Origin of the sequence: Thioalkalivibrio sp. ALE31 (assembly GCF_000377405.1) — a bacterium.
GTDB lineage: Bacteria > Pseudomonadota > Gammaproteobacteria > Ectothiorhodospirales > Ectothiorhodospiraceae > Thioalkalivibrio.
Window position 1 is genome coordinate 1 of the sequence record NZ_KB905022.1, and the last position, 56,613, is coordinate 56,613.

Here is a 56,613-nt window from a genome sequence, read left to right on the forward strand (position 1 = left end):
AGGCGCAGCGAGTTCAGCGCCGCCCGCGAAAAGCCTCGGAGCGAGGGAAACCCCGGCCCGCACAGCGGGCCGGGGTCGCGGCAGTCGGGCGTGTTTCTTGGGTACTTCTTTGCACGAGCAAAGAAGTACCTCGCGGCGCGCTGGCGAGTCAGCGCCGGGCAGTATGTGGACCGAAGGCACCGTAAACACCGGAGGACGAACCAGGACCAGCCACCACGAGGCAGGCGGCCGACCGAAGCCTCCGAAAACACCGGATGGTGAATATGGGGTAGCGGGTGACGGGCCGTCCCCGGGCCGGGCATGGCCGGGAGAAGGGGAGGGCGGCGGGGCGCCGCCCATGGCGCTAGCGCGACGAGCCCAGGGTTTGTTCGATGCGGTCGGCGAGGGCGACCAGCCGCGCCGAACTGCCGGCGGAGTCGCCACCGGCCTTCTGCTGCTGCTGGCATTCCAGCAGCTCGTGCGCCAGATTCAGCGCCACCATCACCGCGATCCGCTCGGCGCCGACCACGCGCCCGCCATCACGCAGTTCCCGCATGCGCTCGTCAATCAGCGACGCGGAGGCAAACAGATCGGCGCGCTCGTCCGGCGGGCAGGCGATCTGGTACTCCTTGCCCATGATGGAGACGCGGACGGGTTCGGACTGGCTCATTCGCTGTGCTCCATCGAGCGCAGGCGCGCGATCATGTTCTCGACCCGGTGGCGCGCCTGCTCGTTGCGCTCCTTGAAGGCCGCGCGCTCGCCCTTGAGCTGGCGGACCTGCTCCTGCAGCAGGTGGTTTTCCTCGCGCAGGGCCGCGTGCTCCTCCAGCAGGCGCGTGATTGCGGTCTCCAGGCGTTCGGTCGGGTCGATCGCGGAATCGTCGTTCGGCTGCATGGCCTCGGTCCCGGTTGGCAGGCGGCCTTCGCCGCAGGGCATGTGATCCATGGAGTCTAGGAGGGCTTCGCGCGAAGCGTCAACTTGGGCCATCTTCTTGCTGGAACACCTTCACTTTTTGCGGGTCGCATACTTGCCGATCCGAGGTTTGTTGCGGCCTGGTGCCCGCGCTGGCCACAATACGGCGAATCCCGTTCCCAGAAAGTGTTGCTGCCCATGACCCAGCCCCCCGAACCCGGCCCCGAAGCCACCGTGATCGAGGGCACGGCCCATAACGGAAAGCCGTGCCGGATCGTCGACAACACGGGGACCGTGCCGCTCGCGGAGCTGGAACAGCTGTTGAACGCCTTGATCGAAGAGAAAAGGTTCGGTCTCAATATGCTGTCCTCCACCGGTTCCAGCGCGATCAAGCTGGGCGAGCCGCAGTTCACCCACCTGCAGGTGGGTGACGATCTCTACCGCTTCCTGCTTTTCCCCTACGAAGCGCGGCTGGAGAGCTTCTGATGGCCGGCGACCCAGGCACCGGCAACGCGAAGGCGCAGGACGGACTGGAGCGCGATCCCGTCGCCCTGCGCGAACAGCTGGAGCACGGACTGCGCAGCATGGGTTTCGCGCAGACCCCGGCCTCCGCCCACGGGCTGTTCACCGGCTGCCTGGTGGCGGACCCGGGCGCCGACGTCGACGCCCTGGTGCGCAGCCTGGGCGAGGCCCTGCCGCTGACCGAGGGCGCGGGGGACCGTTTCGGGAAGACCGTGGAGGCGATCCGGCGTGCGCTGCTGGCCCAGCTGTATGACGTGGAGCTGGGCTTCGGCCCGCTGCTGCCGGAGGACGAAGCCATCGAGGCGCAGGCGCAGGCCCTGTCGGAATGGGTGGACGGCTTCATCGCCGGGCTGGGGCAGACGCCGCGCCTGGGCAAACTCAAGCCGTCGGCCGAAGCCAGCGAGATCCTGCGCGACTTCGCCGAGATCGCGCGTATCGAGCTGGAGCCGGACGACGACGAGGAAAACGCCGCCGCCTTCGAGGAACTCAATGAATATGTGCGCGTGGGCGTTTTGCTGATCGCCGACGAGCTGGCCCCGGACGACCCGAAACGGATCCCGATGCAATGACCTCGACGCGACGCAGCCCCCGGCCGGGCCGGATGCCGGAGATCCCCCAGGGCGAGTTCGCCCGGCGCCGCCAGCGTCTGATGCGGGCGCTCGGACCCGAGGCGATCATCGTCGTTCCTGCCGCCCACGAGCGCACCCGCAACCGGGATGTCGAGTATCCCTTCCGTCAGGACAGCGACTTCCTCTACCTGACCGGCTTCCCGGAGCCGGATGCGGTGGCGGTGCTGGTGCCGGGGCGGCCGGCCGGCGAGTACATCCTGTTCTGCCGCGACCGCGACCCGACCCAGGAGACCTGGCAGGGCCGCCGCGCCGGGCCGGACGGTGCGATGGAGACCCATGGGGCCGAGTGCGCCTTTCCGATCGAGGACATCGACGAGATCCTGCCGGGGCTGATGGAGAACCGCGCCGTGCTGGCCGCCCCGTTCGGGCGCGACGAGCCGCTGGATCAGCGCCTGTTCGGTTGGGTTAACCGGGTGCGGGCCAAGGCCCGCAACGGCGTGCGCGCACCGCACGAGTTCGTCGCGGTGGAGCACCACCTGCACGAGCAGCGGCTGTTCAAGAAGGCCCCCGAACTCAAGTTAATGCGCCACGCGGCCGCCATCTCGTCTCAAGCGCATGTGCGTGCCATGCAGGCCTGCCGGCCGGGGCTGACCGAGTTCGCGGTGGAGGCCGAGCTGCTGCACGAGTTCCACCGCTACGGAACCGAGACCGCGTATCCCTCCATCGTCGGTGGCGGCGAGAACGGCTGTATCCTGCACTACATCGAGAACCGCGCGGAGCTGAACGCCGGTGACCTCCTGCTGATCGACGCCGGCTGCGAGGTGCAGGGGTATGCCTCCGACATCACCCGCACCTTTCCGGTCTCCGGTCGCTTCGACGAACGCCAGCGCGAGGTCTACGAGTGCGTGCTGGCCGCCCAGCTCGCCGCGATCGAACAGGTGCGCCCGGGCAACGACTGGGACACCCCGCACGCCACCGCCGTGCGCGAACTGACCCGCGGGCTCAAGGAACTGGGGGTACTCAAGGGTCGCCTGGACAAGCTGATCCGCGACCAGGCCTACCGCCCGTTCTACATGCACCGCACCGGCCACTGGCTGGGGCTGGACGTGCACGACGTCGGCGACTACCGCGTGGGCGACGCCTGGCGCCAGCTCGAACCCGGCATGGTGATGACCGTGGAGCCCGGGCTTTATTTCGGGCCCTATAGCGACGCGCCGAAGGAACTGCGCGGCATCGGCGTGCGCATCGAGGACGACGTCGCCGTCACCCGCGACGGCTGCGAGGTCCTCACTGCCGACTGCCCCAAGACCGCCGCCGACATCGAGGCCTGCATGGCCGGCGACCTCCCGGGCTGGGACTGACCATGCCCGCCCATCGTCTCTTCCGTTTCAGTGAACGGCCGGGAGTCCGTACCGGTGCGATTCGCCTGCAAGCAGGCTCCTACAGGGATACCCAAGCCCCCGTAGGAGCCTGCTTGCAGGCGAATGGGGCGTCGGGCCTGCCCTTGCGGGGTGGATCTTGACGACAAACACCTGCGACATCGCCATCGTCGGCGGCGGGCCGGTCGGCGGCCTCGCCGCCTGCACCCTGGCGCGCGCGGGCTATGCGGTCACGCTGTTCGAGCGCGGGGCACCACCCGCGCCGGATGCACACGCCAACGACACCCGTGGCTATGCCCTGGCGGCCGGCTCCGTACAGTTCCTCGACGATCTCGGCTACTGGGCGCCGCTGGCGGCACGGGCCACCGCGATCCGCTCCATCGTCGTCAGCCGTCGCGGCGGGCTGGGGCGGGTGCATCTGAATGCCGCCGACCATGGCCGCCAGGCCCTCGGGCAGGTGGTGCCGGCCGTCGAACTGGAGCCGATGCTGGACGCGGCCTGTCGCGACGCCGGTGTGGATGTGCGCTACCAGTCCACGCTGGCGGGCGTGGGTGACGTGTCCGATGGGCGCCGCGTGCTGCGCATCGACGGCGTCGAAGGCGAGGACACCTGGGCCGCCCGCCTGATCCTGGCCGCCGACGGCATCCAGTCCCCCACGCGCAAGGCCCTGGGTCTGCCGGTGAACCGCCTGCGTTACGCGGCGGATGCCCTGGTCTTTGACGTGCAGCCGGCGCGGCCGCACAACGGCCAGGCCTTCGAGCGCTTTACCGACGAGGGGCCGCTGGCCTTGCTGCCGCAGGCGGACGGGCGCATGAACGTCGTCTGGGTGGCCCCGCCGGAGGCCTGCGAGCGGCGGCTGGAGCTGGACGAGGCCGAGCGCCTGCGCGAGCTGCAAGGCCGCTTCGGCTGGACGCTGGGCCGCCTGCGCCCGGCCGGCCGCGTGGTGCGTTTTCCGCTGGAGCGGGTGCACGCCCCCGAGCCGGTCGCGGAACGCGCGCTGTTGTTGGGCAATGCCGCGCACGCAGTGCACCCGGTGGCGGGGCAGGGGCTGAACCTGTCTCTGCGCGATGTCGCCACACTGCTGGGTGCACTCCGCGACGGCCGCGAGCCGGACGGCACCCCGCGTTTCGTGACCGACCCCGGCGCGGCGGCCACGCTCGAAGCCTATGCGCGCGCCCGCCGTCGCGACGTAACCGGTGTGGTCGCCACGACCGATTTCCTGGCCCGCGGCATGCTGCACGCGGCCGGCCTGCGCGGGCATGCGCTGGGCAGCGGCATGATGGCCGTCGACCGCCTGCGCCCGGCGCGGGATCGGATCGCACGGGCCGCCATGGGCCTGGGCCCGTTGCCGCGCCACACGGCTCGCCATCTGGCCCGGCCGGATACGGAGGGCGCGGCATGAGCGCACGCCCCACAGGCGAGGTGCTGGACCTGCTCGTGGTCGGTGCCGGTGCCGTCGGCGGCGCCATCGCGCTGGGCGCGGCGCGCCAGGGCCTGCGCGTGGGGCTGCTGGAGCGCAACGCCGCGCCCACCTTTACTGACGCCACGCCCGTCACGCGGGTGGCCACGCTGAACATCGCCTCGATGGAGTTCCTCGCCACGCTGGGCGTGCAGGACGCGCTGGAGGCGCGCCGCGCCCACGCCTTCTCCGGCATGAGCGTGTGGGACGCGCACGGACCGGGGCATATCCGCTTTGATGCCGACGCGCTGGGCGTGCCGGCGCTGGGCTGGACCGTCGAGCACGCGGCACTGGAGGCCGTGCTGTGGGCCGAGCTTGAGGCCGCCGGCGTCGCCTTGTGGCCGGAGACTGAATGGAAGAGCGTGGATGCGCGCCCGGACCGGGTCGACCTCTACGGACCGAAGCACGCGCGGCTCGCCTCCGCCCGTTTGGTGGTCGCGGCCGACGGTGCGCAGTCCCCACTGCGCCACCGCATGGGCATCCCTGTGCGCGAGCAGGACTATCACGCCCGCGGCGTGGTCGCGACCGTGACCACCGAGCGCCCGCACGAGGACACCGCCTGGCAGCGCTTCGTCGACGACCAGATCATCGCGTTCCTTCCGCTGGCGGACGGGCGCAGTTCTATCGTCTGGTCCCAGCCCGAGCACCAGGCGGACGCGACGCTGGCGCTGGACGACGCTGGATTCTGCGCGGCGCTGGCAGAGGCGATCGACCACCGCCTGGGTGTCGTCACCGACACCTCCCGGCGCGCCAGCTTCCCGCTGGTGGCGCGCCATGCCCGTGACTACCACGCCGGCCGCGTCGCGCTGGCGGGGGATGCCGCCCACACCATCCACCCGTTGGCCGGCCAGGGCTTGAACCTCGGTCTGGCCGATGCCCGTGCCCTGGTCGAGCGCCTGCATGGCCCCGCCCGCCGCGACCCCGGCGCCGAGATCGTGCTGCGCGCCTACACCCGTGACCGCCGTGCCGAGAACGCCTTCATGCAACGCGCCATGGACGGCTTCCGCCTGATCTTCGCCACCCACGCCGCCGGCCTCCCCGAACTGCGCGGCCTCGGCATCCGCCTGGTCGACCAGGCCACCCCCCTCAAGCGCCGCCTCGCCCTGCGCGCCTTCGGCCTCGACTAGCCGCAACCACGCAGCGATCCAACCGCTGTATCTCCTCCGTCACTTTCGCGCCGTGGGAGCCGCCTTGGCGGCGAAGCCCCCGCCAAAGGTCGGCACGGGCAGGCGCTTCGCCTGCAAGCAGCCTCCCACAGGCGCCGTTGGCTGAAGCCGCGTAGGAGCGGGCTCGCCCGCGAAGCTCCTGCCAAGGCCGGGACTCTCCATCGGCGCTATCAACGTCTTACCCGCGCGCGCCGCCAAGGGTTCTTGTGCGTGCTATATTGAGATCAACCAGTCCATCCACCGGTTCATTAGGGTGCAACCATGTCTCACCACGAAATCATCGGGGCTCACGATGCCAAGACACACCTTTCCGGTTTCCTCCGAAAGGTGCAGGCCGGCGGGCGTTTTACCATCACGCAGCGGGGCCGCCCCGTGGCTGCGCTTGTGCCACTGGAGGAGGACGATGCGCCCAGGCGTGTGCAGGCCGCGCGGAACCTCCGGCAGCTGATGGCCGAGGCTCCAGCGCGCGGGGCAGTGGATATCAAGGCCCTCGTCGAGTCGGGGCGTGACTGATGGATCTAGTGCTCGACAATTCGATCGTGATGCGCTGGTTGCTGTCCGATGGTAGTCCCGCCGACCAGGAAGTCGCGGCTACGGTCCTGCGTTCCATCGAGTCGGGCGATATCCGTCTGATCGCGCCATCCGTCTGGCCGTTGGAGGTCGCCAACGTAGTCGCCCGTGCGGAAAGCCAGGGCCTGGTGACCGAAGCTGAAACCACGCGCTTCCTCGCGCTACTGCAGGATCTCATGGTGGCCGTTGACCCCGGCGGCATCGATCCGGTCTTCGGCCTGACGCTTCAACTGGCCAGGCGTTATGGCCTTTCCGCGTACGATGCTTCCTATCTCGCACTCGCGCTTCAGTACGGCGCCACCCTTGCCACGCTGGACCAGGCCCTGATCACTGCGGCTCGCCGAGCCGGGGTCGCTGTGTTCGCGAGCAGCACCTGACGGTCCAGGCCATTCCGCGCCAGGTTTCGATCCGATCGCCGCAGCCAGCGCCGCAAACCTCAACCGACCCCGGCAACATGGACCGACCCGATCCGCCTCCCCGTCGTCGTCATCCCGGCCGCAGCGCAGCGAAGAACCGGGATCTCCAGCGTCGGAGCGACACCCCGCATTCGCGCTACCACAAATGCTCGAGATCCCGGATAACCGCGATGCGGTTTCCGGTATGACCGAACGAGAGGGATTCCCCTTGAACCTCCGGCCTGCGCCCGGCCAACTGCAACCCTGTGGGAGCGGGCTTGCCCGCGAAGCCCCCGCCAAAGCCTGAAAGCCCTCGAGTCGTCACGACCCACGCTCGTACTGCCGCACCCGCTGTCTGCTTTCCGCAACACTCCTGGCGCGACCCTCTCCAAATCTTTTCTTGTTGCAAAAACCCAACGCATCCGGCCCGACGATCCCGCCCCTTCAGATCCGAGAAATGCTCCAGCGCCCGCAAACCCGGACAAAATAAGCAAAACCTGATCCATTTCTCGCTGTATCCCGCCCGCAGACAATAAGCAGAACCTCATTAACCCAAGATTTCAGCACCTTGCAATCCAATTCGCGCACCCTCGAAGCCTCTGCACGCAAGTCCTTGATCTACCGAAAAGCGCTCCCCGTCACGGATACCCCCTTACTGTGGCAATTTTTTCCCGCACAGGGGTTGAAACGAGACACCGTGGTGTATATAAAACACCTGTCATTCGCGGCATCGACCGTGGATGCAGGCGTAGAAACGAACAACACACCTCTCCTGGGAGATACGCAACATGAAAAAACAGATTCTCGCAGTCGCCGTTGCCGGCGCCTTCGCAGTCCCGGCCTTCGCCGCCGCCGACTCCAACGTCACCCTGTTCGGCCAGCTGCAGACGCAGATCGTTCACCACAGCGTCTCCGGTGTTCCGGGCTTCAACGATGGCTTCCGCGTCCATGATGGCGGCGGCGCTGGCCAGCCCGCCGACGGTGCTAACCCGAATCGCATCGGGGTCATGGTCAGCCACGATCTGGGTAATGGCCTGACCGCGCTCGCGAAGCTGGAACAGGACGTTCGCACCACCACTGGTTTTAACCGTCCGGCTCGTGACGTGTACGTTGGCCTGGATGGCGACTTCGGCCGTGTTACCGCCGGCCGTATGTCCAGCCCCTACAGCACCGCCGGCAAGGATCCGCTGAACGGCACGTTCATGCAGCAGCGCGTCAACGGCGACCGGTTCGCGCCGGGCGGTTTCGGTTTTGGCGGCTGGGCCAATGGCTCCTACCTGGACAACATGGTCCGGTACAGCAACGACTTCGGCATGGTTAACCTCGACGTGGCGGCTATCATTGATGGCGGTGACGACAGCGATACCGGGTATGCCGCCAAGCTGGGCTTCGACGTGGGTCCGGTCGAAATCTACGGCGCCTATCAGCGCGGTGACGACAACGAGCAGACGTTCGGTATCGTGGGTCTTGGCCCGCAAACCGCCGGCAAGCTGCGGATGGCCAAGATCGGTGTCGACTGGCGCCAGGGCCCGTGGCGCGTGAACGTCGAAGCCGAAGACGGCACGGTTGAAGATCAGATGGGTAACGACGTGGTCGATGCCAACACCTACTTCGCCTCTGGTAGCTACCGCATGGGCAACAACGAATTCGCGCTGAGCATTGGCCATACCGATAACAATATCGCTGGCGGTGCCGATGTGAACTCCGTGGCGTTTGGTGTGACCCACCACATGAGCAATCGTGTGCGCGTGTTTGGCGGTGTCGCTCATACGGACGTGCGCTCCGGCGGTCCGGATGCCACCGCGATCGGTGGCGGCATGCGGGTGTCCTTCTAAGGGCGACCCCTGCTTCCAAGCGGTATAACAACAAGTTCTTAGCTTGTTTTGCGGGGCCCCCAGGGGCCCCGTTTTTTGTGCGTATCTTTTGGGCCCCGTTCGGGGCCTTTTTTGTGTTTGAGGCTGGTGGGTCACCATCCGGGCGTTATCGGGCGTCACCCGGTCGCGGAGCGCTCGCCCTTGTCATCCCGGCCGGAGCGCAGCGTAGAGCCGGGATCCACGGTGTTGGTTCTGGCTGCGAAATGTGCGATGGCGGACGGTGGAGATCCCGGATAACCGCTTTGCGGTTTCCGGGATGGCGCTCGGAGGTGGCGGCATGACAACTTCGCGCGCAGGGATGACGTCGGCGTCGCTTATGCGTCGCGGCTCGATGGTTCCGTAGGCGGAGGGCCAAGCGTTGCTGGTGGGTGAGCGTTAGTCGACGGGGTCGACGCGGATTTCGAGGGTGAGGGTGTCGCGGTCGCGGGTGGTGCGGCGGGAGGCGAGGCCGCGTTCAGTCGCGTCCATCTCGTGGTGGATGCCGCCGAGGGTGTGCCAGGTGCCCGGCTCCAGGGTGAGTTGCGTGTCGATGGCGTCGCGGTCCACGGCGCCGCGCGGGAGGGGGCGTTCGTGGAGCTGAGAGATGGCGACGCGGATGCGGCCGTCGGGCTGGACCTGGGGGCGCACGCGGAAGCCGCGGGCGGTGTCCTGCAGCAGGGGTTCGAGGCCGACGCCGGCGCGGCCGTGGAGGATGCGGAAGCCGGCGGCGCGGGTCTCGCCGACCAGGATGATGGCCTCGGTGCCTTCCCGCAGGCGCAGGTGCTGGGTCTGGTCGTCGCGGCGGGTGGTGCGCAGCCGCTGGCTGGAGATGCGGCCCTCGGTGCCCTCCGGGCCGCTCTCGAACTCGAGGCCGGTGCCGCGTTCGGTGCGCGGGGCGTCGCGGTGGCGGCGTACGGAGAGGACGAGGTCCTGGGCCGGCGTGTCGAGTTCGGCGACGACTTCGCGGATCTGTTGCAGGGTGCGGGCGTCGGCGCGTACCAGCAGCCGGAAGCCGTCGCCGCGCAGGGTGGCGGTGTCGCCGAACAGGGCCTGCAGCTCGGGCAGCAGGCTGTTCGCCGGTCGGTGTTGCAGCGGCAGCACGGCGACCTCGGCGTGGGTGTCGCGTGCACCGGCGAGGCCGGGGAGCAGGGTGCCAGCCGCCAGCGCGAGGGCGGCTCGCAGGAGGTAACGCCGCTCGGTCATGTCGGGCGGCTCAGACGAGGAGGCGGCGGAGTTCGACGGCTTCATCGCTGAGACTCCAGTTGGCCTCGAAGTCCTGGACGGCGCGCTGGGTGCCCGGCCGATCGTCGACGTCGCCGCGCAGTATGCGGCGCCCGCCGGCTTGGGTGAGCTGCATCCAGCCGCTGTGGTCGGCAATCGCGGTGACGGTCAGCGGGCTTTCCTCGGCGGCCTCCAGGCGGCGCACCGAGACTGCGCTGGGCAGGCGCTTGATGCTCTCCACCAGGCTCGGAAGCTGCTCCTTGAGCGCCAGGTCGTCGTCGACCAGCAGGCGGATATCGGTATGCCGGTGGCGGCGTGCGATCCCGGCCAGTTCCGCGCCCAGGTCGGGCCCGGCGATCTCGGCCAGCAGGGCGACGCGGGCATGTAGCCAGAGGCGTCGGCGCGTAGCGGCCAGGAGCTCGGCCAGCAGGGCCTCGGCGTCGATCAGGGTCGGGTCGCGTTCGGGGGCGGTCATCGGTGTCTCGCTCGGGTTGAGGGTCCTTCCCTCAGCATAGGGGAGTGGGGGTGGGTTCGCATCATTGCTCCGGGTCGTGTTCCCTGGCGGGTGAGGGGGACGTTTCGGCCGTTACTCGGAGGCATGGGTACGGTGGTGGAAGCGGATAAGCAGGATCTGTGAGATCCGTACAAGCATCTTGTGGGAGCCTGCTTGCAGGCGAAGCTCCTGCCCGCCTCCGACTTTGGCAGGGGCTTCGCCGGCGAGCCGGCTCCCACGGGGGTGCGCCAGCGGGGTTACAGTGAATGGGCCGCGTGGGTGTGAGCGGTACGGGGAGGGGGCTCCTGCGGGCGCGGGATCGGGGTGTGGATGCGGTGGAGCATGCGGCGGTGGGGGATGCCGGCGTCCTCGAAGGTGTCGCTGATGACGAAGAAGTCGTGGCGGGCGTAGAAGCCGATGCGGCTGTTCTGGGCGTTCAGCCAGACCTCGCGCCAGCCGTGGCGGGCGGCGGCCTGGATGGCGCAGTCCAGCAGGCGCGAGCCGATGCCGTGCCCGCGCCAGGGTTTGCGCACGGCCATGCGGCCGATCTGGCCGGAGGGCAACAGGCGCAGGGTGCCGACCGGTTCGCCCTCCGGCCCGGTCGCCAGCCAGTGCAGAGCGGCGGCGTCCAGGCCATCGAATTCCAGGGCCTCGGGTACGCCCTGCTCCTCGACGAAGACCTCGCGGCGGATCAGGGACAGTGCGTCGGCGTCGGCAGGCCAGGTCGCCTCCCGCAAGGTGATGCGATGTTGCATGGGTATCCTCCTCCGGCATGCCGTAAAGGAGAGCCGCGCCCGCGTGTGCGAGCGATCCGATTGCGTGGCTGGCTCCCCGGCCGTCCTGACCCTGGCCCCGGACGGAAGAGTCTAGTTCAGGTTGGGGGAATCTTCCTGTGAAGGGTTTCTCGGAACGGTGGGTGTTCGATGCCGGGCTTGGCCGGCAGGAGGGTGGGGTACTGCGGGCCCTGCGTGGTGACCGGTATTTTGTCGTGAGGCACCGCGAGGCGATCGCCACGGCGCATGGTGCCTCGCGTTGACGGGCACGGCATGGGCGCGGTGCCAGAGGCTGGGCGATTGCCGCGGCGCTTCGCGCCTCGCAATGACGGGTAAATGACTCCCGTGTGCGTGACGTGGCCGTGATCAGCGTGCGCCGATCAGGGTGTCGCGGAAGCGGCGCGACAGGGGTTCTTCCGGGTGCAGCCAGATGCCGAAATAGGCCTCGGCGAAGTCGTGGCCGGGGACCTCGACCAGCGGGGTACCGTTTTGCAGCAGGCGGGTGCCGTGGCCCGGGCGGTATTCCAGTGCGTAGCGGTCGCCGGCCTCCATGTCGCGGTAGGCGGCGTTGAAGGTGTCGAGCCGGTCGGCCAGCGCCGCTAGTGTTTCCGAGTCCTGCTGGTCTTCGAGCAGGCGGTTGCCACTGCGGCGGAAGTCGTCGGCGCTGATCGCGCGCAGGTATTCCAGCTCGAGGCGCTTGGGCACGTCGGCGGTCAGGACATCCTCCGGAGCGACTTCTTCGGGTACGTAGAGCGACCCGACGTAGACGCGGAACACCGTGTAGCGATAGAGCCGGCCCGCACGCAGGGGCACTGTGGTGTTGTCGATGGTGACCGATTCGGCGAAGCGCACGCCGTCGATCTCGGTGGCGGCCGCGGCCGGGGCGGCGAGCGACAGGGTCAGCAACAGGGTGGCCAGAAGCGAGGCCACGAAACGGGCGGGTCGGTTACGGTGGATCATGGGTGGGTGCCTCCGGGCTGGGCGGGGATGGTGGCTTGTTCGCGCGCGTGGATGCGTTCGCGCAGGGTGTGCTGGGCGTCGGCGTCGATGGGGAAGCGCCAGATCAGGGCCATTGCCGCGAGCTTGAACAGGACCGGCAGGCCGGCGTAGGCCAGGGCCAGGACGAGCAGGGCGGTGGGGCTGTTGTCGCCATCGGCCGAGAATCCGGCCGCACCCAGTAGCGGGAAGCTGAGGCCGACGGCCAGCGCGAGGGCCAGCTTGGTCGCCATGCCCCACAGACCGAAGAACAGCCCGGCGCGCTCGCCGCCGCCGTCGGCGGTGTCCTGGTCGATCACATCGGCCTGCATCGCGGCCGGCAGGGCGAGATCGACCCCGAGGCTGAGCCCGGTCAGTACGGTGATGGCGTAGAACGCCAGCACGTCACCGGCGCTGAGGAACGGCACCCAGATGAAGAAGCTGGAGGCCAGCAGCATCGAGAGTGTCCAGACCCGATGTTTGGGCAGGCGCCGCGCCAGGCGCAGCCACAGCGGCAGGGCGAGGATGCCGGTGGCGAAGTAAACCAGCAGCAGCGGCCCGGCATGGCCTGGCGCCTCCAGCACGTGGGTGATGAACAGCAGGAAGAGCGTGGCGGGGATCGCGTTGGCGGTGCCGTTCAGGATCCACGCCAGGATCAGTCGGCGGAAGGGGCGGTTGCCCAGCAGCAGGCCCCAGCCAGCGCGCCACGGCACGGGCGCGAGCCTTCCGGGGCGTTCCGGCACGCGCCACAGCAGGATCAGGAAGGCGACCGGCAGCAGTACCCACAGCAGCACCGCGAGGGCTGCGAGCGCGGCCCCGGCATCGTCCTGCAGGCCGAGGACCGCCGGCAGTGCCGCGGCCGTGACCGTACCCAGTACGACGAAGCCCTCGCGCGCGGCGGTGATGCGCGAGCGTTCGTGGTAGTCGCCGGAGAGCTCCGCGCCCCAGGCCGCATAGGGCAGGGCGACCAGCGTCCAGCCCAGATAAACCAGGGTGCTGAACAGCAGCAGGTATCCCGCGCCGGCCTCGGCCGGCGGGCGGAACAGGAACGGCGCGGCGAGCAACAGCAGCGGCACGCCGGCCAGCATCACCGCGCGCCGGCGCCAGGCCCCGGGGATGCGATCGGACAGGTGGCCGACCAGCGGGTCGGTCACGACATCCAGCAGCCGCGCCGCAAGAAGGAGCAGACCGACCAGGGTGACGCCCAGGCCGGTGTGCTCGGCGTAATGCGCGGGCAGGAAGACGTACAGCGGCAGGCCGAGGACGGCCAGGGGCATGCCCAGACCGCCGTAGGCGAACAGCCGCGGCCAGCGCAGGGTGTTCACTTCATCGAGTCGCGGGGGCATTGCTGCCCGAGGCGGTGGCATCGGCGGGGTTTTGCAGGACGGCCTGCATCAGGTTCACGCGGGCGGTGTCGAAGCCGACTTCGCAGTACGCCAGGTAGTAGCGCCACATGCGCAGGAAGGATTGTGAATAGCCGAGCGCCTCGATCACCGGCTCCGCCTGGCGCACCTCCTGGTGCCAGTGGCGCAGGGTGCGCGCGTAGTCCGCGCCAAAGAAGGCATGGTCCGTCACGGCGAGCCCGGCCCGTTCGGCCTCCGCGTTGAAGCGCGGGACCGAGGGCAGCATCCCGCCGGGGAAGATGTAGAGCTGGATGAAGTCGGCATTGCGGCGGTAGTGCTCGAAGGCGTGCTCGGCAATGGTGATCACCTGCAGCGCCGCGCGGCCGCCGGGGCGCAGGCAGGCGCGCACTTTGTCGAAGTAGGTCGCCCACCACTGCTCGCCCACCGCCTCGAACATCTCGATGGAGACCACGTGGTCGAAGGTCCCGTCGAGGTCGCGGTAGTCCTGCAGGCGCAGTTCCACGCGATCGCTCAGGCCGGCGCGTTCGATCCGCTCGCGGGCGTAGTCGAGCTGCTCCTGCGACAGGGTGACGCCGGTCACGCGATAACCGCGCCGGGCCGCCATCTCGGCGAAGCCACCCCAGCCGCAGCCGATCTCCAGGATATGCGCGCCCGGTTCGGCGTCCAGTTGATCCAGCAGGCGGGCATACTTCTGCGTCTGCGCTTGTTCCAGGGCCTCGTCGCCGCGGGTGAACAGGGCCGACGAGTAGCTCATCGTGCGGTCCAGCCACAGGTCGTAGAAGTCGTTGCCGAGATCGTAGTGGAAGCGGATGTTGGCGCGGCTGCCGCGCCGGCTGTTGCGGTGCCGCCAGTGACGCAGGCGGTCGAGGCCGCGCTGCCAGGCCGGACGATCCGCCAGGGGCGCGAGGGCGGGCTCGTTGTCGGTGGCGAAGCGCAGCAGGCTTGGCAGGTCCGGGGTGATCCAGTCGCCGCTGATGAAGCCCTCGGCAAAGCCGATGTCGCCGTGGCGCAGCAGGCGCAGGATCGCGCGCCACGGTCGGCGGAAGTGCCAGACGGCCTCGGCTCCGGCCTTGCGCCCGCGCAGGGTGATGCGGTCGCCCGACGGGCCGATCAGGGTGATCTGCCCGGTGTCGATGTCCTTCAGTGCGCGCGAGATCAGGCGCAGGGCCCAGTCCGGCCGGGTGGTTTCGTCCTGCGGGGTGTCGAGGTGGTTGAGGGCCATTAGTCGATCTCCTGTGCGGGGGGTGCCGGCCGCGGGTGGTAGCGCCCGCCACGCCACCAGATCTTCAGCGCCTGCCAGTGGATCAGCGGCAGGACCTTGAGGGTCATCCAGGGTTGTTTCAGGAAGGCGCCCAGCAGGCTGCGGTCGCTGAACGGGCGCAGGCGGCCGTGCTGTGTGGCCGTCAGCATCAGGTCCTGATCCTGGTATTCGTTGATCGCGATCCGCAGCGATGCCCCGGCCTGCGCACGCGGCGGTGTCAGGGTGAAGGCGTAGCGCGCGTGCATGTCGATGAAGGGCGATACGTGAAAGGCCTTCTGCTTCTCCTGGCGAACGGGGCAGGTCATGGGTGCGCCGTGCTCGTGCAGCAGGTAGTGGTGGTGCTCGCCAAAGGTGTTGCGCACCTCCAGCAGGATTGCGCGCAGTTCGCCGTCGGCGTGCCAGGCGTACCAGATGCTCAGCGGATTGAAGGCATGCCCGAGGACGCGCGGCATGGCCAGCAGATAGATCGGACCGCCGGCCAGGTCGATGCCGTAATCGGCCAGGTGCGCCTCGATCCAGGGCCGCCAGGGGCGGCCGTCGCGCGGCCCGTGGTCGCGGGTGCGCAGGCTGAACAGGTTGAATGCGTCCAGCGAGAACAGGCGGCAGCGCCGGGCGGTTTCGGCCAGGCGGTCGATGTCGAACAGCGCACTGATGACCGGGTAGCGAAAGCGGTACTGCTGCGGGAAGAACCGCTGATGCATCACCGTGCCGTATACGAGGGCGGCGTCCATTCAGGTGTTCCGCGATTGCGCCGCCGGCGCCCCGAGCCGGGCCGGGCCGCCGCCGTGAACGGTGGCCTCCGGGACATGACCGGGATGGACGGGTGCATCGGGTGCCTGCGCCGGTTGCGACCAGGGCGGTTCGATGCCCATGGCCTGACCGACACGGACGGCCGAGCGCAGGCCGTCTTCGTGGAAGCCGTAGCCCATCCAGGCCCCGGCGAAATACAGGCCGTCCTCGCCCTGGGTCGCCGCCAGGCGCTGGCGGGCCGCCTCCGCCGCTGTATCCATGACCGGGTGTTCCCAGTGCTGCTCGCCGAGGACCAGGCTGGGGTGCGGGTCTCGCCAGGGGTTCAGGCTGATGATGTAGTCCTGACGGCGTTCCAGGCGATGCAGACGGTTCATCCAGTAGGACACCGAGACGCGGTCGCGGGTCTGTGTGGTCCGCCCGGACAGGTAGTTCCAGGAGGACCAGACCCGGCGCGAGCGGGGCATCAGGGCTGGGTCCGTATGCAGGATGGCGTGGTTGGCCTGGAAGCGGCAGGCGGAAAGGAGCCGGTCGCGCGCGGGGACAGCGCCATTCAGCAGCCAGCGCGCGGTGTCGGCGTGGCAGGCGAACACCACCGCGTCGAACCCGATGCCCTGGGCATCGGTCAGGACGCGCCACTGACCGGACTCCGGCATCACCGCGCGCACCGGCTGGTGGACGATGCAACCGGGTTCCAGGCGTTGCGCCAGGCGCTGTACGTACTCGCGGCTGCCGCCGACCACGGTGCGCCATTGCGGGCGGTCGCGCAGGTCCAGCAGGCCGTGATTGTGGAAGAACTGCAGGAAGCTGGCGGCCGGGAACTCGCGGATCGCCTCCGGCGGGCAGGACCAGATCGCGGCGGCCATCGGCAGCAGGTAGTCCTCGGTGAAACCGCGGCCCAGGCGATGTCGGTCGAGGAAGGCTCCGAGCGTGCCTTCCGGGCTCTCGTGACGTTCGAACAGGCCCTTGCCCAGGCGGTTGAACCGCAGGATGTCGCCCGCCATGCGCAGGAAGCTCGGGCGCACCAGGTTGCGGCGCTGGGCGAACAGGGTGTTCAGATCGGAGCCGGCATATTCGACCCCGTCGGGCTGGCGCGAGTAGCCGAAGGACATGTCGGTGTCCTGCGTGGCAACGCCCAGGTCCGTGAACAGCCGGGTCAGCAGCGGGTAGTTGCGTTCGTTGTAGACGACGAACCCCGTGTCGATGGGCGTGGGACCCTGCGGGTCGGGCACGTCCACGGTGTGGGCGTGACCACCGAGTTCCGGTTCCGACTCGAACAGTTGCACCTGGTGACGGGTCTGCAGGATCCAGGCAGCGGACAGGCCGGCGATGCCTCCACCGATGACGGCTATGCGCGAGCGTTTCATGGTGGTGGTTCTCCGGGCCTGAAAGGTGATGGACAACTTATACAATAGCTGTACAATCTTTGTAAATGGTGGCCGAGCGAAAGTTCCCGGCTTTCCTGTGCCGGGGGCGCTTCGCGAGGCCCCGCGTACCAACGGAGACATGGACCGTGACGACAGACGAGAAGACGCAGGCAGGTGCCCCCGAATGGCCGCAGGAGGTGCGCGAGGCCCTGGCCACGCACGAGATCGTGGGCATTACGTCCGGCCTGTCAGACTTCCGCGATGCCGAGGCGCTGCTGGAAGCGACGGCCCCGGGTCGCTGGCAGCGGCTGGAGTGGGGCATGGGGTCGGCGCACAACCGCGAGCAGTTCCACGCGCTGCAGCAGGCCACCGGCGCGGCCGTACTGCCGCTGTTCGTCGCGCGCGACGGCGTGATCGGCGGACTGCCCGAGTTGCGCGAGTATCTGGGGCAGCGGGCGCTGCAGGCGCGCGGTGACGGGCCGCGCCCGGACGCGCCAGCGCCGGCCCTGCAGGTCCTTGGAGTGGGCGGCCTGCTACCCTTCGCATTCTTTGGGCTGGGCGCGTGGATGGCCCAGCCCGAATGGCAGGCTTTCGCGCTGGAGGCCCTGGCGCTCTATGGTGCGGTGATCCTGTCGTTCCTGGGGGCGATCCACTGGGGGATCTTCCTGGTGGATCGGCAGCACCGGGTGGGCCCGCTCGCGGCCCCGGTGTGGGCGGTGGTGCCATCCATCCTGGCCTGGCTGGCGGTGCTGCAGCCGCTGCCGGAGGCGCTGATGACCCTGACGGTGCTGTTTCTCGGGGTGCTGTGGGTGGATCGGCTGAGCCTGTATCGCCGCGCATTGCCGCGGGGCTACCTGGGCCTGCGCCTGGTGCTGACCGCCGGGGCGATGCTGGCGCTGGCTTCGGGCTTCGCGGTCACCCTGGTCGCCTGACCGGGCCCGGAAAGAGGAAAACGCAAGAATGAGCGAACACAAGGACTCGATGATGGATGCAGACGCCCGGACGGCCGACGAGCCGACGGCCACCAATGCCTCGGGCCAGCCACTGGCGGCCCCGGAACAGCTCGCCGAGCGCTACCGCGACATCCTCGCCGGTCTGGGCGAGAACCCGCAGCGCGAGGGCCTGCTGGATACCCCGATGCGCGCCGCGAAGGCGATGCAGTATCTCACCCGTGGCTATCACCAGGACCTGGACAGTATCGTCAACGGGGCCCTGTTCTCGTCGGACAACGACGAGATGGTGCTGCTGCGCGATATCGAACTGTACTCCCTGTGCGAGCATCACCTGCTGCCGATCATCGGCAAGGTGCATGTGGCCTACCTGCCCAATGGCAAGGTGATCGGTTTGTCCAAGATCGCCCGGATTGTCGACATGTTCGCGGCGCGCCTGCAGATCCAGGAGAGCCTGACGCGCCAGATCGCCGAGGCCCTGATGCAGGTGACGAACGCCAAGGGAGTCGGCGTGGTGGTGGACGCCAAGCACATGTGCATGACCATGCGCGGGGTGGAGAAGCAGCATTCGTCGATGGCGACCTCGGTGATGCTGGGCGCCTTCCGCGAGGACGGCCGGACCCGGCGCGAGTTCCTCAACCTGATCGGTCGCACGGGCAGCTGACCGTTCCCGGGGCTGCCGGGCGGGGTCACCCCACAAAAAAATGGCCCGACGCGAAGGTCGGGCCAAAGATCGTCCGGACACCCGTGTGATGGAAGGTTCTGGTCCGAACGGCGGAAAACCGGCTGCCGTTGCCACGAGCCGATCATTTCCGCAACTTGTATAAGTGGACAGGGACTGTGGAAACAGGTTCCTGACAGTCGCCGAAAGAATGTGTTGGGCATCACATTTTCCTGTCCCCGGGAGTCTCGATGCGCGGTCTGGAACAGATCCCCTGGTTGTACGACGGCCTGATGGCCGGTGCCGAGCTGCTGGGCCTGCGGCGCTGGCGCCGGCGTCTGGTGGCCGGTGCGCACGGCCGGGTACTGGAGATCGGCTGCGGGACCGGGCGCGACCTGCCGCTGTACGCCGATCCGGAACGGGTCATCGGCATCGACCCGGACCTGGCGGCCCTGCGCCGGGCCCGGCGGCGGGCGCCTTCCGTGCCGCTGGTGGTGGCGCGGGCCGAGGCCCTGCCGTTTGCCGACGGCGCCTTCGATACCGTGGTCTCCGGCCTGGTGTTCTGCAGCGTGCAGGATCCGCCACGGGCCCTCGGCGAGGTGCGCCGGGTGCTGGCGGAGGCGGGCGAGCTGCGCATGCTGGAGCATGTACGTCACACGCGGCCGCTGCTGGCCCGCGCCCAGGACCGGGTGCAGCCGGCCTGGACCTGTATCACCGGCGGCTGTCACCCGAACCGCGATACCGAGGCCGCGGTGGAACAGGCCGGCTTTTGCATCGACCCGGAAGACCGTCTGGCGCGGGGCGTGATGCGGCGCTTCGCCGCGCGGGTCTGTCGTGCGCCCGCGGATGCGTCCGGGCGTAATGCCGGGGATGGGGGCTGAAGGGCAAGGGCCTTTCTTCACCACGAAGGGCACGAAGATACGAAGGAAGGGCAAGGGCGTGTAACCACAGAGGTCACGGAGGACACGGAGAAAGTCGATCGTTGCCGGAACGGGCCGGGTGCTGGCCCAGTAAAGAGAAGGCCCCGGGCATAAGTGCGCCGGGGCCTTTCTGGACGGACAGTTGGTAACGTCTCAGGCGGTCGTGTTGATGTTGGTGCCGACGTTGTCCGGCAGACCCTGAGTGGCGGCCTGCATCTCGCCGATGTCGGGCATGGCCTGCAGCATCGACTGAGCCGCCATCTCCTGCGACTCCATCGCCTTCTTCTGCACGGCCACGTCTTTCTGCATGGCCACCTGCTGCTGGCTGTTCTGCGTGGCCATCGCGGCAATCGCGCTTGCGTCCATCTCGTACTCCCGGTTCTGAATGTGCAGGCCCGTTGCACTCGATAGGGGGAACGGGCCTGCCCCCGGTGACGGCTGCATCCCCGCAGACTTGAGCCCCCGAACCGGATTTTTTTCAGAAGGTTCCTGTTCTACGGCACCATCGCCGTGCGTCCGGGCTCCCCGCCCTTCTCCATACCCTGGCTGGTTCGATCCGCCCTGCCCCTTCCTTCGTATCTTCGTGCCCTTCGAGGTGAACAGCGCCCTTGACCTTCAATGGGCGTTTCGCTCGCCTCGTCCGCATCCTGCCTATTTGGGGGCGATCGCGACCCGCGCCTTCGGGGTGCGCCGTGACATGGGTGCCAGGGTCCGGAGATCCCGGCTCTTCGCTTCGCTGCGGCCGGGGTGACGGGGGAGTGTTGCCCCGTGCCCCGCGATCACCCGTCAGCAACGTCGGCTCCAGCGCGTCGCCCTGTAGTCAGTCCTTCTCCGTGTCCTCTGTGCCCTCCGTGGTGCAATCCGCCCTGGCCCTTCTTCGTGCCTTCGTGTGCTTCGTGGTGAATACATTCAGTCCGCCGGCCTTTACTGGCGCTGGGCCTCGAACTCGATGATCAGCTCGATCTCGTCGCCGACGATGTCGCGGGTCAGGCCGTAGGTCATGCCGAAGTCGGAGCGGTCGAAGCTGCCGCGCATGGACGCACCGAGCACGTACGGCCGCCCGAACAGGCCGCCGAGCGGGAACGGGTAGCGCCCGACCTTGTTGATGGTCACGTCGAGGTGGATGGTGCGGGTCTCGCCCAGCAGCTCGAGCCCGCCGCTGAGGCGCCCGGTGTTCTCGCTGGTCGGCTCGTAGCGCGTGGCGGTAAAGCGCATCTCCGGGTATTCCTCGACGTTCAGGAAGTCCTCGTTGCGCAGGTGGTCGTCGCGCTCGGCGTGGTTGGTGAACACGCTGTCGGTCTGGATGACGAAATGGCCGTCGCCCAGCTCGCCCGTGTCGGGGTCGAAGACGAACTCGCCCTCGGCTTCCAGGAACATGCCCAGGACCTTGGCATAGCCGGCATGATCGACCAGGAAGCCGACCGCGAAGTGGTCGGGGTCGATGACCCAGCGGTCGGCATCGGCCAGGGCCTGCGCGGGCAGCGCCAGGGCCGTGGCCAGCAGGCCACCCAGCAGCAGGCGGCGCAGGCGGGCGGGGCGGCGGTTGTTGCGGGCGTCAGTCATGACACACCTCCGGTCGGTGGCGGTACAGCCAGTGGATATCCACGGCAAAGGACAGGCCCAGAGCCAGCAGGCCGGCCAGGGCGATGGTGATGGCGGCGGGTGCGGGCAGGCCGGGGATCAGGACCAGTAGCAGGACCACGGTCTGCAACACGCAGACGGCCTGGCGGCGCCGGCTGGGCGGCAGCGGCGCGGCCAGCCAGGGCAGGGGGCGGGCGGCCAGCACGAAGGCGTAGCGCATCAGGCCGATCAGGATCACCCAGGGCCCCACCGCCGTCATCTGCCAGACGAGGATCGACAGGGCGAGGATCATGGCGGCGTCCAGCTCCATGTCGAAGCGGGCGCCGAACGCGGTGGCGCTGTCCGTGCGGCGCGCGACGGCCCCGTCCACCCCGTCCAGCACCAGTGCCAGGCCCGCGAGGGCGATCACCCACAGCGCCAGCACCGGTTCGTCCGGGGTGGGGGCGGCCAGGACCAGGCCGCCGAGCGGGGCGGTCAGCGCGGCGCGCAGGAGCGTGACCCGGTTGGCCGGGCCAGGGCCGCGCCCGGCAGACGCCACTCCGGCCGCCGGCGTGCGGCTGGCGAGGATGGCACCCAGCACCAGCCAGAGCGTGACGAAACCGGCGACGGTTGGCAGGCCCGCGTGCGCGTGCCAAACCAGCGCACCGGTTACGGCGAGGCCGGCCAGGCCCGCGAGCAGCCAGTCGGTCGCCCAGACCCGCAGGCCGGCCTGCAGGCGCAACGGGGAAGGCTTGGCAGGGGAAGACTCCATGCGGGGATTGTAGCGCTCCGTTGGCGATGGTCCTGGGGGCGCGCGGGTGGCACTCCCTGGTCTTGCGACCATGCGGGGCACCGGGAGTTGCCGCTTGCTGCGCCCTTCGCCCACACTGCGCGGATGATCGCGTGGCAGCGCACCCCGTTTCCGGGACCCTCCCGGTGAGCACGGCCGGCTCCGAACAGGCCTTCTGGGTCACCGGCCCGGGCACGGGCGCGTTGCGTCCGGAGGCACTGGCGGAGCCGGGCCCGGACGCGGTGCGGGTGCGCACGCAGTTCTCGGCGATCAGCCGCGGGACCGAGTCGCTGGTGTTCCACGGTCGGGTGCCGGAGAGCCAGTATCAGGCGATGCGCGCGCCGTTCCAGGCCGGCGAATTCCCGTGGCCTGTGAAGTACGGCTACATCAGCGTCGGCACCGTTGAGGCGGGTGGCGCGGCGCACGGGCTGGACGGGCAGCGAGTGTTCTGCCTGTATCCGCATCAAAGCGCCTACACGGTGCCGGCCGCCGCGGTGGTGCCGATACCGGATGCCGTGCCTTCGGGGCGCGCGGTGCTGGCGGCCAACATGGAGACGGCCATCAACGCGGTCTGGGACTTGCAGCCCGGTCCGGGGGATCGCCTCGCGGTGATCGGCGCCGGCGTGGTGGGCCTGCTGGTGGCCGGGCTGCTGCGGGCGATCCCGGGCACTGAGGTCACGCTGATCGACCCCAATCCCGCCCGTGAACCCGTGGCGGCGGCGCTGGGATTGTCGCTCTGCACGCCGGAGGCGGCGCGGGGGAACCCGGAGCTGCAGGGGCTGGACGGGGTGGTTCATGCCAGCGGCAACCCGGCCGGGCTGGCGCAGGCCCTGGCGCTGGCCGGGGTCGAGGCGCGGGTGGTGGAGATGAGCTGGTACGGCGACCAGCCGGTGCCGGCACCACTGGGCGAGGCGTTCCATTCGCGGCGGCTCACACTGCGCAGCTCGCAGGTGGGGCGTATCCCGCCGGAGCGCGCGGCGCGCTGGGATTACCGTCGCCGCCTGGCGCTTGCATTGTCCCTGCTGGCCGATCCGGCACTCGATGCGCTGATTACCGGCGAGGATGCCTTCGCCGACCTGCCCGCGGCGATGGCCCGCGTCACGGGGCCCGAGGCCGCCCGCACCCTTTGCCACCGCATCCGCTACTGATCCTTTACTTCCAGACGGGGAACCACCCGATGTACAGCCTGAACGTGCGTGACCACTTCATGATTGCTCACAGCTTCGCCGGCGAGACCTTTGGCCCGGCGCAGAAGCTGCACGGCGCGACCTATGTGGTCGATGTCACCTTCCGCCGCCGGGCGCTGGACGCGGACGGACTGGTGGTGGATATCGGCCGCGCCAGCGAGGTCGTGAAGGCCCTTCTGGCGGATCTCAATTACCAGAACCTGGACGAGCGCGAGGAGTTTCGCGGCCAGAACACGACCACCGAGTTTCTGGCCCACGCGCTGCACCAGCGCGTGGCAAGCGCCATCCATGCCGGCGAGCTGGGCGAGTCCGCGCGCGAGCTGGATGCGGTGTGCGTAACGCTGAACGAGTCGCATATTGCCTGGGCCAGCTACGAGGCCGCGCCCTGAGCGGAATGCGCGAACAAGGGAAACACTGATTAATGTGCACGCTCGCGTTGGTACCCCAGGTTTTCCGAGACAAGGCGCGGTGCGCAGCCGGTAGTGGTTCTACCGGCAAGCGTCGCAACGCAGGATCGGGGAATCTGGGGTACCAACCCCAAGGGGCTCGGCCGCCCGTTGCTATCAAAAACGGGCGTGCGCACAGCGTTGCGGTTCCCTTGTGCAGAATGACTGCACGGCGGTCACCGCGCATTAAACGCACGCAAAAGCGACTCGAGCGCGAGCGGGCACATTGATCAGTGTTTCCCTAGCGTTCGTGGTCCCGGGGGCGCTGAATCAGCGCACAGGGGGCTATCGCTACGACGCGCGCATGGTCGCGGGTCTGCGGGCGCGCGGCTGGCGGGTGGCGGTCCATGAACTGGACGGTTGCTTCCCGGGGCCTGATCCCGAGGCCGCGGCGGCGCTGGATACCGCGCTTGCGGGCATTCCCGATGCCGGGGGTGTGCTGCTGGACGGACTGGCGGCGGGGGCCTTCCCCGAGGTGCTGGCCCGACATGCTGTGCGCTTGCGCCTGATCTACCTGTTGCATCATCCGCTGGGGCTGGAGACCGGCCTGGCGCCGGCGCGGTCGGAGGACCTGCTCGCGCGGGAGCGCGCTGCCCTCGGGCACGTGCGGGGTGTGGTCGCGACCAGTGCCTTTACGGCGGGGCAGGTGGCCGCCTGGGGCATGCCCCCGGAGCGACTGCAGGCGATCCCGCCCGGCGTCGAGGCGCGCCCGCCTGCGACCGGTCCGGCGCCCGGCGCGCCGCGGCTGTTGCTCTGCGTGGGGACGGTGGTCCCGCGCAAGGGGCAGCTGGAACTGGTGCAGGCCCTGGCCCGGCTTGAGGCCGAGAACTGGCGGGCGGTGCTGGTGGGCGCGCGCGATCGGGATGCGGCGTATGCCCGGCGGGTGGAGACGGCGATCGCGGCGGCCGGGCTGGAGGGTCGCATCGAATGGGCCGGCGAGTGCGACGATGCGATGCTGGAGGGCTGGTACGCGCAGGCGTCGGTGTTCGTCCTGCCCAGTGTCTACGAGGGTTTTGGCATGGCCTACACCGAGGCCATGGCCCGAGGGCTTCCGGTGATCGGGACCACTGGTGGTGCGATCCCGGGGACCGTCCCCGAGGCCGCCGGGCGTCTGGTGCCGCCGGGTGATATCGGGGCGCTGGCTGGGGCCATCGAGGGATTGTTGCGCGACCCGCGGGGGCGCGAACGGATGGGCCGGGCGGCGCGCGCGGCCATGACGGAACGACCGGACTGGGACGGTGCGGTGGCCGCGCTGGAGCGAACGCTGGAGGACTGGCTGCGATGACCGAGACCTTCGACGCCGACTGGCTCGCCCTGCGCGAACCCGCGGATCACGCGGCGCGCTCGGACGCGCTGGTTGCGATGCTGGGCGCGGCGCTGGCCGGCCGGGTGACGGGGGATGCCCTGAGGGTCACCGATCTTGGCAGCGGGACCGGCTCCAACCTGCGCTATCTCGCGCCCCGGCTGCCGACCCCGCAACACTGGCGGCTGGTGGATCACGATAAGGGGTTGCTGCAGCGCGCGGCGGCCCCGGGCCCCGGGGTCGCGCTCGAGCGGCGGGTGACCGATCTGGCGGCAGACCCGGCGGCGGCGCTCGCGGGGGACGAGCCGCTGGTGACGGCGGCGGCGTTGCTGGATCTGGTGTCCGAAGCCTGGCTTGCCCGGCTGCTGGAGGGCTGTGCCCGCCAGGGGACGGCGGTCCTGTTCGCGCTGAGCTATGACGGGCGGATCCGCTGGTCGGATCCGCAGCCCCTGGATGCCGAGCTGGAGGATGCGGTGAATCGGCATCAGCGTTCGGACAAGGGCCTGGGGCCGGCGCTGGGCCCGACCGCCGCGTCGGTCTGCGCGGCCCGGCTCGAGGCGCACGGGCATCGCGTGGAAACGCGCGCGAGCGACTGGCGCCTGGATGCCGGGCAGGCGAAGCTGGGGGCGGCCCTGATCGACGGTTGGGTGGATGCGGCCTGCGAGGTCGTGCCAGATCGCGCGGCCGCGTTGCAGGCCTGGGGCGAGTCGCGGGCACGCGCCCTTGCCCGGGGCGAGGTCGAGCTGGTGGTCGGTCACCAGGACGTGCTGGGATTGCCGCCGGCTTGGGCGCGCGGGTGAATCGCGGGGTTCGGCAGGAAATCCCGGTACCCGTTTCGCTGGACGTTGAACCCGTGCAGGATAGAATCGGACGGGGATAACCGGAAAAGGTGAGGCATGGAACAGGCAGATAACAAGCAGAGAAGTTTCCTGAGTCGCTGGTGGATCCTGATCGTGATCGTGCTGTGGCTGATCGCCTGGTCGGCGCGGGACGTGCTGGCGCCCAGCGTGGAGGCGGTGCCGGAGGACGAAGACGTCGAGGCCGTGGCCGTGGCGGAGGATGATCCGGCGGCCGAGTCGCGCACGCCCGCGAGCCCGCCGCGCGAGGGCCGCCTGTCGGAGGGCGATATGGACCCGATGACCGGCGAGGCCTACGAGCGCGACGACGACACCGGCATGCATCGGCCGATTCCGGACCCGCGGGAGCAGCCGCGCACCACGGCCGACGGCGAGCCGGTGAGCGAGGAGCAGGTCGCGCGCCAGGTGCAGGAGGCGCTGGAGAACGGTCGCGCCGCGTACTGGAGTGACGGGCCGGAGGCTGCGGCTGCTGTCCTGCGGACCGCGCTGGCGGACATTCCGGCGACGGCCGCTCAGCGTGCCGACCTCTACGGCGAGCTGGGCAACGCCCTCTATGCTGCGGGGGATGCCCGCGGGGCCATGCGGGCATGGGACAGCGCCCTGGACCTGCTGCCCGCCGGCGAGCGACGCGTGATGGTCGAGCGCCTGGCGCCGGTGTATGACCGTCACCACCGGGACGGGGCGCGTCACCTGCGCCAGTTCCGGTAGTAGCGATCCCGGGCCGCCGTGCCCGGGCGATCAGAAAGGCCCCGGAGATGCACATCTCCGGGGCCTTTTGTCGTGTGGAGGCGCCGCGTCCGGCTAGTGCTCCTCAAACCAACTGGTAGCGGTGCAGCTTGCGCCACAGGGTACTGCGATCCATGCCGAGGGCGCGTGCGGTCTGCGAGCGGTTGCCGGCATGGGCCACCAGCGCCTCGCGCAGGCGCCGCGCCTCGGGATGTTCGCTGGCCTGGGTGCCATTGGCGCCAAGACTATTCGGCTCGGCACTGGCGGTGCGGCCGTGGTCATGCCCGTTGGTACGCGGGGCATGGATCGTGTCGCCCATGTCTGCATCCACCCGGATCGGCTGGGGCAGGGGGAAGTCGTCGACCTGGCCATCCCGGGCGTGCAGGGTCAGGCACTCGAAGACGTTCTCCAGTTCGCGGAAGTTGCCCGGCCAGGGGTGTTCCTGCAGCTTTTCCTTCAGATGGGGCGCGATGCGGATGCCGTGATGCACCTCGTAGGCCTGCAGCGTGGCCGCGAGATCGCGGGGACGATCGCGTAGCGGCGGGATGTCCACTGTTGCGACGGCCAGTCGGTAGAAGAGGTCGGTGCGGAATTCGCCGGCCTCCACCTGGCTGCGCAGATCCTGGTTCGACGCGGCGAGAATGCGCACGTCCACCTGCCGGGTGGTGTTCTCCCCCACGCGTTCGAAGGCGCCGTCCTGCACGGCGCGCAGCAGCTTGGCCTGCAGCCGCTGACTCATCTCCCCGATCTCGTCGAGAAACAGCGTGCCGCCATCGGCGGACTCGAAGCGCCCGATGCGGTCACTGACCGCCCCGGAGAAGGCACCCCGGGTATGACCGAAGAGCTCGGATTCGAGCAGTTCCTCGGGGATCGCCGCGCAGTTGATCTCGACAAACGGCGCCTCGGCGCGGCGGCTGGCCTGGTGGATCGCACGCGCCAGGCGGGTCTTGCCGGTGCCGGATTCGCCCAGCAGCATCACGCGCACATCGCTGGCGGCGACGCGCCGCGCGAACTGGAGGGTGGGGCGGCAATGGGCGTCATGGGAATGGAAGTGGCTGTCATCGAGTCCGTCCCGACCATCCTCGCTAACGGTCTCCACCGAGGTGGTGCGCCGGCGCTGCGGCTGCAGGGTGATCAGGCGCAGCGCGCGGGCGTCGTCGTTCAGGCGCAGGGGCTGGCTGATGACCTCCAGTGGCAGGGTCTCGTCCTCCAGTTCGGCCATCAGCGAGAAGTGCAGGGCGTGCGGGGTGCGGTTGGCGTCGGCGTCGTCGTCGCCGGCGGCGACGGCGGCCTCTTTCAGATGTGCCTCGAGATTCAGCGACCCGAGCTGGTCCAGGGTCAGGGGGGTATCCGGGGGGATTTGCAGGGTCTGGTGAAAGGCCGGGTTGGCGAACAGGACCCGGCCCCGGGTATCGCTGATGAGGTGTGGATCCCGACTGTGTCGGATGCAGATCTCGGCCAGTTCGGTTGTGGTCATCCCGCCTCCTTTTTCTTGTTGGAGGGGCCGGCGGCAGCGGGACGGTGTTGCAACACCCGGGGCCTCCTGCAACACCCGGGAATCCCCCGTTTCGCCAATCCCTGTCTCGGTTATAGCGCGAAACGGGGGTGTTGCAACAGGTGTGCCCTGAATATCAGCAAATCAGAATCAAGTGATTGATTTATAAGAATGTCACAATACTGGCATATACGTTGCTTGTAGTTCGGCATGAGTTCTTCTACATACTGGGATATGGATACCCGCTTCGGTGGTCATCCGGCTGACACCGGTCGCCGGACCAGGCTCGTTGCCGTTTCCCCCGGCAGTCGGTCGGCTGCGGCCCATCGTTTGCCCGGGCCCCGGCGCGTGCAGGCGCGCAGGCCCGGCACCCCCTCTCTCATCGCGGCATTCGGCGCGAGGTAGGACGATCATGATTGCTCGAGTCTCCCGACGCCTTCTGGCCCGGACCCTGCTGGGTGCGGCACTGGCACTGCCTCTGTGGGGCCTGTCGCTGGTGCATGCCTCCGGCCCCGTCCTCACGGTGGAGCCGGATCAGGCGGCCACCCAGACGGTCAGTGGCACGGTGATTCCCTTCCGCGAGGTCACGCTGACGGCGCAGTCCTCGGGGCGCGTGGTCGACGTAGCCGGTGCCGAGGGCGACCGTTTCGAACAGGGGACCGTGCTGGTAGCGATCAGCGATGACCGGCTGCGCGCCCAGCGCCAGGCGGCCGAGGCCGAGATGCGTACCGCCGAGGCTGCGATCCGCGAGGCCCAGATGCAGTACGGCCGCGAGATGATTTCGCCGCAGTCGCGCAACATCGGGCAGATGCCCGGCATGGGCGTGCCATCGATGTTCGACCAGATGTTTACCCAGCCGATGGGCCAGTTCATGGGCATGGGCGACCCCGCGCTGGACCGACGCACCGATCTCTACTCCCGCTACATCGGCGTGGACCAGGCCCAGGCGCGCTGGGAACAGGCCCGGGCCCGCGTGGCCGAGCTGGACGCCGCCATTCGCGACACCCGCTCCGAGGCCCCCTTTGACGGCCTGGTGATGCACAAGCACGTCGAAGAAGGCGACACCGTGCAGCCCGGGCAGCCGCTCGTCAGCTTCGGCCATGTCGAGTTCCTGCGCATCGAGGCCCAGGTGCCGGTGCGGCTGGTAAGCAGCCTGCAGGAAGACGACTACGTGCAGGTGCGGCTGGATACCGGCGACGAGGTGGAGGCCCGGGTCGCCCGGATCTTCCCCCTGGCCGATCCCCAGCGCCATACCGTGACCGTCAAGTTCGATCTGCCCCAGGGCGTGCGCGGCGGGCCGGGCATGCATGCGGCGGTGCATCTGCCGCAGGCCGGTACGCCGGGCAACCGCGTGGTGATCCCGCGTTCCGCCCTGATCCCGGGGGGCGCCTTGCCGCGTGTGGCCGTGCTGGACGGCGAGGGCCATGTGCGGGTGCGCATGGTGCGTCTTGGGGGGTCGCGCGGGGACCAGGTGGTAGTGACCTCCGGGCTGGAGCCGGGCATGCAGATTCTCGCGCGGCCGGATGCCGGCGTGCGCTCCGGCCAGCCGGTCGGTGGACGCTCTCCGGATGCGGGCGCCGGGCGCCGCGGGGGTGACGCCGATCCCTGGAGCCGCATGTAGGGACGCCTCTCCGGCCCAAAACCGGATTCACAGCACCGGCAGGCGCCCCTGGCAGGCGCACCGGTGGCAAGGCGCCGCCCCTGGCGGTGCCCGGGACGCCAGACCGACAACAGGACCGTTCAAGCTCGATGGCCGAAGACGACAGACAATCCGAGACCGGTTTCCGGCAGAAGCACGGCGACCCCGGCATTGCCGGGCGCATGGCGGCGGCGTTTATCCATTCGCCGCTGTCGCCGCTGCTGCTGCTGGCCAGTATCGCGATCGGCATCCTCGGCTTGATGGTGACGCCGCGCCAGGAGGATCCGCAGATCTCCGTGCCGATGGTGGACATCATGGTGTCCTACCCGGGCGTGCCGTCGGAGCAGGTGGCGAGCCTGGCGGCAAGGCCGCTGGAGCGGCTGATGAGCGAGCTCTCCGGTGTCGACAACGTCTACTCCGTATCGCATCGCGGCGAGGCGATGGTGACCGTGCAGTTCGATGTAGGCGAGGACATGGAGTCCTCGATCGTCAAGGTGCACGACAAGCTGTTTGCCAATCGTGACCTGATGCCGCCGGGTGTGAGCGAGCCGATGGTCAAGGCCAAGGGCGCGGATGATGTGCCGGTGGTGAACCTGACTTTCTGGTCGCACGAGGTGGATGATGCACTGCTCCGCCAGATCGCGCTGGATGCGCAGCAGCAGCTGAACGAGGTCCCCGATACCAGTCAGAGCTTCGTGGTCAGCGGGCGCGAGGAGCGCCTGCGCATCGAGGTGCAGCCGGAGCGCCTGGCCGGGTTCGATGTCAGTCTGGACCAGATCGCACAGGCCGTGCAGTCGGCGAACGTCGAGGGCGCTGCCGGACGCATCGAGAGCGATGGCCTGAGCACCGCGGTGTACACCGGGCGGTTCTTTACCGGGGCGGCGGATCTGGAGCAGCTGCTGGTGGCGGTCAGTGACGGTCAGCCGGTGTACCTGCGTGACGTGGCGGAGGTGACCTACGGACCGGGCGAGGTGGACCGCTTCGTGCGGCACTACTCCGGGCCGGCCGCCGTGGATCCGGACGCGGCGCCGGAGGGCGCGGCGGCGGTGACCCTGGCGATCGCCAAGAAGCCCGGCAGCAACGGCGTGACCGTGGCCAACAATGTCCTCGAACGTCTCGAACGCCTGAAGGGCAGTGTGATCCCGGACAACGTCGAGGTCGCGGTCTCGCGCGACTACGGCAAGACCGCCAACGAGAAGGTCAACGAACTGATCTTCAAGCTGTTCATCGCGACCTTCGCGGTGACCATCCTGGTCGGGCTGTTCCTCGGGATCCGCGCCGCGCTGGTGGTGCTGATCGTGATTCCGGTGGTGATCCTGTTCACCGTGTTCAGCGCCTGGGTCCTGGGCTATACCATCGATCGCGTCAGCCTGTTCGCGCTGATCTTCTCCATCGGCATCCTGGTGGACGACGCCATCGTGGTGGTGGAGAACATCTACCGACGCTGGCTGATGAAGCGCGGCATCGATACCGAGACCTCGGTAGATGCGGTGCGCGAGGTCGGCAATCCGACCATCCTGGCCACCTTCACCGTGATCGCGGCGCTGCTGCCGATGGGCTTCGTCTCCGGGATGATGGGCCCGTACATGCAGCCGATCCCGGTGCTGGGTTCCGTGGCCATGCTGTTCTCGCTGGTCGCGGCCTTTGTCTTTACCCCGTGGCTGACCCAGCGCCTGCGCCCCAGCATGGCCTACCTCGAAAAGGCCACCGACAAGGAACACCGCCAGGCCGAGAAGCTGGGTCGGTTCTATCGCACGGCGATCCCGGGACTGGCGGATAACCCCGTGCGCGGCTATGCCTTCCTGATCGGCGTGATCGTGATCTTCTTCCTGATGGTCAGCCTGTTCATGACCACCGATGTGCGCGTGAAGATGCTGCCGCTGGACAACAAGCCCGAGTTCCAGGTGGTGGTGAACTTCCCCGAGGGCACCGCCCTGACCGAGACCGCCACCCTGAGCCACGACATGGCACAGGTGCTGCGCGAGATGGACGAGGTGGTGGGCCTGCAGTCGTATGTTGGCACCGCGTCGCCGTTCAATTTCAACGGCCTGGTGCGCCACTACTACCTGCGCGACGAACCCTGGCAGGGGGATATCCAGGTGCAGCTGGTAGACAAGGGCGACCGCGGCCGCACCTCGCACGAGATCGCCACCGAGGCCCGCGAACGCCTGACCCCGCTGGCTCGCGCCGCCGGTGCGCGTATCCAGGTGGTCGAGATGCCGCCGGGCCCGCCGGTGCTGCAGTCGGTGGTGGCCGAGGTCTACGGCCCCGACGCGGCAACCCGCCGTGCGGTCGCCCGTGATCTGGAAGGCATGTTCGCCAATGCCGAGCACGTAGCGGACGTGGACAGCTTCCTGCAGGCGCCGCACGACGTCTGGCACTTTGATGTGGATCGTGACAAGGCCCTGCGCCGCGGCGTGACCGTCGAGACCATCAACCGCACCCTGGAGACCGCGATCGGCGGACAGATCCTGGGCGACGTGAAGGCGCAGTCGCTGGTTGAGCCGCACCTGATCGAGATGCGCCTGCCGATGGCCACGCGCAACGACATCCGGCAGCTGGAAATGCTGCCCGTGTTTACCCGGCAGGGCGGGTCCATCCCGCTGGCCGAGCTCGGCGAGTTTGTCCAGCGCCCGCAGGACGAGCCGATCTACCACAAGAACCTGCGTCCGGTGGAGTACGTGACCGGCGAGGTGGTCGGCCGCCTGGCCGCGCCGGTGTACGGGATGCTGGAGGTCCAGGAGCAGCTGGAGGACTACCGGCTTCCGGATGGCAGCCAGGTGCAGCCGCACTGGCTGGGACCGCCGCCGAATGACGATTCCACCGCGTTCGAGTGGGCCGGCGAGTGGACGGTGACCTACGAGACCTTCCGCGACATGGGCATCGCCTTCGCCATCGCGCTGATCCTGATCTACATGCTGGTGGTCTGGGAGTTCGGCAACTTCGTGCTGCCGGGCATCATCATGGCCCCGATCCCGCTGACCCTGATCGGGATCATCCCCGGCCACTGGCTGATGAACGCCGAGTTCACCGCCACTTCGATGATCGGCTTCATCGCACTCGCGGGCATCATCGTCCGAAACTCGATACTGCTGGTGGACTTCGGCCGCCAGGCGGTGGACGAGGGCCATGACGTGCGCGACGCGATGATCCTGGCCTGTCAGGCGCGTACCCGCCCGATCATTATCACCGCGCTGGCCCTGCTGGCCGGTTCCAGCGTGATCCTGTTCGATCCGATCTTCCAGGGCATGGCGATCTCACTGATGTTCGGCACCGTGGTGGCCACCCTGCTGACCCTGCTGGTAATCCCGCTGGGCTGCATCTCCGGGCGGCGTGCCTTCTGTCCGACCAGCCTGGACGAAAACGGCGAGGCGGCTGCGGTGTGCGCGAACGGTAATGGCAACGGCAACGGCAATGGCCATGGCGGTGGGACTACCCCGGCTCCGGGCGCGACCGCCGGCGCCGCCGCGGGCAACGACCTCTTCGGCCCGCGCGAGGGCGGGCCGGTCACCCAGGCGGTGCAGTACGCCGGCCTGTACCTCAAGTGCCTGGCCCTGGCCTTCCTCGAGGGCCTGCGCGATCTCGCGTTCGCCCTGTGGCGCCTGATCCGGTCCTTGCTGGAGCGCCGTCGCGACGGTGGCGGCGGGCCGGGCGGCCCGTCGGGCGGCGGCTCCACCCCGGGCTTCGGTAGCGGTCCGGCGAGTGGCGGGCCGTCGGACACGGGCTCCGGCCCGGCTGCAGGCAAGGCGCAGGACCGCCAATCGGCCGGTCCCGCGGATTCGGAGCCGGTCGCGCAGGCACCCCAACCGGCGGGTCGCCCGGAAGAGCCGGAGCCCGCCGCCGAGCCTCGGGGCACGGCGACCCCGCCGGCGGCCACCGACAACGCGGATGTGAAGGCCGAGGACGCGGCGCCTCCAAAGAAAGCGAAGTCCCGCGCGGCGTCGGCGAAGGCGACGTCCGCGTCCGGCGCCACGGAATCGCGGTCTGCGAAGGGCGGCTCCAGCCGCGCGGCCGGCGCGGCCGGGAGCGGTGCCGCGGGTACGAAGACCGCGAAGAAGGCGTCCAGTGGCACGACGAAGACAAAGACAAAGGCCAAGACGCAGTCCCAGGCCAGGACGACTAGCGGCGGCGCGGGTAGCCAGAGCAAAGGGCGTGCGAGCACGTCCGGCCAGGCCGCCAGCGGCCCCAAATCAAGTGGTGGCGCGGCGAACAAGCGCACGGCGCCGGCGTCCAACAAGAAGACCGGCGGAACCGCCAAATCCGCCTCGACCAGTAGCAAGACCGGCCGCAAGGAGAGCGGCACCACTCCCAAGGGGGGTGGCAAGTCGGGTACGCCCGGCAAGGGCCGCGCCCGGCGCGGGATTCGACTCAAATGATCACGCAAGCAAGACCTCAAGGAGGTTCCCGATGAAGAAGCGATTCAACACCCGAACGATCGGTACCACGCTGGCCAGCGCCGCTGTGGCATCCGTGCTGGCCCTGGGCGTGGCCCAGGCCGACGAACAGCAGGAACAGGGCTACGGCCAGGGTCCGGCGATGGGCCAGCAGGGTCCGGTGCCCGGCCCCTACGGTCACGCCCCCTATGGCCAGGGCATGGGCATGCATCCCGGCGCCGGGATGATGCAGCAGCGCGAAGGCTCCGGTGACTTCAGCTTCGGCATGTCCGGGCGAGGCCATGGCCAGGGCTACGGCCGCGGGTATGGCGACGGCTATGGTCAGGGTCAGGGCTATGGTCGGGGCTATCCGGGCTACGGTCCGGGCTATGGCTATGGTCCCGGGTACGGGCCGGGGCATGGCCAGGGCTACGGGCCCGGCCCGCAGCAGGGCGGCTTCGGCCATCCGGGGATGATGCAGCCGGGCTACGGCATGCAGCAGCGCCCGGGCTACGGCCAGATGCCGGAATTCGATCCGGAGAACCTGCCGGAAGACATGCCGGAAGAGATGCGCGAGCGCATCCAGGCGCAGCATGCCGAGCGCCAGGAACGCATGGAAGAGATGCAGGCCATGCGCGAGGCACGCCAGAAGGCGATGGAGGCCGGCCGTGCCGCATATGAAGAAGAGATGGAGCGCCAGCGCGAGCGCCGCATGGAGATGATGCGCGAGCGTCGTGAAGCCATGGAAGAAGGTGGCGGCTACTGATCCGCGGATCAGTGATTGCAAGGCGACGGGCGGGGGTGCCTGTCGCGGTGGAAGCGAGACGGAGGCGGTTCGCCATGCAGGGCAGGCAGTCCGGTCAATCGAAACGCACGCGAGTCAGCACGATCCCGATGCTCGGGGTCGTGCTGGCTGCGGGGTTCCTGTTGCCGGTCGCCGACCTGGCGGCGAGTGATCGCCACAACCCCTGGGCCTCCGGTTCGCCGGAGGTACAGCGCTCGGCCCCGGAACGCCCGCGCGGGCGCTTTCCGGACCGCGACTACGACCCGTCCCGACGGGCCGAATCGCGGGAGGCGCCGGGCCCGCCGCCGCATGCTCCGGGGTACCGGGGCTACGGGCCGCAAGGTCCTTACTGGGCGCCGGGTTCTCCGTCGTTCCACCCCCCTGGCGGGATGCCAGGAGGGTATCCATACGGATATCCGGGTTCGCCCGGGTATCCGGGAATGGGCGGGCCGTTTTCGGCCTTCCCCTGGGGGATGGGCGGTTTTCCGTTCCCCTGACCGGTAAGGCGCGCATTCGGGAAGCCCTCCCCGCGTGCGCGCATTCAAATTGAGGGCATGACTCCTTCAGGAGGTAGCACCATGAACAAGTTCGTCAAGGCAGCAGTTCTCGCCGTTTCCCTGGGTGGCCTGGCCGCCCCGATGATGGCCTCCGCCCAGTGGGGCGGCCCCGGCTACGGGTACGGGCCCGGTCCGTATGGCCCCGGCTATGGCTATGGTCCCAGCATGCCGTTCTTCGGTGGCCCGGGGTATGGCTCCGGCCGTAACTGGGGCATGGGCGACATGATGAGCGACATGATGGGCGACGGCTCCTTTGACTTCTCCGCCAGCGGTCGCGGTCGGGGTCACGGGTATGGCCATGGCTATGGTGACGGCTATGGCCGCGGCTATGGTTACGGCCATCCGGGTTACGGGTATGGTCCGGGCTATGGCTACGGCCCTGGCTACGGCTACGGCCCGCAGGGTTACGGCCCGCAGGGCTGGGGTCCGCAGGGTCAGATGCCCCAGCAACAGCAGCAGGGTCAGGGCAACTAAGTCCATCCCGCTGTTCGGGCCTGCCCGTTTCGGGCAGGCCTTTTTTCCGGAGTGTTGCGGATTGACGGGTTGCACGCAGCCGTCAATCCGCAATGTTCCAAGGAGACGCCATGCAGACCGTCGTCGCCAATCTCAAGGGTGGTACCGGCAAGAGTACCGTGGCCTTCAATCTGGCCTTGTGGCTGCTGGAAGGACGCCGCCGGCCCCTGACCGTGGACCTGGATCCCCAGCGCACCCTCAGCGACGTGCTGGAGGTGCGGCGGGAGGAGGGCTATGAACCGGCGCTGGATGCGGTGGAGGGCCTAGACGCGGCGCGTGCCCGCGCCGGTGAGTACGACGAGGTGCTGATCGATGTCGGCGCGTCGGACATGGCCTCGCTGATGGCGGCGGTGGAAGGGGCGGACCGCGTGCTGATCCCGGTGCCCCCCAGCCAGGCGGATGTCTGGTCAACGCATCGCTTTGTGCAAAGGATTCAGGAGCAGCGTGGATCCGGCGAACGCCCGGAGATCCTGGCGTTCATCAACCGCGCGGACACGCATCAGGCCGTGCGCGAGACCGACGAGACCTTTGATGCGCTGCGGCAGATCGACGGCGTGCGCCTGCTGAAGCCGCGGTTGAAGCAGCGCATGGCATTCCGGCGCTCGTTCAGTGAGGGGCTGTCGGTGCGCGAGCTGGAGCCCCGCGGCAAGGCCGCCGCCGAGCTGGATGCCCTGGCGGTGGCGCTGTTCGGGCGGCGGCGCCGCAAAAAACAATAACGATTCGCGCCCGGGGCTGCCGGGCTGCGGACGCGATGGAAGGAGGAGAGCTTCATGCGTTTCATCCGCAATGCACTGGTCGTGATCGGGCTCCTGGCGCTGATCGGCGTGGGGTATGCCATCTTCGCCTTCGAGCCCTACCTGAGCCAGGCACGCTCCCTGGACGCCCAGGCGCCCAAGGTCTATTCGCAGATGGCCCGGACGGTACTGGAGACGGGCGATGCCGCGGAGGCCATGGTCTACAAGCGCCAGGTGGACGAGGGGCTTGAAGTCGAGGACGTGGAGGATGTGCTGCGCCTGGTGGCCAACGAGCTGAATATTCGGAACGTCGGCGAGTTGCCGATGGGCGAGGAGGTCCGCAGCGTGACCGGCGAGGACTTCCCGTTCCTGAAGATCTACATGTTCTGCGATGTGGCCATCGCCGCGCAGATGGTCCGACACAGCCCGGCGATGGCGGCCTATATGCCCTGCCGGATCGTGCTGCAGGAGGATGCCGAGGGCAATCTGTGGCTGATGACCCTGGACCTGAACCCGATGATCCACGGGGGGCGGCCGTTGCCCGAGGATCTGCACGAGCAGGCGGTGTTTGTGAAGGAATCCCTGGAGGAAATTATCGATCGCGCTGCCGTTGGCGCCTTCTGACGGGGATGGCTCCCGTTTCCATGAAACAGCAAAGGGCGTTCAATGAGTGAAGAAAGTAGCAGCGAGTTTGCAGAGGTCCGTGACGAGGCCGACAAGGCGGATGCCCGTTCCCGGCGTCTGGAACTGATCGTCTACACCGCACTGGTGGCCTTCATCGTGCTGGCCATCTACGGCTTCTGGCTGATCACCAGCCTGACCCGGGATGTGGGCCAGCTTACCCAGGAGATCACCCAGATGACTCAGGTGATGGACCGCGACATGTCCACCATCGCGGGGCATATGGCGTCGATGGACCGGCAGATGACCGACATCAACAACACCATGCGGGTGATGAACGACGAGGTCGCGGTGATCGCCGGCAATACGCAGTCGATGGATGGCAACATCGGCTCCATGACAAGCGATACCCGCGTGATGGCGGGCTCGATCACGGGCATGCAGCAGGATATGTGGAGCCTGAATCGCAATGTGGGCGGCCCCATGGGTATGATGAACATGTTCAACCCATTCACCGATCAGGGCGGTCCGGTCCGGGGTTCCCCAGGGCCGTATTACCCGCGCTGATCGCGCGTTTTGACTGACGGAGTCCGCATGTTCAATCGTCCTGGCCCTCGCGTGCGCAAGCAGCTCAAGCTGCTGAGCGACCGCCTTGCCGAAGAGAATCCGGTCCTGAAAGGCGTGGTCGATCCGTTCCGGGATCTGGACCGGGTCGGCTATGCGGCCGGCCTCCTGGATCCCGCGGAGGATTCCTACGCCTTCACCATCTCCTGGTGGCCGATGATCGCCACGCTGGGCACCTTCTCCGCCGGCAAGTCCACGTTCATCAACGAGTACGTGGGCACGACGGTGCAGCGCAGTGGTTCGCAGGCGGTGGACGACAAGTTCACCGTGATCAGCTACGGCGGCAGCGAGCGCGTGCAGGAACTCCCGGGGCTGGCTCTGGACGGCGATCCGCGCTTCCCGTTCTATCGGGTGTCCGACGAGATCGAGCGGATTACCGACGGCGGCGGGCGCACGGTGGACCACTTCCTGGCGATGAAGACCGCGCGCTCGGAGCGTCTGCGCGGGCGCATCATCATCGACTCCCCCGGCTTCGATGCCGACGAGCAGCGCGCGACCATCCTGCAGCTGACCGATCACATCATCGACCTGTCCGATCTGGTGCTGGTGTTCTTCGACGCCCGCCACCCGGAACCGGGCGCGATGCGCGACACCCTGGAGCACCTGGTCAACCGCGTCGCCGAGCGCAACGACTTCACCAAGCTGGTGTTCATCCTCAACCAGATCGACACCACCTGGCGCGAGGACAACCTGGAGGAGGTCGTCTCCGCCTGGCAGCGGGCCGTGGTGCGCCAGGGCAACGCGACCGGGCGCTTCTACTGCCTGTACAACGAGAGCGCGGCGGTGGAGATCGGCGATCCGCAGGTGCGCGAGCGCTACGAGGAGAAGTCCCGCCGCGATCGCGAGGAGATCCACGCCAAGATCCAGGAGATCAGCTCCTCGCGCTCCTACCGCATCCTGGGCTCGCTGCAGGCCATCGCCGAATCCATCGAGATGGACGCCCTGCCGGCCCTGAAGAAGGCGCTGGAGAAGTGGCGCCGCCGGGTGGTGCAGTTTGATGCCGGGATGTTCGCCGTGGTCGCGGTGCTTTTGGGCCTGATCGGGTACCAGTCGGCAGGGGGCATCGCGCCCTGGACCGACGGGAGCGTCTGGCAGGCCATGGGCGAGCGTCCGATGATGACGGGCTTCGGGCTCGTCGTGCTGGCGATCGTGCTGGGCGGCATCCACTTCTTCAACCGCCGCTGGCTGGCACGGCGCATCGCGCGGACCCTGCCGACCGAGACCGCCGCCGGGAACTGGCGCGCGGCGTTCGAGAAGAACACGCGCCCCTGGCAGCCGATGATGGGACGGGCGCCACTGGGCCTGGGGCGCCGCATGATCAGCCGCCTGCATCAGCTGCGCGACCGCGCCGAGGCCTATATCCAGCGCCTGAACAATCAGTTCGTGGATGCCAGCCCGGTCTCGCGGCAGGGCGGGCGTGCCTCGGCCACCGATACCTACAACCCGCCGCAGCCGGAGGCCCCGGCCGCGCAACCGACGCCGGGCGCGGAGCCGCCCCGCGATTACGCCGAGTCGGAGGCACCGGAGAAGCGCTAGCCGGCTCGCGCCACACCCCCAAAGCCGGCACAGGCCGGGGGGCGGCTATATTAGCCGTAGATGTTGTGCAGGAGGAGCACGATGACCATACTGGCGTGGCTCATGTTTGCGCTGGCCATGATTCTGGTCCCAATCTCGGTATGGGCCAGCATGGCGGCGCTGGGGGTTTGTGCCGGATGTGCACTGATCCGTGACTGGCGCAGGGGGCGCCAGGCGTCGGGGCAGTGAGCCGGTCGGCCCACGGGCTTTTAACCAACCGGGGACGGGTCGCGCAGGGGGCTGTGGCGGATCCGGTTCCTGATACCACTGGAGGAGAGAGTAGAAATGAGTGATCAAAAGAAGATGGCCATCATTGCCACCAAGGGCAGCCTGGACTGGGGTTATCCCCCGTTCATCCTGGCCTCCACCGCGGCTGCCCTGGGCTATGACTGCGAGGTGTTCTTCACCTTCTATGGCCTGCAACTGCTGCGCAAGAAGCTGGATCTGCAGGTGACCTCGCTGGGCAACCCGGGCATGCCCATGCCGATGCCCATGCCGGTGATGCTGCAGGCCCTGCCGGGCATGCAGAAGATGATGACCGTGATGATGAAGAAGAAGATGGCGGCCAAGGGCGTCTCTGATCTGGGCGACCTGCGCGAGCTGTGCCTGGAGGCCGAGGTGCGCATGATTGCCTGCCAGATGACGGTGGACCTGTTCGACATGGACACCAGCGAATTCATCGACGGCGTGGAATACGCCGGGGCCGCGGCGTTCTTCGAGTTCGCCGGCGAGTCCGACATCTGCCTGTTCATCTGAACCGGCGGCGCGCCTGACGCGCCCTCAAGGCCCCGCGGCCCCGGCTGCGGGGCCTTTTTCGTTTTCGGGCTTCATGCCGCAGCTGAAAGGACATTTTCACCACGAAGCGCACGAAGGCACGAAGAAGGGCCAGGGCGATTGAACCACGGAGAGCACGGAGTGCACTGAGAACACTGTAGTTGTTCGGGTGCTCAGGGTGCGTTGATCACAGCGAACCGCATCGCGGCCGGTTCGCTCCATAGGATGGACGCGCTGGGATGCTGGTCATCGGCGTCCTGCCCACCCAGGAAGGGATTTCTCCGTGCCCTCTGTGTCCTCCGTGGTAGAAACGCTTTCGACCTTGACCGTGACCTTCTTCGTGCCTTCGTGCGCTTCGTGGTGAATATAGAAAGGGATCCTAGTCGTGGCCGGCGTACATGGCCTCGATGGCGTCGGCGTAGTGCTGGGAGATGACCGGGCGCTTGAGCTTCATGGTCGGGGTGAGCATGCCGTTGTCCACCGACCAGGGTTCATGCACTACGTGCACGTGGCGGATCTTGGCGTAGCCGGGGAAGTCGCGCAGCTGGTATTGAATCCGCTGGAGCAGGGCGCGCTCGGCGGAGCGCGGCAGGCGGCCGGCGGTGCCGGGGTCGAGGTCGTGGTCCTCGGCGAAGGTGGCCCAGGCCTCGGGCTCGGGGACAACCAGGGCGGTCAGGAAGGCGTGGCTGTCCCCCACGACCATGACCTGGTCGAACAGGGCGTCCAGGGCGATGGCCATTTCCATGTCCGCCGGCGGGACCTTCTCGCCGTTGGTGAGCACGAGGATGTCCTTCAGTCGCCCGGTTATAAAAATGTGCCCATCGTCGTCGATCCGGGCTTGGTCGCCGCTGTGCAGCCAGCGATCCTCGTCGATCGTGCTGGCGGTAGCCTCCTCGTTCTTCCAGTAGCCGAGCATCACGCAGCTGGAACGGGTGAGCAGTTCGTCCATCTCGCCGATCTTGACCTCAATGCCGGGCAGCGGCTTGCCGATGGAGGCGGGCAGGTTGTCGTCCGGGGTATTCACGCTGACCACCGGGCTGGATTCGGTCATGCCATAGCCGTGCAGCACCGGCAGGCCGAGACCGATGAAGAACCGGGCGATCGGCGGCGGCAGGGGCGCGCCGCCGCAGACCGCGAAGCGCAGCTTGCCGCCCAGGCGGTCCAGGACCTTGTGCGCGACGAGGCGCTCCAGCAGCGGCCACAGCAGGAAGCCGGGCGACCAGGACGCGCGTCCCTGCTGGTATTCGAAGCGGCGCCAGCCGATGGCCACGGTGGCCTTGAACAGCCCACGGCCCAGCGCGGATTTCTGTTTCAGGCCGGCCTGGATGCGGCCATGCACGCGTTCGTAGATACGCGGAACCGAGATCAGCACGGTCGGCTGGACCGACATCAGGTCCTCGCCCAGCCCCTGGATGGAGCGCGCGAACGCGACCTCGGCACCGATCAGCATCGGCATGTAGTAGCCGCCGGTGCGCTCCAGCATGTGCGACAGCGGCAGGAAGGAGAGGAAGCGGTCGGCATCCGACAGCGGCCCGGCGGTGGACGAGGCCTGGGCGTTGTCGAGGATGTTGCGGTGCGACAGCATCACGCCCTTGGGCCGCCCGGTGGTGCCGGAGGTGAACACAATGGTGGCCAGGGCCAGCGGGTCGAGATCCGGGCGATGCACGCGTTCCGGGTCGCCGCGTTCCAGCCAGGTCTCGAGGTCCATCACCCGTTCGTCCTCGGGTTGGCCTTCGGTGTGGCCCAGGCAGACGATGCGCTTGAGCGAGGGCATGTTCGCGAAGTGTTCGGACAGGCGGCGACTGTGCGCGCTCTCGCCCAGCAGGAGCAGGCGCGCCTGGGTCTGGCCGATGATGTAGGCGACGTTGTCCGGGCGGTCATCGGTGTACAGCGGGACCGTGATCAGCCCGAGTTCGGTGGCGGCCTGGTCGAAGGCGACCCACTCGCGCGAGTTGCCGAGCATCAGTGCGACCCGTTCCCCGGGCTTGAAGCCCTCGCGCGCCAGTGCCGCCTGCCAGCGATCCACCATCGCGGCCATTTCGCTCCAGGTCGTTTGCTTCCAGGTCTCGTCGGCGGCGCTGTAATGACGATAGGCCGGCGCATCCGGGCTCATGGACACGCGGGTGCGGAACAGCGCGGGGAGGGTCGGAGCCTGTTCCGGGGTGATGGTGGTCGACGGCATGGCGTCCTCGCAAGCGGGGTTCGGTTGTCCCGGACGTTAGAGGACGCACGCGGGCGGGGCAAGCCCGGTGACTTCAGCGAATCCCCAGGGATACACTGATCGATGTACACGCTCGCGCTCGAGTCGCTTTTGCGTGCGAACAAGGCGCGGTGACTGCCGTGCAGTCAATCTGCACAAGGGAGCCGCAACGCCGTGCGCGCGCAAAAGAGGCCGAGCCCCTTCGGGGTTGGCACCCCAGGTTCCCCGATCCTGCGTTGCGGCCCTTGCCGGTAGAACCACTACCGGCTGCGCACCGCGCCTTGTCTCGGAAAACCTGGGGTGCCAACGCGAGGGTGTACATCGATCAGTGTATCCCTAAGGGATGGGCAACGGGCTGGTAGGCGATTGCGCCCAGTACCAGGCTGAGACCGATCAGGGCGATGACACCGCCACCGGCCAGGCCCAGGGCCGGGCCGATGTAGGTCAGCCGGCCCATGCGGGTCGGGCCCAGCCAGCGCCGGGTCCAGTCGCGTGCCGAAACGGCGAGGGTCGCCAGCACGGAGACGGTGGCGGCGGTCCCCAGGGACATCGCGAGCACGGCCGCCACGCCGGCCCAGGCCAGTCCCAGCGCGGCGGAGACCGCCATGATCAGCACGGCGCCGGAACAGGGGCGGATGCCGACGGCCAGCACGGTACCCCACCAGGTGCCGCGGTGGTTGGGGTCTACGTGGTGCGGGGTCCCGCAGCCACAGTGGGCGTCATGTTCATGTCCATGGGTATGGCCATGCTCGTGGTCGTGTCCATGGACGGGCGCGGCCCGATGCGCGCGATGCAGCCGCCACGCGTGACGCAGGGCGCGCGCCATCAGCCACAGCCCGAGCAGCGCGACCAGGGCGAAGCTGGCGATCTCCAGGGTGCGCACCTGGCCCAGGGTGTCCCGCGCCAGCCAGCCGAACAGGCCGATCAGCACGCCGACCAGTACGATGGCGGTGACGCCCTGTGCCAGCGCCGAGACGGTGGACAGCAGGATGCCGCGGCGGAGATTCTGGGGCTGGGTCAGCAGATAGGCGCTGATGACGGCCTTGCCGTGGCCGGGGCCGGCGGCATGGAAGATCCCGTACAGCAGGCTGACTAGGATCAGCGCCCCGGCGGTGTGCGCGGTGGGTCCGTCGCGCAGGGCGTGCAGGCCTTCGGTCAGGCTGCGGTGCAGCTGGCGCTGGGTCTGCAGCATCCAGCCGGTCAGGCGTTCCAGGGCGCCGGGCGGTTCGGCCAGCGGCGCCGGGGCGTCGAGGCGGTCCGGGGGCGTCGGGGCCGCGCGCTCGGCGGGCGCCTCGGTGGGGGCGCCCAGTGGGTGGCCGGTCTCGGCCTGTGCGAGGCCCGGACCGCTGAACAGCAGGCACAACGCGAGCAGCATCAGCAGGCTCGGGAAGGCGGACTCCAGCAGATGCCGGATTCGATGCGTTACCTGGTCCATAACGTTACTGTATAACACACGAGCGGTCGGGTGGTGTGTGCGCCGTCCGGTTGTGAAGCGGCATCCCCCTCAGTCGCATTCCAGCGTGGCGGTCTCCGCGAAGTGGCGTCCGAGGTTGTCGACCGGGCTGCGATCCTGGCGTTCCAGGGTCGCGGCGTAGCGGATCAGCTGCGGGTCGGGCCGCGGTTCGTCGATCGTCACCGCGCAGCCGGGCCGGTTCTCGACGAAGACGATGTCCTCCGGGTCGTGAAGGATCTCGATCCAGTACTCGGGATCGAACACGCGGTAGCTGAAGCGGTCCCCGGCCGTGATGTCGAGGCCCTCCAGCGGCAGCTCGAAGCGCAGGTGCAGGCGGCGGTCCTCCAGGGTCAGACGGGCGTTGCGCGCCGGCGGGACGTCCAGGTCGCGCTCGCCGGCGCTCAGTTCGGTGAAGTAGTCATGCCCGGCCAGGTTCTCGCGCATCCGTTGGGCGGCGTGCTCCAGGGCCGTGTCAATGTCGGTGTCCCCGTCGAGCTGGCCGGTCAGGTCCTCCAGCAGCATGTGGCTGTAGGTGGGGTCGATGCGCCAGGACTGCTCCATGCGTAGCAGCTCGCCGGCCTCGTTGAAGACCAGTCCCACGCGCAGGTCGATCCAGGCATGCGGGTGGGCGAGCACCCCGGTGGGCAGCAGGCCCAGGATCAGCACGAACCAGGGGCGGATACGCATCGGCTTCAGGTGGCGCGCTGCCAGCGCGTGCCGTCGGGGGTGTCCTCGAGCTCGATGCCGCGGGCCGTCAGCTCGTCGCGGATGGTATCGGCGGTCGCGAAGTCCCGGTTCTTGCGGGCCGCCTGGCGCGCGGCGATGCGCTCCTCCACCCAGGCGGCGAGGTCGTCGTCGCCGGCATCGCCCTGAAACCAGACGCCCGGGTCCTGCTGCAGCAGGCCCAGCAGGCCGGCCCCGGCCAGCAGCTCGCCCTTGCGCCGGGCGCGTTCGGCGTCGTCGCCGGCCGCGGCCAGGGCATCGCTCATGCGGTGCAGCGCGGTGATCGCGGCGGGGGTGTTCAGATCGTCCAGCAGCGCCGCGAACACCGGGGTGTCGGCGGCGGCGACCGGGGCGGGTTCGATGCCGGCGGCGTCGCGCAGCACGCGGTACAGCCCGTTCAGGCTGTTGCGCGACTGGGTCAGGGTCTCTTCCGAGAAGTTCAGCGGCGCACGGTAGTGGCGCGACAGCAGTGCCAGGCGCAGGACCTCGCCGGGGTAGTGCTGCAGCAGGTCATGCAGCAGCTGGAAGTTGCCCAGAGACTTGGACATCTTCTCGCCGTCGATGGTCAGGTGGCCGTTGTGCACCCAGTAGCGGGCGTAGTGCGTGCCGTGTTCGTGGCAGCCCTCGGCCGCGCAGCCCTGGGCGATCTCGTTTTCGTGGTGCGGGAATACCAGATCGTGGCCGCCGCCGTGGATGTCGATCATGGGCCCCAGGTGGCTGCGGATCATCGCGGTGCATTCCAGGTGCCAGCCGGGTCGGCCGTTGCCCCAGGGGCTGTCCCAGCCGGGCTCGCCCGCGGCAGCCGGCTTCCACAGCACGAAGTCGCCGGGGTGGCGCTTGTAGTCGGCGACCTCGACCCGGGCCCCGGCCTGCATGTCGTCCAGCGAGCGGCCGGACAGGGCGCCGTACTCGGGGTAGGAGGTCACGTCGAACAGCACGTGATCCTCGGCGACGTAGGCGTGGCCGCGGTCGATCAGGCGCTGGATCAGCTCGATCATCGGCTGGATGTGTTCGGTTGCGCGCGGCTCCAGGGTGGGCTCCAGCGTGCCCAGCTCGGCGATGTCCTCGTGGAAGGCGCGGGTGAAGCGTTCGGTCAGGGCGGCAATCGGCTCGCCGCTGTCGGCGGCGGCCTTGTTGATCTTGTCGTCGACGTCGGTGATGTTGCGCGCGTAGACCACGTGGTCCGGACCGTAGAGTTCGCGCAGCACGCGGAACAGCACGTCGAACACCACCACCGGGCGCCCGTTGCCGATGTGCACCCGGTTGTACACGGTGGGGCCGCAGACGTAGAGGGTCACCCGCTCCGGGTCCTGCGGCACGAAGGCTTCGTCGTGCCCGCCCAGGGTGTTGTGCAGGGTAAGGGTCCGGGGCTCGCTCATTATTCGGTGTTTCCCTTGCCGTAGAGCGTCTCCGGCGCGATCTCGGGGTCGCTGGTGACCACGACACTGTCGTTCTCGACCTGCAGGTAGAAGCAGCTGCGACGTCCGGTGTGGCAGGCCGGCCCGGTCTGGTCGACCTTCAGCAGCAGGGTGTCGCCGTCGCAGTCCAGGTGCAGGGAGTGCAGTTGCTGGACCTGGCCCGACTGCTCGCCCTTGCGCCACAGTGCCTGGCGCGAGCGTGAGTAGTAGCACACGCGCCCCGTGGCCAGGGTCTCGTTCAGGGCCTCGCGGTTCATCCACGCCAGCATCAGGACCTCGCCGGTGTCGTGCTGCTGGGCGATCGCGGGGATCAGGCCATCGGCATTGAGCTTCAGGCGGTCCAGGACGTCGGAGATCGGGTGGCGTTCGCCACGGGGTTCGCTTTCGAGTTGCTTGAACATCGCTGCGTCCGCTTGCGGGAGCGGCGAAGAATAGCATTTTCCCCGGGGCTCCCGAAGCCCGGGCAGGGGCGCGGTGGGTACGGGCCTTGCGCGGCGGCCCCGGGTGGTCGATGCTCGAGACAGGCGGATCTCCACGGCAACCGGGAGGCTAGATGGAGCAAGACAGGCAGAGGGCACGCAGGCCCAGCGCGGGGCGGACCGCGGCCATTATCGCCGTGGTGTATCTGGTCTTCGGGCTGGCATGGATCGGGCTGTCCGACCGCGCCCTGCTGCTGATGGTCGACGATGTGGCCTTGCTGGCGCAGTTGCAGACCCTGAAGGGATGGGGCTACGTGACGGTCACCGCCGCGGGCCTATTCCTGCTGGTGTATTACCCGCTGCGGGCGCGCGACCGCGCCTCGCGCGAGGCGCGCCGGCTGACCGCGATTGTCGAGCGTTCGCCGGTGGTCGCGATTGAATGGGCGACCACGCCCGGCTGGCCGGTCACTTTCGTGTCACCGAACATCGCCCGCTGGGGCATCGATCGCCATGCCCTGCTGCAGGGCGACGTGAATTACGCCGAGCTGATTCACCCCGAAGACATCGACCGCATCGTGGCGGAGGTGGCCGCGCATATGGAGCACGGCCCGGATCGCTATACCCAGCTCTACCGCCTGCGCAGCGGCGAGGGTAACTGGCTCTGGGTGGAAGACCGGACCTGGCTGACTCGCGACGAGGCCGGGCGGGTGACACGCATCCACGGCCTGCTGCTGGATGTGACCGAGCGCCTGCGCGCCGAACGGGACCTGCGTGACTCGGAGACCCGCTTCCGCGCGATCTTCGACAACGTGCAGGAGGCGATCCTGCTGCAGGACCTGGATACCGAGGCCCTGATCGGGGTGAATGCCGCCGCCGAGCGAATGTACGGCTACAGCCGGGCCGAACTGCTCGCCTGCAGTGTGGATGACCTGAGCGCGGACGAAGGCGGCTACGACGTACAGCGGCAGAAGGCGCTGATGGAGCGCGCCCGGCGCGGGGAACAACTGGTCTTCGAGTGGCGGGCGCGCCACCGCGACGGCCACGGCTTCTGGGTGGAGGCCAACCTGCAGGCCACCGAGATCGCCGGCGAAAGGCTGCTGCTGGTCACCCTGCGCAACATCGAGGCGCGCAAGCAGGCCGAAGCGGCGCTGGCGCGCCAGGTGGATCGACTGAGCCAGGCGGAACGCCACGCGGGCCTGGGCAGCTGGGAGTTCATGCTGGAGACCCGCGAGCTGTGGTGGTCGGATCGGCTGTATGCCCTGCTCGGGTGCGATGCCCGTTATGGCACCCCGACGCTGGAGGCCTTCGCCCGGGATTTCTTCGATCTCGACTCCGCGGACGGGAAGAGCTTTTCCGATGCCATGGAAACGCTGATCGCCGGCGGACATCCCGGGCCGCGGCGGCTGTTGCTGAAGGCGCGCCCGGAGGTTCGCGCGGAGGCGTGGTTCAGCATCACCATGGAGGCCCCGCTCGAGCGGGCCGACGGCATGCACTACGTGCAGGGCACGGTGCTGGAGGTCACCGAACTCAAGCGCAGCGAACTGGAACTGCGCGACCTGAATGCCACGCTGGAACAGCGGGTGACGGAGCGCACGGCGGCTCTGCAGGCCCTGAACCAGGAACTGGAATCGTTCTCCTACGCGGTCTCGCACGACCTGAAGGCCCCGTTGCGCGGAATCGAGGGCTACAGCCAGCTACTGGAGGCGGACTACGGCGAGCAGCTGGAGGGCGAGGGGCGTACGTTCGTGCGCAACATCCGCCAGGGCGTGGCGCAGATGAACGAGTTGATCTCCGATCTGCTGGCCTATTCACGTATGGAGCGCCGGCCGCTGGAGGAACGGGAGGTTCGTGTGCGCGCGCTGGTGGAGGAGGTGCTCGAGTCGGTGGACCCGAAGCTGCGCAGCCGTGCCGAGGTGACGCTGGAGATCGATCCCGATCTGGTGTTCCAGAGCGACCCCGATGGCGTTGCGCTGATCCTGCGCAATCTGCTGGAAAATGCCTTCAAGTTCAGTGCCGAGCGCGAGACACCGCAGGTGACGGTGCAGGCCGAATCCCGCAGCGCTACACTCGGGATCTCGGTACAGGATAACGGGATCGGCTTCGACATGGCGTTTCAGGATCGCATCTTCGATATCTTCCAGCGCCTGAACCGCGCCGAGGCCTACCCGGGAACCGGTGTCGGCCTTGCGCTCGTGCGGCGAGCGGTCAACCGCCTGGGCGGGGAGATCCGCGCCGAGGGTACGCCGGGCGTGGGCGCCCGCTTCCACGTGGAGTTCCCGCGATGAGCACGGCCGCGCGTCAACCGTCCATCCTGGTGGTCGAGGACAACCCGGTGGATATCGACCTGATGCGGCGCGCCTTCGAGCGGCGCAACCTCACCAACCCCCTGGAGATCGCGCGCGATGGAGTGGAGGCCCTGGCGTTCCTCGAGTGCTGGGAGCGGGGCGAACTGGCGCTGCCGGCGGTGATCCTGCTGGATATCAAGCTGCCCAAGGTGGACGGGCTGGAGGTGCTGCGCCGGATCCGCGAACACGAGCGTTTCCGCCGCATTCCAGTGGTCATGCTGACCTCCTCCAGCGAGGATCGCGACATCGCGACCGCCTACGACTGCGGGGCCAATTCCTACATCGTCAAGCCGGTGGACTTCGCCAAGTTTGTCGATGTCGCCGAGCAGGTGGAGCTGTACTGGTGCCTGCTCAATCACCCGCCGAGCTGAACCTGCGGCTGCCCCCGAAAGAGACCTGATGCGAATCCTGCTCGTGGAAGACAACCCGGCGGATGCCGACCTGCAGCGCCGGGTGCTGGAGCGCGAGGTGCCGGGTGCCGAGGTGCACCGGGCGGCGTCGCTGGCCGAGGCCCGGGGCGCGCTGGCTGGCGCTGCGGTATTTGACTGTGTGGTGGAGGACCTGCGCCTGCCGGACGGCAGCGGCCTCGAACTGATCGGCGAGCTGCAGGCCGCCGGGCGCGACGAGGCGGTGCTGGTGCTGACGGGCCACGGCGAACAGGAGACCGTGGTCGCGGCTTTCCGGGCCGGTGCCGACGACTACCTGACCAAGTCCGATGACTACCTGGAGCGTCTGCCGGCGCGCGTGGTCGATGCCCGTGCTCGCCGGGAACTGAGCGTGGCCAACGGGCACGAGCCGCTGCGGGTGCTGTATGCCGAGCATAATGCCTTCGATGTGGGGCTGACGCGCCGCGAGCTCGCGCATACCGCCCCCCACATCCAGCTGGAGACGGTGCACACCGCGGAGGAGGCCCTGGCGGCGCTGACGCCGGATGCAACCGGCGCTGTCGGCTTCGACCTGCTGCTGGTGGACTACCGCCTGCCGGGGTTCGACGGCCTGGAGCTGGCGCGGCTGGTGCGCGAGGAACGCGGGCTGGATCTCCCCACCGTTCTGGTGACCGGGCAGGGCACCGAGGACCTGGCGGCCCGCGCCCTGCGCATGGGCGTGGACGACTACGCGGTCAAGCGCGAGGGGTATCTGAAGATGCTCCCGGTGCTGCTGGACCAGGTCCATACGCGCGCCCGCCTGCGCCGGGAACAGGCCGCCCTGGCGGCCTCCGAGCGCCGGTACCGCGAGGTGATCGAGCGCGCCGGCGACATCGTCTTCGAGACCGATGCCGCCGGTTGCTGGCGCTTCCTGAATCCCGCCTGGACGGCGATCACCGGTCATGCGGTGGAGTCCGCGCTCGGCGAAGAGATGCTGGCCTTCATGCCACTGGAGGATCGCGCGATGGCGGCGCGGCTGCTGGCCCGTGCCGCGGAGTCCGACGACGGACGGCTGGAGACCGAGATCCGCCTGCGCACGGCGGATGGGTCCCTTTGCTGGCTGGAGCTGCGTGGCCAGGCCAATCTGGATGCCGAGGGGCGGCCGATCGGGTTGTCCGGCAGCCTGGTGGACGTGACCCGGCGGGTTCTGGACCAGCGGATCCAGGAGGTCCGTGCGAGTGTGCTCGGGCGTCTGGCCACCGGCGAGCGCGACCCGCGCCTGCTGGAGGATGTGGTCAAGGGTCTGGAGGCGCTGGCGCCGGGGCTGCACGGTTGCATCATGCTGCTGGATGGCGACACCCGGGAGCTGCACGGTGTGGCGGCTCCGCGCGTGCCGGATCCGTTGCGCAGCGCCACCCGCCGTATCCGTGCCGAACAGGGCCAGGGTTCCTGCGGCGAGGCCGCCTGGAGCGGCGAGCCGGTGATCATCGAGGACTGTAGCGCCCACCCCAACTGGGTCGGGTTCTGCGATCTCGCGCATGGCGCGGGGTTCCGGGCCTGCTGGTCATTCCCCTTCCGCGATGCCGATGGCAGCGTCCTGGGTACGCTGGGGATCTACGTGGCGGCAGCGCGCGGACCGTATGCCGGCGAGCGCGTGCTGATCGACGAGTTCACCCAGATCGCCGGGCTGGCGGCCCAGAAGCTGCGCGTGTCGCAGGCGCTGGGCGAACGCGAGCGGGCGCTGCGCACGGCGGCCGAGCTGACCGTGGAGCTGCTGCGCGAGGACAACCCCGCGAGCGTAATCCACCGGTTGCTGGCCGAACTGGGGCAGGAGGCGCATGCCGATCGGGCCTACGTGCGGGTGGCCGAGCTGGACCATGCGGTGCGCGAGGCCCTGGATATCCATCGCTACTACTGGGTGCGCACGGACACTGATCAGGTAGTGCGGCCGCCGCCGCTGCGCAACCTGAGTCTGGAATCGGTCCTGCCGCGCTGGCACGAGATCCTGCAGGGCGGTGGTGCGGTCGAGGTGCTGACCCGGGAGCTGCCGGATGCGGAACGCGAGATCCTGGAGGCCGCGCAAAGCCAGGCGGCCCTGCTGGTCCCGCTGTACGTGGAGGCCGAATACCGCGGCTTCCTGGCCCTCGATCGAGTGCGGCGCGCGCAACGCTGGACCGCGGCGGACCAGAGTCTGGCGCGCATCGTTGCGTCCAGTCTGGGCGCCGCGCTGGAACGGCGTCAGGCCTTGCTGGGCCTGCGGCGCATGGCGGCGGTCTTCGAGAGTACCCGGGACGGGATCATCATCACCGACCTGACCCCGCGGATCATTGCGGTGAACCCGGCCTTCGTCGATATCACCGGCTTTTCCGAGGCGGAGGCGCTGGGGCGCAACCCGAGTTTCCTGCAGTCCGGGCGTCACGATGCGGCGTTCTTCCAGCGCATGTGGGACGCTCTCCATCATGAGGGGCACTGGCAGGGCGAGATCTGGAACCGCCGGCGCAACAGCGAGGTGGCGCCGCAATGGCTGAGCCTCAATACCGTCTACGACGAGCAGGGTCAGGCCCTGCACTACGCCGGGGTGCTGACGGATATGTCGGAGCTGCGCCGCTCGGAGGAAGAGCTCCAGTACCTGGCCCGGCATGATGCGCTGACCGATCTGCCCAACCGCACGCAGCTGCAGGTGATACTGGGCCAGGCGCTGGAACGCGCCCGGGCCCACGGCTATCGCGTCGCGGTGCTGAATCTGGATCTCGACCGGTTCAAGAACGTGAACGACTCGATGGGCCACCCGGTCGGCGACCGGGTGCTGGTGGAGGTTGCGCGGCGGCTGCGCGAGGCGGTCGGGCCCTCCCACGCACTGGGCCGCCTGGGTGGTGACGAGTTCCTGATCGTGGCGGAGAATCCGGCCAGTGACGAGACCGTGGCCCGTTGTGCCCGCGACCTGCTGGCCAGCCTGGAGCGCCCGCTGGTGCTGGACGATGGGCGTTCGGTGTACCTGAACGGCAGTATCGGCATCAGTCTCTACCCCGAGCATGGCGACTCGGTGACGGAACTGATCCAGCACGCCGATGCGGCTATGTACCAGGCCAAGGCCTCCGGGCGCCAGACGTGGTCGGTCTACACCCAGGCCCTGACCCGCGCGGCGGACGAACGCCTGGAACTCGAGAACCGCCTGCGGAAGGCCCTGGAGACCGAGAACGGCGAGCTTCGCCTGCACTTCCAGCCGCAAGTCCGCCTGGAGGATGGACAGCCCTTCGGCATGGAGGCGCTGCTGCGCTGGCAGCCGGAGGACGGGCCGATGATCCCGCCGGATCGGTTCATCCCGATCGCCGAGGACACCGGCCTGATCGTCGCGCTGGGCGAGTGGGTTTTGCGCGAGGCCTGCGACGCCGGCAAGCGTCTTCTGGATCTGGGGGCCGGGGATTTCAGTCTCGCGGTGAATCTGTCGCCGGTGCAGTTGCAGCGCGGCGATTTCGTGAACCGGGTGGCGGAGATCCTGGCGCTGACCGGCTTCCCCGCCGCGCAGCTGGAACTGGAGATCACCGAGACCGCGATCATGCAGCAGGGCGAGCAGGCGATCGCCCGGCTGGCGGCATTGAAGGAGCTGGGCGTGCGCCTGGCCATCGACGACTTCGGCACCGGGTATTCCTCGCTGGCCGCGCTGCGGACCTATCCGCTGGACGTGCTGAAGATCGACCGCAGCTTTGTCGACGGGGTCGCCAGCGAGAGCGCCGATCGCGAGATCGCCGCGACCATCATCGCCATGGGGCGCAACCTGAACATGCAGGTCATCGCCGAGGGCGTGGAGACCGCCGAGCAGGCCGCCTTCCTGCGCGAACGCGGTTGCGCCCTGGGGCAGGGATACCTCTACAGCCAGCCGCTGGAACTCGACGTGCTGCAGGGCTGGATGACCGAGCATGGTGCGCTGCCGGTGGACTGACGGCCTTCCCGTGGCGCCGGACGGATGGCTCCGGTAGCCTTTGCGCCGCAGGATATCCGTTACCCCTTGCCCGGAGTTTCCCCGATGGCCGATCCCTCCCGTCCCACTGCGCTGCGTTCGATCACCTTTCACGGGCTGGAGCCGGGGCCGCGCCTGATCGTACTGGGCGCGGTGCATGGCAACGAGACCTGCGGCACCCAGGCCGCCGAGCGGGTTCATGCCGAGCTGGAGGCGCGCGAGCGGGATCTGCTGCGTGGCAGCCTGACCCTGGTGCCGCGCACCAATCCGCTGGCCTATGACCTCGGGCAGCGCATGGGCGAGCGCAACCTGAACCGCAACCTGCGGGTGACCGAGGATCCGCAGGATTTCGAGGACCGCATCGCCAACGTGCTGTGTCCGCTGCTGGCGGCGCACGACGTGCTGCTGGACCTGCACTCGTTCCACACTGGCGGGCAGCCGTTCATCATGCTCGGCCCGCGCAATAACGAAGGCTCGCTGGAGGGCTTCGCGCAGGCGCGCGAGGAGGAGGCGCTGGCGGCCTGCCTGGGGCCGCGGCGCATGGTCGAGGGCTGGCTGGATACCTATGCCCGGGGCGTGGCGGCGCGGATGAAGAACCCGAACGCCAGCCACCGGGCGCAGATCCTGAGCACCGATCCCAGTTACGGGATCGGAACCACCGAGTACATGCGCAGCCAGGGCGGCTACGGCGTGACCCTGGAGTGCGGGCAGCACGATGACCCGCAGGCCCCGGTGGTGGCCTACAACGCGATCATCAACACCCTGGCGCACCTGGGCATGCTGCCGGAGTCGGCCACGCCGGGGCAGGATGACCCGGAGGTCCTGCGTCTGGTCGAGGTGATCGACCGGGATCACCCCGACGACCGTTTCGCGCGCGAGTGGAAGAGCTTCGACCCGCTGGAGGCGGGTGACCTGATCGGCGTGCGCGCCGACGGGACCGAGGTGCGGGCACCGGAACCCGGGTTTATCGTGTTCCCCAACCCCAACTCGCTGCCGGGCAACGAGTGGTTCTATCGCGCCGAGTTCAGCGACCGCCGGGTGATCTGAGCCGCGCTTCTGCCCGACCGGCATGGATCTCGCGCCCTCCGGTGTTGCGCTGCTGCTCCTGGCCGCCGGCTTTTTCGCCGGGTTGCTGAATGCGGTGGCCGGCGGTGGCAGCTTCCTGACCCTCCCGGCGCTGATGAGTGTGGGCGTCCCGCCGGTGGCCGCCAATGCCACCGGGACGGCGGCCCTGTTGCCCGGCTATCTGGCCAGCGTGCTGGCGGATCGGCACGGGCTGCGCGCCGCCTGGCGCGACCTCGGCCCGGCGCTGGCCGGGGGGCTGCTGCTGGCGGGCGTGCTCGGCGGGGCCGTTGGCGCGGTCGCCTTGCTGCTGACCGGAGACGCCGCTTTCCGTGTCCTGATCCCCTGGCTGCTGCTGGTCGCGACATTGCTGTTTGCGCTGGGACCCTGGCTGCGGCGTCTGGCCGCGCGGCCGCATCCGGGGCCGCTGCGCGCCCTGGGGGCGGGGCTGGGCTGTGCCTATGGGGGCTACTTCAACGGCGGCGTCGGCATCCTGCTGCTGGCGATCCTGCGGGGCCAGGGCATCGCGGATCTGGCGCGGGCCAATGCCCTGAAGAATGTTCTGTCCTCGGTGCTGACGCTGATGGCGGTGGCCGTCTACATCGCGGGCGGGCAGGTGGTGGCGACCGGGCTGCTGGCGGTGGGAGCGGGCGCGATCCTGGGCGCGCGTGTCGGGATCATCCTGGTGCGCCGGCTGCCCGAGTCGGGCTACCGCCAGGTGGTGACTCTGGTCGGTGTCGCGGTCACTGCCCTGTTCTTCCTCGAACCCGCCTGGCTGCTGCCACGTCTGTAGGCGGCGGGGCGCGGCCAGCGGGTACCGATCAGCGACTTGGCGTGATGGCGGTTTCGAGGCGGCGGGCGAGGTCGTCCAGCGTGGCGGTCGCGGATTCCGGCAAGATGGCCTCGATGCGAGGGCGCAGCCGGGCCTCCGGGGCGGTCATCGGTTCCAGGGCGCCGTGGCCGTCCACCCGGTTGAGGCGGTGCCAGCCGCGGTCGGTCTCGACCAGGCCCTTCAGCCGATCACCGCTGAAATCCGCGACCAGGCCCGCGAGGGCGGCATGGTCGATGAGCTGGCCCTCGGGCAGCAGCCAGCTGCGGCCGATGTAGCCGTCACCGCGGGTGTCGATGGTGACCCACTCGTCGGCTGCATGAGTCGCGTCATCATGCTGGTGGTCGTGGTCGTGGTCGTGGTCGTGGTCGTGGTCGGCGTGCGCATCCGCGCTCGTGGACGCGAGAAAGTCGCGGGCCTCCGGGAACAGGGCGCCGCCCCGATCCAGTCGCGGGCGGTCCAGCCAGTCGCGTTCGATGCGGCCCTGCGTGGTCTCCACGACCAGGGGGCGCGGGGGTGGCATCGCCGCGACGAAGTCGTGCAACGCCTCGCGGTCCTCTTTGCTGTAGAGGTCGGCCTTGTTGGCCAGCAGCACGTCGGCCAGGGCGATCTGGTCGCGCCAGTTCGCGTGTTCGCGATGGCGCGGCGAGGCGAGGTGGCGGGCGTCCATCAGGGTGACCGTGGCGCGCAGGTCTAGCACGCCGGCGTAGGGCGGCTCGGTCAGGGTGCGGATGATCTGCGCCGGGTGGCCGAGCCCGGTGGGCTCGATCAGGATGCGATCGGGGCGCTGGCTGCGGATCAGCCGGTTGAGTCCGACGGTGAACATCTGCGCGGAGACGCAGCACAGACAGCCGCCGGGGATCTCCTCCAGCGCCACGCCGGTATCGGCCAGCAGGCCGCCGTCCACCCCGATCTCGCCGAACTCGTTGACCAGCACGGCCCAGTGTTCGCCCTCCGGGCGCCGCGCGAGCAGGTGGCGGATGGCGGTGGTCTTGCCGACGCCGAGAAACCCGGTGATCAGGTTGAGCGGGATGTCGTGGTGCCGCTGCATGCTAGCCAGCTCCGTCGCCGGAGGCCTCCGGGTCGTCTTGGAGCGCCTCTGGGCCGCTCCCTTCGCTCTCGAGGCTGCGGTACATCGCCTCTTCCGCCTCCTGGTTCAGCACGATCAGGGTGATCCGCCGGTTGATCGCGGCTTCTGGGTCTTCGCGGTTAAAGGGTACGCTGGCGGCCAGCCCCACGACGCGGGCGATCTGGTCGGACTCGGTCCCGCCGGCGACCAGCGCGCGGCGGGCGGCGTTGGCGCGATCGGCCGAGAGCTCCCAGTTGGTGTAGTCCGGACGCAGCAGCGGGCGGGCGTCGGTGTGGCCGGTGATCGAGACGCGGTTGGGGACCTGATTGATCAAGCCGGCCAGCTCGCGCAGGATCGCGTCCGCGTGATCCAGCGGACGGGCGCTGGCGCTGTCGAACATCGGCCGGTTTTCGCGATCGATGATCTGGATGCGCAGGCCCTCCGGCGTGATATCCAGCAGCAGCTGGTCCTTGAAGGGCTCCAGCGCCTGGCTCTGGTCCAGGGCCTCCTCCAGCGCCTCCTGCAGGGTCTCCAGGGCCTCGCGGTCGCGCGCCTCGGCCAGCTCGTCGAGGGTTTCTTCATCGATCCCTGTCGGGGCCTCCATGGCCTCCGGGTCCTGGATGAGCTCCGGCATACCCTCGAAGTCGATGATTGATGGGTCCACGCCGGTTCCGTCGC

General features: G+C 68.8%; 51 protein-coding genes (1 of these 51 only partly in view). 30 read left to right on the plus strand and 21 right to left on the minus strand.

Annotation, left to right across the window (positions count from 1 at the left end):
* Positions 1-343: 343 nt before the first annotated feature.
* Together D103_RS0105870 and zapB are read right to left on the minus strand one after the other, a co-directional pair.
* A complete protein-coding gene (locus D103_RS0105870) occupies positions 344-649 on the minus strand; it encodes a cell division protein ZapA (protein WP_018876127.1) in 306 nt (101 codons plus the stop codon).
* Entirely contained in the window at positions 646-873 is a 228-nt protein-coding gene (gene zapB, locus D103_RS0105875; protein WP_026280280.1) for a cell division protein ZapB, read from the minus strand. The genes D103_RS0105870 and zapB overlap by 4 nt, the downstream gene beginning before the upstream one ends.
* Before the next feature lie 216 nt (positions 874-1,089).
* On the opposite strand from zapB, the gene D103_RS0105880 reads away from it, so the two are divergent.
* From D103_RS0105880 to D103_RS0105915, 8 genes are all read left to right on the plus strand, one after another.
* A complete protein-coding gene (locus D103_RS0105880) occupies positions 1,090-1,377 on the plus strand; it encodes a hypothetical protein (RefSeq protein WP_018876129.1) in 288 nt (95 codons plus the stop codon).
* Positions 1,377-1,982: a UPF0149 family protein gene (locus D103_RS0105885; RefSeq protein ID WP_018876130.1), complete on the plus strand. Its 606-nt coding sequence runs from the start codon at positions 1,377-1,379 to the stop codon at positions 1,980-1,982. Before D103_RS0105880 ends, D103_RS0105885 begins: the two co-directional genes overlap by 1 nt.
* Positions 1,983-2,014: 32 nt before the next feature.
* Positions 2,015-3,343, plus strand: coding sequence for a Xaa-Pro aminopeptidase (gene pepP, locus D103_RS0105890; protein ID WP_018876131.1), 1,329 nt, complete (start codon positions 2,015-2,017; stop codon positions 3,341-3,343).
* 157 nt (positions 3,344-3,500) lie between these two features.
* Positions 3,501-4,763, plus strand: coding sequence for an FAD-dependent monooxygenase (locus D103_RS0105895; RefSeq protein ID WP_018876132.1), 1,263 nt, complete (start codon positions 3,501-3,503; stop codon positions 4,761-4,763).
* Entirely contained in the window at positions 4,760-5,947 is a 1,188-nt protein-coding gene (locus D103_RS0105900; RefSeq protein ID WP_018876133.1) for an FAD-dependent monooxygenase, read from the plus strand. Before D103_RS0105895 ends, D103_RS0105900 begins: the two co-directional genes overlap by 4 nt.
* Positions 5,948-6,247: 300 nt before the next feature.
* Positions 6,248-6,499, plus strand: coding sequence for a type II toxin-antitoxin system Phd/YefM family antitoxin (locus D103_RS0105905; protein ID WP_018866432.1), 252 nt, complete (start codon positions 6,248-6,250; stop codon positions 6,497-6,499).
* Positions 6,499-6,933 carry a type II toxin-antitoxin system VapC family toxin gene (locus D103_RS0105910; RefSeq protein WP_018876134.1) on the plus strand — a complete coding sequence of 145 codons (435 nt, stop codon included), beginning with the start codon at positions 6,499-6,501 and terminating at the stop codon, positions 6,931-6,933. Before D103_RS0105905 ends, D103_RS0105910 begins: the two co-directional genes overlap by 1 nt.
* Positions 6,934-7,739: 806 nt before the next feature.
* Positions 7,740-8,786, plus strand: a complete 1,047-nt coding sequence (locus D103_RS0105915) for a porin (protein ID WP_018876135.1) — start codon at positions 7,740-7,742, stop codon at positions 8,784-8,786.
* Between the two features lie 414 nt (positions 8,787-9,200).
* Here D103_RS0105915 and D103_RS0105920 read toward each other — a convergent pair whose 3' ends face one another.
* The 8 genes from D103_RS0105920 to D103_RS0105955 all read right to left on the minus strand — a co-directional run bounded on the left by D103_RS0105920 (position 9,201) and on the right by D103_RS0105955 (position 17,005).
* Positions 9,201-10,052 carry a secretin N-terminal domain-containing protein gene (locus D103_RS0105920; protein WP_018876136.1) on the minus strand — a complete coding sequence of 284 codons (852 nt, stop codon included), beginning with the start codon at positions 10,050-10,052 and terminating at the stop codon, positions 9,201-9,203.
* Positions 10,018-10,500, minus strand: a complete 483-nt coding sequence (locus tag D103_RS0105925) for a hypothetical protein (protein WP_018876137.1) — start codon at positions 10,498-10,500, stop codon at positions 10,018-10,020. Before D103_RS0105925 ends, D103_RS0105920 begins: the two co-directional genes overlap by 35 nt.
* Before the next feature lie 275 nt (positions 10,501-10,775).
* A complete protein-coding gene (locus D103_RS0105930; protein ID WP_018876138.1) occupies positions 10,776-11,273 on the minus strand; it encodes a GNAT family N-acetyltransferase in 498 nt (165 codons plus the stop codon).
* Between the two features lie 384 nt (positions 11,274-11,657).
* A complete protein-coding gene (locus D103_RS0105935; protein WP_018876139.1) occupies positions 11,658-12,251 on the minus strand; it encodes a chalcone isomerase family protein in 594 nt (197 codons plus the stop codon).
* The gene (locus tag D103_RS0105940) at positions 12,248-13,612 is read right to left on the minus strand and encodes an MFS transporter (RefSeq protein ID WP_018876140.1); all 1,365 of its coding nucleotides are present in this window, start codon (positions 13,610-13,612) and stop codon (positions 12,248-12,250) included. The genes D103_RS0105935 and D103_RS0105940 overlap by 4 nt, the downstream gene beginning before the upstream one ends.
* Entirely contained in the window at positions 13,593-14,852 is a 1,260-nt protein-coding gene (locus D103_RS0105945) for a cyclopropane-fatty-acyl-phospholipid synthase family protein (protein ID WP_018876141.1), read from the minus strand. Before D103_RS0105945 ends, D103_RS0105940 begins: the two co-directional genes overlap by 20 nt.
* Positions 14,852-15,622: a DUF1365 domain-containing protein gene (locus D103_RS0105950; RefSeq protein ID WP_018876142.1), complete on the minus strand. Its 771-nt coding sequence runs from the start codon at positions 15,620-15,622 to the stop codon at positions 14,852-14,854. Before D103_RS0105950 ends, D103_RS0105945 begins: the two co-directional genes overlap by 1 nt.
* On the minus strand, positions 15,623-17,005 hold the full coding sequence (locus tag D103_RS0105955) for an NAD(P)/FAD-dependent oxidoreductase (RefSeq protein WP_018876143.1): 1,383 nt from the start codon (positions 17,003-17,005) through the stop codon (positions 15,623-15,625).
* Between the two features lie 146 nt (positions 17,006-17,151).
* Between D103_RS0105955 and D103_RS0105960 the strand changes: the two genes are divergently transcribed.
* From D103_RS0105960 to D103_RS0105970, 3 genes are all read left to right on the plus strand, one after another.
* Positions 17,152-17,937 (plus strand): DUF3429 domain-containing protein, encoded by a 786-nt coding sequence (locus D103_RS0105960; protein ID WP_018876144.1) that lies wholly within the window; start codon positions 17,152-17,154, stop codon positions 17,935-17,937.
* Positions 17,938-17,965: 28 nt separating this feature from the next.
* The gene (gene folE / locus D103_RS0105965; protein WP_018866448.1) at positions 17,966-18,619 is read left to right on the plus strand and encodes a GTP cyclohydrolase I FolE; all 654 of its coding nucleotides are present in this window, start codon (positions 17,966-17,968) and stop codon (positions 18,617-18,619) included.
* 248 nt (positions 18,620-18,867) lie between these two features.
* Positions 18,868-19,497 carry a class I SAM-dependent methyltransferase gene (locus D103_RS0105970; RefSeq protein ID WP_018866449.1) on the plus strand — a complete coding sequence of 210 codons (630 nt, stop codon included), beginning with the start codon at positions 18,868-18,870 and terminating at the stop codon, positions 19,495-19,497.
* A 192-nt stretch (positions 19,498-19,689) separates the two neighbouring features.
* Here D103_RS0105970 and D103_RS0105975 read toward each other — a convergent pair whose 3' ends face one another.
* The 3 genes from D103_RS0105975 to D103_RS0105985 form a co-directional block, all read right to left on the minus strand.
* Entirely contained in the window at positions 19,690-19,902 is a 213-nt protein-coding gene (locus D103_RS0105975; RefSeq protein WP_018866450.1) for a YjfB family protein, read from the minus strand.
* A gap of 558 nt (positions 19,903-20,460) precedes the next feature.
* The gene (locus D103_RS0105980; RefSeq protein WP_018876145.1) at positions 20,461-21,099 is read right to left on the minus strand and encodes a YceI family protein; all 639 of its coding nucleotides are present in this window, start codon (positions 21,097-21,099) and stop codon (positions 20,461-20,463) included.
* Positions 21,092-21,868 carry a CDP-alcohol phosphatidyltransferase family protein gene (locus D103_RS0105985; protein WP_026280281.1) on the minus strand — a complete coding sequence of 259 codons (777 nt, stop codon included), beginning with the start codon at positions 21,866-21,868 and terminating at the stop codon, positions 21,092-21,094. The genes D103_RS0105980 and D103_RS0105985 overlap by 8 nt, the downstream gene beginning before the upstream one ends.
* 164 nt (positions 21,869-22,032) lie before the next feature.
* Here D103_RS0105985 and D103_RS0105990 point away from each other — a divergent pair, with 164 nt between their 5' ends.
* The 5 genes from D103_RS0105990 to D103_RS0106010 all read left to right on the plus strand — a co-directional run bounded on the left by D103_RS0105990 (position 22,033) and on the right by D103_RS0106010 (position 26,387).
* Positions 22,033-23,034 carry a zinc-binding alcohol dehydrogenase gene (locus tag D103_RS0105990; RefSeq protein ID WP_018876147.1) on the plus strand — a complete coding sequence of 334 codons (1,002 nt, stop codon included), beginning with the start codon at positions 22,033-22,035 and terminating at the stop codon, positions 23,032-23,034.
* 29 nt (positions 23,035-23,063) lie between these two features.
* A complete protein-coding gene (locus D103_RS0105995) occupies positions 23,064-23,462 on the plus strand; it encodes a 6-carboxytetrahydropterin synthase (protein WP_018876148.1) in 399 nt (132 codons plus the stop codon).
* Positions 23,463-23,769: 307 nt separating this feature from the next.
* On the plus strand, positions 23,770-24,804 hold the full coding sequence (locus tag D103_RS0106000) for a glycosyltransferase (protein ID WP_018876149.1): 1,035 nt from the start codon (positions 23,770-23,772) through the stop codon (positions 24,802-24,804).
* On the plus strand, positions 24,801-25,622 hold the full coding sequence (locus D103_RS0106005; RefSeq protein ID WP_018876150.1) for a hypothetical protein: 822 nt from the start codon (positions 24,801-24,803) through the stop codon (positions 25,620-25,622). The genes D103_RS0106000 and D103_RS0106005 overlap by 4 nt, the downstream gene beginning before the upstream one ends.
* A gap of 96 nt (positions 25,623-25,718) precedes the next feature.
* Entirely contained in the window at positions 25,719-26,387 is a 669-nt protein-coding gene (locus D103_RS0106010; RefSeq protein ID WP_018866457.1) for a hypothetical protein, read from the plus strand.
* A gap of 103 nt (positions 26,388-26,490) precedes the next feature.
* Here D103_RS0106010 and D103_RS0106015 read toward each other — a convergent pair whose 3' ends face one another.
* Positions 26,491-27,882 carry a sigma-54-dependent Fis family transcriptional regulator gene (locus D103_RS0106015; RefSeq protein ID WP_018876151.1) on the minus strand — a complete coding sequence of 464 codons (1,392 nt, stop codon included), beginning with the start codon at positions 27,880-27,882 and terminating at the stop codon, positions 26,491-26,493.
* 430 nt (positions 27,883-28,312) lie between these two features.
* Between D103_RS0106015 and D103_RS0106020 the strand changes: the two genes are divergently transcribed.
* The 9 genes from D103_RS0106020 (at position 28,313) to D103_RS0106065 (ending at position 40,076) form a co-directional block, all read left to right on the plus strand.
* Positions 28,313-29,521 (plus strand): efflux RND transporter periplasmic adaptor subunit, encoded by a 1,209-nt coding sequence (locus D103_RS0106020; RefSeq protein WP_018876152.1) that lies wholly within the window; start codon positions 28,313-28,315, stop codon positions 29,519-29,521.
* 128 nt (positions 29,522-29,649) lie between these two features.
* Complete coding sequence (locus D103_RS0106025; RefSeq protein WP_018876153.1) at positions 29,650-33,915, plus strand: efflux RND transporter permease subunit; 4,266 nt, start codon at positions 29,650-29,652, stop codon at positions 33,913-33,915.
* Positions 33,916-33,946: 31 nt separating this feature from the next.
* The gene (locus D103_RS0106030; protein WP_018876154.1) at positions 33,947-34,678 is read left to right on the plus strand and encodes a hypothetical protein; all 732 of its coding nucleotides are present in this window, start codon (positions 33,947-33,949) and stop codon (positions 34,676-34,678) included.
* Positions 34,679-35,274: 596 nt separating this feature from the next.
* Positions 35,275-35,727 carry a sulfur globule family protein gene (locus D103_RS0106035; RefSeq protein ID WP_018876155.1) on the plus strand — a complete coding sequence of 151 codons (453 nt, stop codon included), beginning with the start codon at positions 35,275-35,277 and terminating at the stop codon, positions 35,725-35,727.
* A gap of 110 nt (positions 35,728-35,837) precedes the next feature.
* Entirely contained in the window at positions 35,838-36,482 is a 645-nt protein-coding gene (locus D103_RS0106040; protein ID WP_018876156.1) for a ParA family protein, read from the plus strand.
* A gap of 54 nt (positions 36,483-36,536) precedes the next feature.
* Positions 36,537-37,124, plus strand: coding sequence for a DUF302 domain-containing protein (locus D103_RS0106045; protein ID WP_018866464.1), 588 nt, complete (start codon positions 36,537-36,539; stop codon positions 37,122-37,124).
* Between the two features lie 42 nt (positions 37,125-37,166).
* The gene (locus D103_RS0106050) at positions 37,167-37,688 is read left to right on the plus strand and encodes a hypothetical protein (RefSeq protein ID WP_018876157.1); all 522 of its coding nucleotides are present in this window, start codon (positions 37,167-37,169) and stop codon (positions 37,686-37,688) included.
* Positions 37,689-37,715: 27 nt separating this feature from the next.
* Positions 37,716-39,281, plus strand: coding sequence for a dynamin family protein (locus D103_RS0106055; protein ID WP_018876158.1), 1,566 nt, complete (start codon positions 37,716-37,718; stop codon positions 39,279-39,281).
* Positions 39,282-39,605: 324 nt separating this feature from the next.
* Positions 39,606-40,076, plus strand: coding sequence for a DsrE/DsrF/DrsH-like family protein (locus D103_RS0106065; RefSeq protein ID WP_017941517.1), 471 nt, complete (start codon positions 39,606-39,608; stop codon positions 40,074-40,076).
* A gap of 397 nt (positions 40,077-40,473) precedes the next feature.
* Here the strand turns inward: D103_RS0106065 and D103_RS0106070 are convergent, their stop codons facing one another.
* The 5 genes from D103_RS0106070 to hisI all read right to left on the minus strand — a co-directional run bounded on the left by D103_RS0106070 (position 40,474) and on the right by hisI (position 46,289).
* Positions 40,474-42,276 carry a long-chain fatty acid--CoA ligase gene (locus D103_RS0106070; RefSeq protein WP_018876160.1) on the minus strand — a complete coding sequence of 601 codons (1,803 nt, stop codon included), beginning with the start codon at positions 42,274-42,276 and terminating at the stop codon, positions 40,474-40,476.
* Positions 42,277-42,619: 343 nt separating this feature from the next.
* A complete protein-coding gene (locus D103_RS0106075; RefSeq protein WP_196800206.1) occupies positions 42,620-43,669 on the minus strand; it encodes a nickel/cobalt transporter in 1,050 nt (349 codons plus the stop codon).
* A gap of 129 nt (positions 43,670-43,798) precedes the next feature.
* The gene (locus tag D103_RS0106080) at positions 43,799-44,434 is read right to left on the minus strand and encodes a DUF1007 family protein (protein ID WP_018876162.1); all 636 of its coding nucleotides are present in this window, start codon (positions 44,432-44,434) and stop codon (positions 43,799-43,801) included.
* 5 nt (positions 44,435-44,439) lie between these two features.
* The gene (cysS, locus tag D103_RS0106085; RefSeq protein ID WP_018876163.1) at positions 44,440-45,849 is read right to left on the minus strand and encodes a cysteine--tRNA ligase; all 1,410 of its coding nucleotides are present in this window, start codon (positions 45,847-45,849) and stop codon (positions 44,440-44,442) included.
* Positions 45,849-46,289 carry a phosphoribosyl-AMP cyclohydrolase gene (gene hisI / locus D103_RS0106090; protein WP_018876164.1) on the minus strand — a complete coding sequence of 147 codons (441 nt, stop codon included), beginning with the start codon at positions 46,287-46,289 and terminating at the stop codon, positions 45,849-45,851. Before hisI ends, cysS begins: the two co-directional genes overlap by 1 nt.
* A gap of 215 nt (positions 46,290-46,504) precedes the next feature.
* Between hisI and D103_RS0106095 the strand changes: the two genes are divergently transcribed.
* The 5 genes from D103_RS0106095 (at position 46,505) to D103_RS0106115 (ending at position 54,830) form a co-directional block, all read left to right on the plus strand.
* Positions 46,505-48,592: a PAS domain S-box protein gene (locus D103_RS0106095; protein ID WP_018876165.1), complete on the plus strand. Its 2,088-nt coding sequence runs from the start codon at positions 46,505-46,507 to the stop codon at positions 48,590-48,592.
* On the plus strand, positions 48,589-49,023 hold the full coding sequence (locus D103_RS0106100; RefSeq protein ID WP_018866475.1) for a response regulator: 435 nt from the start codon (positions 48,589-48,591) through the stop codon (positions 49,021-49,023). Before D103_RS0106095 ends, D103_RS0106100 begins: the two co-directional genes overlap by 4 nt.
* A gap of 28 nt (positions 49,024-49,051) precedes the next feature.
* Positions 49,052-52,957 carry an EAL domain-containing protein gene (locus tag D103_RS0106105; RefSeq protein ID WP_018876166.1) on the plus strand — a complete coding sequence of 1,302 codons (3,906 nt, stop codon included), beginning with the start codon at positions 49,052-49,054 and terminating at the stop codon, positions 52,955-52,957.
* A gap of 84 nt (positions 52,958-53,041) precedes the next feature.
* Positions 53,042-54,022, plus strand: a complete 981-nt coding sequence (locus D103_RS0106110; protein WP_018876167.1) for a M14 family metallopeptidase — start codon at positions 53,042-53,044, stop codon at positions 54,020-54,022.
* Between the two features lie 22 nt (positions 54,023-54,044).
* Positions 54,045-54,830 (plus strand): sulfite exporter TauE/SafE family protein, encoded by a 786-nt coding sequence (locus D103_RS0106115; RefSeq protein ID WP_018876168.1) that lies wholly within the window; start codon positions 54,045-54,047, stop codon positions 54,828-54,830.
* A gap of 28 nt (positions 54,831-54,858) precedes the next feature.
* Here D103_RS0106115 and D103_RS0106120 read toward each other — a convergent pair whose 3' ends face one another.
* On the minus strand, positions 54,859-55,917 hold the full coding sequence (locus tag D103_RS0106120; protein ID WP_018876169.1) for a GTP-binding protein: 1,059 nt from the start codon (positions 55,915-55,917) through the stop codon (positions 54,859-54,861).
* Position 55,918: 1 nt separating this feature from the next.
* Positions 55,919-56,613 carry the 3' portion of a flagellar motor protein MotB gene (gene motB / locus D103_RS0106125; RefSeq protein WP_018876170.1) on the minus strand. 238 nt of this gene lie beyond the right edge of the window, so 695 of the gene's 933 nt are visible here — the last part of the coding sequence; the start codon falls outside the window, past its right edge; it ends in the stop codon at positions 55,919-55,921.

Excerpts from the sequence above, each read along its gene's own strand:
- D103_RS0105870 (WP_018876127.1), bottom strand. The coding sequence starts at position 649 with ATGAGCCAGTCCGAACCCGTCCGCGTCTCCATCATGGGCAAGGAGTAC.
- zapB (WP_026280280.1), bottom strand. The coding sequence starts at position 873 with ATGCAGCCGAACGACGATTCCGCGATCGACCCGACCGAACGCCTGGAG.
- D103_RS0105880 (WP_018876129.1), top strand. The coding sequence starts at position 1,090 with ATGACCCAGCCCCCCGAACCCGGCCCCGAAGCCACCGTGATCGAGGGC.
- D103_RS0105885 (WP_018876130.1), top strand. The coding sequence starts at position 1,377 with ATGGCCGGCGACCCAGGCACCGGCAACGCGAAGGCGCAGGACGGACTG.
- pepP (WP_018876131.1), top strand. The coding sequence starts at position 2,015 with ATGCCGGAGATCCCCCAGGGCGAGTTCGCCCGGCGCCGCCAGCGTCTG.
- D103_RS0105900 (WP_018876133.1), top strand. The coding sequence starts at position 4,760 with ATGAGCGCACGCCCCACAGGCGAGGTGCTGGACCTGCTCGTGGTCGGT.
- D103_RS0105905 (WP_018866432.1), top strand. The coding sequence starts at position 6,248 with ATGTCTCACCACGAAATCATCGGGGCTCACGATGCCAAGACACACCTT.
- D103_RS0105910 (WP_018876134.1), top strand. The coding sequence starts at position 6,499 with ATGGATCTAGTGCTCGACAATTCGATCGTGATGCGCTGGTTGCTGTCC.
- D103_RS0105915 (WP_018876135.1), top strand. The coding sequence starts at position 7,740 with ATGAAAAAACAGATTCTCGCAGTCGCCGTTGCCGGCGCCTTCGCAGTC.
- D103_RS0105920 (WP_018876136.1), bottom strand. The coding sequence starts at position 10,052 with ATGAAGCCGTCGAACTCCGCCGCCTCCTCGTCTGAGCCGCCCGACATG.
- D103_RS0105925 (WP_018876137.1), bottom strand. The coding sequence starts at position 10,500 with ATGACCGCCCCCGAACGCGACCCGACCCTGATCGACGCCGAGGCCCTG.
- D103_RS0105930 (WP_018876138.1), bottom strand. The coding sequence starts at position 11,273 with ATGCAACATCGCATCACCTTGCGGGAGGCGACCTGGCCTGCCGACGCC.
- D103_RS0105935 (WP_018876139.1), bottom strand. The coding sequence starts at position 12,251 with ATGATCCACCGTAACCGACCCGCCCGTTTCGTGGCCTCGCTTCTGGCC.
- D103_RS0105940 (WP_018876140.1), bottom strand. The coding sequence starts at position 13,612 with ATGCCCCCGCGACTCGATGAAGTGAACACCCTGCGCTGGCCGCGGCTG.
- D103_RS0105945 (WP_018876141.1), bottom strand. The coding sequence starts at position 14,852 with ATGGCCCTCAACCACCTCGACACCCCGCAGGACGAAACCACCCGGCCG.
- D103_RS0105950 (WP_018876142.1), bottom strand. The coding sequence starts at position 15,622 with ATGGACGCCGCCCTCGTATACGGCACGGTGATGCATCAGCGGTTCTTC.
- D103_RS0105955 (WP_018876143.1), bottom strand. The coding sequence starts at position 17,005 with ATGAAACGCTCGCGCATAGCCGTCATCGGTGGAGGCATCGCCGGCCTG.
- folE (WP_018866448.1), top strand. The coding sequence starts at position 17,966 with ATGAGCGAACACAAGGACTCGATGATGGATGCAGACGCCCGGACGGCC.
- D103_RS0105970 (WP_018866449.1), top strand. The coding sequence starts at position 18,868 with ATGCGCGGTCTGGAACAGATCCCCTGGTTGTACGACGGCCTGATGGCC.
- D103_RS0105975 (WP_018866450.1), bottom strand. The coding sequence starts at position 19,902 with ATGGACGCAAGCGCGATTGCCGCGATGGCCACGCAGAACAGCCAGCAG.
- D103_RS0105980 (WP_018876145.1), bottom strand. The coding sequence starts at position 21,099 with ATGACTGACGCCCGCAACAACCGCCGCCCCGCCCGCCTGCGCCGCCTG.
- D103_RS0105985 (WP_026280281.1), bottom strand. The coding sequence starts at position 21,868 with ATGGAGTCTTCCCCTGCCAAGCCTTCCCCGTTGCGCCTGCAGGCCGGC.
- D103_RS0105995 (WP_018876148.1), top strand. The coding sequence starts at position 23,064 with ATGTACAGCCTGAACGTGCGTGACCACTTCATGATTGCTCACAGCTTC.
- D103_RS0106005 (WP_018876150.1), top strand. The coding sequence starts at position 24,801 with ATGACCGAGACCTTCGACGCCGACTGGCTCGCCCTGCGCGAACCCGCG.
- D103_RS0106010 (WP_018866457.1), top strand. The coding sequence starts at position 25,719 with ATGGAACAGGCAGATAACAAGCAGAGAAGTTTCCTGAGTCGCTGGTGG.
- D103_RS0106015 (WP_018876151.1), bottom strand. The coding sequence starts at position 27,882 with ATGACCACAACCGAACTGGCCGAGATCTGCATCCGACACAGTCGGGAT.
- D103_RS0106020 (WP_018876152.1), top strand. The coding sequence starts at position 28,313 with ATGATTGCTCGAGTCTCCCGACGCCTTCTGGCCCGGACCCTGCTGGGT.
- D103_RS0106025 (WP_018876153.1), top strand. The coding sequence starts at position 29,650 with ATGGCCGAAGACGACAGACAATCCGAGACCGGTTTCCGGCAGAAGCAC.
- D103_RS0106030 (WP_018876154.1), top strand. The coding sequence starts at position 33,947 with ATGAAGAAGCGATTCAACACCCGAACGATCGGTACCACGCTGGCCAGC.
- D103_RS0106035 (WP_018876155.1), top strand. The coding sequence starts at position 35,275 with ATGAACAAGTTCGTCAAGGCAGCAGTTCTCGCCGTTTCCCTGGGTGGC.
- D103_RS0106040 (WP_018876156.1), top strand. The coding sequence starts at position 35,838 with ATGCAGACCGTCGTCGCCAATCTCAAGGGTGGTACCGGCAAGAGTACC.
- D103_RS0106045 (WP_018866464.1), top strand. The coding sequence starts at position 36,537 with ATGCGTTTCATCCGCAATGCACTGGTCGTGATCGGGCTCCTGGCGCTG.
- D103_RS0106050 (WP_018876157.1), top strand. The coding sequence starts at position 37,167 with ATGAGTGAAGAAAGTAGCAGCGAGTTTGCAGAGGTCCGTGACGAGGCC.
- D103_RS0106055 (WP_018876158.1), top strand. The coding sequence starts at position 37,716 with ATGTTCAATCGTCCTGGCCCTCGCGTGCGCAAGCAGCTCAAGCTGCTG.
- D103_RS0106065 (WP_017941517.1), top strand. The coding sequence starts at position 39,606 with ATGAGTGATCAAAAGAAGATGGCCATCATTGCCACCAAGGGCAGCCTG.
- D103_RS0106070 (WP_018876160.1), bottom strand. The coding sequence starts at position 42,276 with ATGCCGTCGACCACCATCACCCCGGAACAGGCTCCGACCCTCCCCGCG.
- D103_RS0106075 (WP_196800206.1), bottom strand. The coding sequence starts at position 43,669 with ATGCTGCTCGCGTTGTGCCTGCTGTTCAGCGGTCCGGGCCTCGCACAG.
- D103_RS0106080 (WP_018876162.1), bottom strand. The coding sequence starts at position 44,434 with ATGCGTATCCGCCCCTGGTTCGTGCTGATCCTGGGCCTGCTGCCCACC.
- cysS (WP_018876163.1), bottom strand. The coding sequence starts at position 45,849 with ATGAGCGAGCCCCGGACCCTTACCCTGCACAACACCCTGGGCGGGCAC.
- hisI (WP_018876164.1), bottom strand. The coding sequence starts at position 46,289 with ATGTTCAAGCAACTCGAAAGCGAACCCCGTGGCGAACGCCACCCGATC.
- D103_RS0106100 (WP_018866475.1), top strand. The coding sequence starts at position 48,589 with ATGAGCACGGCCGCGCGTCAACCGTCCATCCTGGTGGTCGAGGACAAC.
- D103_RS0106105 (WP_018876166.1), top strand. The coding sequence starts at position 49,052 with ATGCGAATCCTGCTCGTGGAAGACAACCCGGCGGATGCCGACCTGCAG.
- D103_RS0106110 (WP_018876167.1), top strand. The coding sequence starts at position 53,042 with ATGGCCGATCCCTCCCGTCCCACTGCGCTGCGTTCGATCACCTTTCAC.
- D103_RS0106115 (WP_018876168.1), top strand. The coding sequence starts at position 54,045 with ATGGATCTCGCGCCCTCCGGTGTTGCGCTGCTGCTCCTGGCCGCCGGC.
- D103_RS0106120 (WP_018876169.1), bottom strand. The coding sequence starts at position 55,917 with ATGCAGCGGCACCACGACATCCCGCTCAACCTGATCACCGGGTTTCTC.